Below are 57,671 nucleotides of genomic sequence, written 5' to 3'. Positions count from 1 at the left end.
GATATTAGCGATACCTTTAAAAAAAGTTCTCTTCTCAGGATTCTTATTAGGAAAGAACTCCGTAAAGGTTTTATGAACAGCCAAAGCTAAACCGTGTAATGCTCCCCAAATAATGAAACGCAAATTAGCTCCGTGCCATAAACCACCTAGGAGCATTGTCGTCATCTGGTTGAAATGACTACGCACTGATTTTTGTCGGTTTTTAGAGATAAGTATAGCCAATACAAACACAACGATAGCTCCTAAGGTAATGTAAAGAGGCAACATTGTTTTTTCTTGCATATGAAATGCCCATAGCAAAGTGGAAGCAAAAAAGACGGTTGGGAAGAAGTAGCCCCAAAAAGTACCTTTGCGGTTCCCTCCTACTGAAAAGTAAAGATAATCTTTTAGCCAAGTAGATAAGGAAATGTGCCAACGTCTCCAAAACTCAGTGATATTTTTAGACTGATAAGGAGTACGGAAGTTTATGGGGAGAGTGAAGCCCATTAGTAGCGCTAAACCTATAGCCATATCGGAATAGCCTGAGAAGTCGCAATATATTTGTAAAGAATAGCCATATACTGCCATTAAGTTCTCAAAAGCTGTATAACTGTTAGGAGCATCAAAAACTCTATCTACAAAGTTTAGGGAGATATAATCGGAAATAACTGCTTTTTTAATGAGTCCTCCAATGATAAGGAATAAAGCAAAAGAAGTTTCTTCTTTCGTTAAGCTTATTTTTTTGTATATCTGTGGTATGAAATCCTTGGCACGCACAATAGGCCCTGCCACTAATTGAGGGAAGAAACATACAAAGAAAGTAAAATCTAAGAATGATTTAGCAGGTTCTATCTCTCGGCGATATACATCAATAGTGTAGCTCATTGTTTGGAATGTATAGAACGAGATACCTATAGGCAAGATGATATCTTGTAAGGCAAAATTGCTTTGAAGCAGTGTATTGAGACTATCAATTAAAAAGTTAGTATACTTAAAATAGGCTAAAATACCCAAATCAGCAACCATACTCACTGCCAGAAAGAACTTGCGCAATGAGGCATTCTGTCTTCTATAGATTTGTCCTGCAAAGAAATAATTTAACAATGAGGAGATTATCAGCAACACAAAGAAGTTACCTCCTGCCTTATAATAGAAGAATAAGGAAAATAAGGTAACATAAACAGTACGGAAATGAGCGTGCTTTTTGGTAATAATATACACCAAATAAAACACCAAAAATAACCCTAAAAACAAACTACTATTAAATAATAGTGGATGATTAGGGTCATAAATGAACCATTGTCTTACTTGTTCGGTTGTGAATGAGAAATTATCAACAAACCATTTAGAGATGTTTTCAGTTGTGAATGTATCAATAAACCATTGCAGTAAGGCATCTATACTCAATTTAGATAGGGTTTTAAAGATAATTTATATTGTTTTTTATAATTCAAGTAATTGCTCATAAAAGCATCATAAAAGAGAGCGCCTTGCTCAGTATAGCCACTTCTTGTGTAATGTATGCGGTCACCAGCAATAAGATTTTGCTGAATAAAGCGTTGAATCGCTTCATTTCCTCCTACAGCTCGATAAAGGTCGAAAACACTGTAATTATCTTTTACTGAATTATCGATGAGAGTATCGGCGTATTCCATACACAAGGGGTTAGGACTTTTCTTTTTGTAAAGAGAAGGCGGAGGTGTAGTAAGCAATATAGGACATTGACCATATTGAGAGCGAATTGCTTTTATGAATTTATTTACCTCTTCGTCATAACGAGTTGCTGACATTCGACAATAAGCTTCATTAGTACCCAAAGATATAATGATTAAATCGGGTTCTAAGGCTTTGATTTGGTCGAAAAAGAGCTGTGATTTGTTATAATCAGAGAAATGAGCTCCATTTACCCCTATGCTGTGATATATAACTCCGTTTTTATCATTTTCTAAGACAATTCCATTAAGCGTAAATGAAGAGCTCTCGGTATTGGCTGTGAGATAAACCTTATCGGAAGGGGTTAGATTATCATAAGAATAATAGCTATATAAAGAATTACCGTTTAAAATGGTAGCATTAGATAAATCTACTTTTTGTTTAGGAGTAGAAGCTACCATCTCTTTAGTAGGGATACGCAATACTTGCCCTATTCTTATTTGTGCGCTTTTTAAGTTATTAGCTTGTTGTATTTTTTCTACTGAAGTGTGATATTTCTTTGAAATACCATAAAGTGTTTGCCCTTGCTCTACTTTGTGTGAAAGTGTTTTAGGCACACTAGGTCTCAAACGAGCTACTTTACCTACATTGGTAGCCAATTCGAACAAACGTTCGTTATTAGGGGTAATAATTTTTACCGTATTAAAGGTGTAGTTTTTATTTTTTAAGTCCAGTTCAATAACAAAATTCTTGTTACTGGTAGAAAGAGAATAACCTGTAATACCAACAGTTGCAGAAGAAGTATTCTTCTCACTATTCCAAGAGATATTGGAAGTAAAGCTCACATTATGTCCCCCATTAGTTCTAATAAGTGAATACGGGAATACTAAACCTAAACCAGCATTTCCAAACTCTTCCTGCAAGCGTTGTCTTACAATATTAGTCATTACATCGGCTTGAATGTGAGAGTCGCCAATATGAACAATATTAATCTTCCTATCTTTCAAGTTCTCCAAAGCAGCAAGCTTTTCGAAAAAAGGGTTCAAGGCTGAGGCATTGTACAGATTATTGTACTCCTTAGGAGAGTCATCATCACCTGCAGCATATGCCAAAGGCTGGGGAATAGCTTCCTTGAAGGCATCTTTATCGATTCCTTCTTTATTCTCTATATTTGCTATCTTTGAAGTAAGTGAAGATAAATTAATAGCTGTAGTATAATTAACATTAAAATAGAGGGCTACTGTAATGATAAACAATACAGGAGCTATTAGTTTCTTTATGAATGGCGTTCGCTTTTTCATTGTTCTATTTTTTTAGTGTGTTATCTATCTTGTTATGTTATCTATGTAAATTGTCTTTTTTTTCTTTAATAGTATCTTTATGCACTTTATTTGTAATATTCTGTACTGCCTGAATTGTTGATGGTTGTACTCGCTGAGTAGTCGCACTTTGTACTCGCTGAGTAGTCGCACTTTGTACTCGTTGAGTCGTTGTACTTTGCACTCGTTGAGTCGTTGTACTTTGCACTCGTTGAGTGGTTGCACCTTGTACTCGTTGAGTGGTTGTACTTTGCACTCGCTGAGTCGTTGCACTTTGTACTCGTTGAATGGTTGTACTTTGTACCCGTTGAGTAGTTGTACTTTGTACTCGTTGAGTAGTCGCACTTTGTACTCGTTGAGTAGTTGGTGATTGTACTCGCTGAGTTGTTACAGTTTGTGTTCTTGTTCTATTTACATTAGGTTGAGTAGTAGGAGTAACGGTTCGTACTGTTTGAATTTCTTTTATTCTTTCTTGGAACACATCGGCTTTTTCACTATTACGAGGATCTTTATAGTGCTCATACTCTTCCATAAGTTTATTATAGATGAGGTGGGCTACTTTTTTAGCTCCTCTTGGATTAAAGTGAGTATAGTCTTTACCTGCTAACGGTGGATTTGCCTCTACCCATTGTTTCATAGAGCCTCTACCCCCCATCAGTTCATATAAATTAATAAAACCAGAGCGAGTATCTTGTGCATATTTCCGTTGTGCATTTGCCAAAGGTACTACTGCTTTATCGGTTTGCATCTCCATCTCTACTTTAGTAGACTTATCGGCGGTAGAGATAACAAGAATTGAGGTATGAGGGAAGCAAGCTCTTATCTGGTTAATCACCTTTGTCATTCCGCGTTCATACCACGAATAATCGAGTGTGCCGTAATTGAGTACATTAGCACCAAAGTGTAATACTACAAGGTCATATCCGCCTAACGCTCTATCGAAAGCTCTCATTAAATCAGGATTAAAGAGCGATAAGGGTAAGCCTGAGTTACCTCTGCTTGAAAAGTTATCTATATATACGCCTTTACCTTGCATTGAGCCCACTCCATAAATAGGAATAGAATCAGACTTATAGAAAGTAATACGCACTGATTTAGTGTTTGCACCTTCGGTTAAAGGCAATACATTCAGCAATTTATCAGTATCTAATGATTTTACTACCCTTACAGTATCGTTATAGGCAATTTCTACTTTTGCCTCTTTATTACCAGAAGCTCCATAGAACAATGCTGGTGCATACAACTGACTAATATGAGCTTGGTTTGATGACCTATATTGTACCCACGTGCCATTGCCTTGTGTAAAGAACACTTGCCCAGAGACACCAAAAGGACGTTTAGGGCGTTTTACATTCACATAAGATTGGGTTTTCCAAGTATTGGAATAAGAATGAAATACGCTTCCTCTTGATTTAGCCGACTCAGAAGCAATGGGCAAAAAGCCAATTCCTAACCCCCCGAAAGCGTTTTGGAAAAGAGCTCTCAAATCTTGCACGATGAGGTCGCCATCAGTCATCGAATCGCCGTAATAAGCGATTCTTATTTTACCATTTTTAGTTTGTTCTAACTCTTCTAATTTTTTAAAGAAAGAAAAAAGATACTGGTCGGACTTTTTAAGTCGTTGTTCTTGTGCTAAGGAATCATTGGCTTGGCTGAGTACTTTGTCGATTTCTTTACCTGAAATGGCTTCCAACATTAAGCTATCTACTACTACATTGCTTCCTGAGGCTTTAGTTTCGGGAAAAATACGCGTGGGCAAACAGTTCTTAAATCCAATGAAAATGAGTGTTGCAAATAAAACAATAAGAAAAGATTGTTTAAAATAGGGTGTCTTCACAAGTTAGCTTCTTTTTCTTCCAGCGGGCAAAGATACAAATAAATAATGAATCAACAGCAAATTTTTTACAAATTATTTTTCTAAGGCTTGTTTAAAATCGGCGATAAGGTCGTCAGCATCTTCAATTCCTACTGCTACGCGGATGAGTGTACGGGTAACGCCTCGTGCTACTTTTTCTTCTTCGGGAAACTCGGTGTGAGTAAGTGAACTGGGGTGGGTTACCAATGTTTCGACTCCTCCTAAGCTCACTGCAAAAAGGGCTACTTTTAGACTCTCGAAAAACTTTTTGGCTTTGGCTTCAGTTTTTACTGTAAAAGAAAATACTGAACCTCCACCAGAAGCTTGGCGTTCTTGTATTGCTTTCCCTTTATTTTGTGTATCAGTAGGATAATACACCTTTTCTACTTCGGGGTGCGTTTTAAGGAAATTTAATAGTTTAAGGGTATTGGCTTGAGCTTTTTCGACTCTTAATTTAAGGGTTTTCATACTGCGCAAGAGCAACCAGCTATCAAACGGAGAAAGCAATGCCCCTATGGCTACTTGTGCAAAACGTATTTTCTCGGCTAAGGTTTCATCATTTACCACCACTGCTCCTGCGATGATATCGTTATGACCTCCTAAATATTTGGTAGCACTGTGTAATACTATGTCGGCTCCTAACTCTAAAGGGCGTTGTAACACGGGCGACATAAAGGTATTATCGACCATAGTGAGCAGATTATGTTTCTTGGCGATTTCTATTACTCCGCATATATCGGTAACGTCTAACAGAGGGTTGGAGGGTGTTTCTATAAAGATGGCTTTTGTATTAGGGCGAATGGCTTTCTCTATTTTGGTTAGGTCGGTCATATCGACAAAAGTAGCTTCAAAAGCAAATTTATTGAAAATATCGTGCATAATGCGATAAGTACCTCCGTAGATATCTAAGCCTAACACAAAATGGTCACCTGTTTTAAACATTGTAAAAACAGAAGAAATGGCAGCCATACCCGATGAGAATCCGAATCCGTATATGCCACTTTCTAATTGAGCTATAAGACTTTCAAAATCCTTACGAGTAGGGTTTGAAACGCGTCCGTATTCAAACTCTTGTTCTACACCGTATTCTTCAATAGGGAAAGTAGAAGCCATATTGATGGTGCTTCCCCAGTTTTCTGTATTTTTATTGGCTGTTCTTACGCCGTGAATGGCTTTAGTTTCAAACTTCATTTCTTATATCTTTGCTATTAGAGCGACAAAAGTAGTACTTTTTTATATGCTACGCAAAAAAAGTTAATTATTAATGATGAATGATTAATGGTTAATGGTAAATGGTTAGTGGTGAATTAGGGGTAGGGAATTATACAAAGATTATAGGAAACTTATAGGATAGATGGACAAAGAGTGGGATTACAGTGGGATTACAGTGGGATTACAGTGGGTCTACAGTGGCTCTACAGTGGCTCTACAGTGGCTCTACAGTGGCTCTACAGTGGGTAAAAAGTGATTAATGAATGAAAGAGAAATGAACAAATTATAAATGTAAGATGAATGTAAGGCGGAGGTAAGGTAAAGAAAAAATAAACTTTGTAAAAGGTCGTAGCACGATGGGCAAGTGAAAACTTTGGCAAAGTATAGGACGTAAAAGCAATGACAAGATGTAAGATAAGGTAAAGGGAGGTTAAACACAGCTTAGAAAATTATTTTACAAAAATATTTGTAAGTTTAGTAAGAAAAAAATACTTTTGTAACCTGTACTAATAACAAGACGGCACAGTATTTGTATTAAAGAAAAACGCTAAAAAAATAATTTGTACTATGGAACAAAGAACATCTGTAGATATCAGTCAGATAAACGAAATGATAGAGCGTGAAAGTGTGTTTATCGATGCGCTCACCAATGAGATGAACAAGGTGATTGTAGGGCAAAAACATATGGTAAATGCCCTGCTTATAGGGTTATTAGGCAAAGGGCATATCCTCTTGGAAGGGGTACCTGGGCTAGCAAAAACGCTATCCATCAACACCCTTGCTAAATCGGTACACGGGTCGTTTAGCCGTATCCAGTTTACACCGGACTTATTGCCTGCCGATGTGATAGGAACAATGACCTACAACATCAAACAAAACGAGTTTTCTATAAAAAAGGGACCTATCTTTGCGAACTTTGTATTGGCTGACGAGATTAACCGTGCGCCTGCCAAAGTACAGTCTGCTCTATTGGAAGCAATGCAAGAGCGACAAGTAACCATTGGTGATTCGACCTTTAAGTTAGACGCTCCTTTTATGGTAATGGCAACTCAGAACCCTGTAGAGCAAGAAGGAACTTACCCACTACCTGAGGCACAAGTAGACCGTTTTATGCTTAAAACGGTTATCGATTATCCTAAATTGGACGAAGAGCAACAGATTATGCGCGACAATCTCAGCAATAGTTACGCAGTGGTGAACCAAACAGTGAGTTTGGAACAAATCCTAAAAGCACAAACAGCCGTGCGCGAGGTGTATATGGACGAAAAGATTGAGAAATACATCTTAGACATTGTTTTTGCGACTCGTTATCCTGAAAAATACAACTTGGCAGAGCTTAAACCACTTATTAGCTTTGGGGCATCGCCACGTGGTAGTATCAACTTGGCAATGGCGGCAAAATGTTATGCTTTCATCAAACGTCGTGGTTATGTAATTCCTGAGGACGTACGTGCGGTAGTATTTGACGTATTGCGCCATCGTATCGGTATCACCTATGAAGCAGAGGCTGAGAATATTACCTCAGTAGAGATGATTCACAAGATAGTGAATACTATTGAAGTACCATAGGAGGTAAAAGATAAAAGATAAAAGGTAAAGCCAGCGAGGGCTCACAGTTGGGTATGTGAATAAAAGGTAAAAGATAAAGCCAGCGAAGGCTCACAGTTGGGTATGTGAATGAGTAGCAGTATTTGGGGTATCAAACAATGATAGAAGTACTCGAAACAGGCGAACCTAAAGCAGAGATGAAGAACTACAAGGAGAGGTTTTCTCGGTATGGTTACGACTTGCCGTGGGACGAAAAAGAGTTTGATATACAAAGCATCAATGAGCAACTCATTGCTGATGTACAAGACAATTACGAGAGTTTTAAATGGCATTAAAATAGTTAATTAATTTTGGATACTAAAGAACTATTAAAGAAAGTACGCAAGATAGAGATAAAGACGCGCAAGCTCTCCGATAATATTTTCGGAGGGGAGTATCACTCTACCTTCAAAGGTCGGGGTATGACTTTCAGCGAAGTACGTCCGTACCAGTTTGGTGATGATATTCGCAATATCGACTGGAACGTAACGGCGCGCTACAACGAGCCTTTTGTAAAAGTATTTGAAGAGGAACGCGAACTTACGCTTATGTTGATGATAGACGTGAGCGGTAGTGAGCTTTTTGGTACGAAACAGGAATTCAAAAGTGAAGTGATTACCGAAATAGCAGCTACCTTGTCGTTCTCAGCTTTACAGAATAACGACAAAACGGGCTTGATACTCTTTTCTGACCAAATAGAACTGTATATTCCACCTAAAAAAGGGAAATCGCACGTGTTGCGCATCATTAGAGAGCTCATAGAGTTTCAGCCTAAAAGTTTTAAGACTAATATTTCGGAGGCTTTGCAGTTCCTCAGTAGGGTAACGAAGAAAAAAGCGATTGTGTTTATGCTCTCGGACTTTATGGATAAAGGCTATGAGAAACCTATACAGATAGCTGCCAGAAAACACGATATTACCGGTATTCGCATTTATGACAAAAAAGAAACTGAATTACCTAACTTAGGTTATGTGATGGTAAAAGATGCTGAAACGGGAGCGCTGATGCGTGTGAACACCGCTTCATCGGCAGTGCGAAATGAATATGCAAAACAATATCACGAGACAGTGAACTATTTTGAGACGCTTTGGCAAAAATCGGGTGCAGGGGTAGTGAGCTGTAGGGACGATGAGAGTTATACCCAAAAGCTGTTGGGATACTTTAAAAATAGATAAGAGATAAGAGGTAAGAGGTAAGAGACTAAATTAAGTATTAAGCGGTAAAATGAGACGAATATTATATTTCATATTAATATTATTTGTATTTCCTACTCTTTACGCACAAGAGGTGAAGGTAGAGACTAATACAAAGAACATAAAAATAGGGGAACAGATAGAATACAAGATATCGGTAGAAGCCCCTGCTGATGCGGCCGTGGTATTTCCGGAAGGGCAGAGTTTTAGTCCGCTAGAAATGGTAAAAGCCGACCCTACTGATACCTTGAAAGAGGGAGGTAAGTTTCGTTTGGAAAAAGCCTACTACCTTACCCAATTTGATGAAGGGAAGTACACCATTCCGCGACAAAGAATACACATCAGTAACAAAGACTACTATACCGATTCGCTACTTGTAGAAGTACATACCGTAGCGGTAGATACGCTCAAACAGCCTTTATACGACATTAAACCTATTACCGAGGTAGCCTCACCTACGGCTTCACGTATGTGGTTATGGATTATTTTAGGAATTATAGGACTCCTTTTAGTAGCGGGTGGATTATACTTCTTCGTCTTCCGCAAGAGAAAACTAACGGCCGAAGAAGAGCGCAAAAAGTTACCTCCTTTTGAGCGCGCCATACAAGACCTAAAAGACTTACAAAATTCTAAATACCTCATAGAATCACAACACAAAGCCTATTATACTCGGCTTACCGATATTGTAAAAGAATACTTGGAAGACGAGGTGCATATTTTAGCCAAAGAGAGTACCACAGATGAGCTTTTGGCTAAAATTAATGTTTTGCAAGAAGCAGGAAAGCTACACTTATCGGAAGAGACTATCAGCAACCTCAAACGGGTATTACAAAATGCCGACTTGGTGAAATTTGCCAAGAGTAAGCCCTCGGACAACAATGCTGAATACGACCGTGAGACCATTGAGAATGTGGTTATCAAAACCAAAGAGGCTATCCCCGTGGTAGTAGCCGAAGGGGAAGTACCTACACAAGACGCTTTCGCAATGAGCGTACTGAAAATAAGAGAACGCAGAAAAAGACGCAACCGAGTGGCTCTTATCATCGCGCTTTGTTTTGTAGTATTAGCTCCTGTATTGCTTATGGGATATAGTATCTTGTACAACAAATACTTCAATACTTATGCGAGTATCAATCGCAGCGAGTGGGTAACAAGTGATTACGGTTATCCTATTACTGAGCTCACTACGCCAGAGATACTCATTCGCAAGCAAATAGTAGACGTAACGGAATACAAATCGATTATAGATAAGCAATATACTTTCTATTACGGCAGTCTTAATTCACCTTTATACATAATGACCAATATCATTACCTTTAAGAAAGACGCCCAAAATACAGCACCTCAACAAGAGGAACAAGGCGGTGGACTTACCTTAGACCCACAAAAGGTGAATGAAATAGTGCTTTCGCAACTGGATAAAGCTAAGGCGAAGAACATCACTACCTTGCAGGAAGAATACACCTCGCCTAGCGGTGCAAAAGGTATAAAAGTTTTTGGCAAAATGAGTATTCCTAACGAGAAAGGTAAATACTTTAGCGCTTCTTACGAACTGTACAGTTTTACTGAAAACAATGCGCTCCAACAAGTTCTTATCACCCATATAGACGAACCTAACGCCGATAAGATAGCACAAAGAGTTATCAATTCTATTGTATTTAAAACAGAATAATATGCTTAAAAATATTACTTTCGCCAATCCACAGTTCTTTTGGTTACTATTAGTCTTACCACTAATGGTGGCGTGGTATTGGTATTGGAATAAGAAATCTAAACCGAATGTAACTATATCTTCCACTATTGCTTTTAAGAAGATGAGTTCGTGGAAAGACCATTTATACCATTCTTTATTTACCTTGCGCTTATTGGCAGTAGCCTTACTAATTATAGCGTTAGCGCGCCCACAAACCCATTCAGAAAATGCACACACAAAGATTACTGATGGGATAGATATTGTAATGGCAATAGACGTATCGGCGAGTATGCTTTCAAAAGACTTAAAGCCTAACCGTTTTGAAGCACTAAAAAAGGTAGCTTCACAATTTGTAAAAGACCGTCCTAACGACCGTATTGGACTTGTTATCTACGCAGGGGAAAGTTATACTAAAACTCCTGTGACTACGGATAAAGGTATTATCTTAAACGCTCTTTCGGAACTTACTTATGGACAAATAGAAGACGGTACAGCCATAGGTATGGGACTGGCAACGGCTGTAAACCGACTCAAAGAAAGTAAAGCCAAGAGTAGAGTTATTATCCTCCTTACCGATGGGGTGAACAACACAGGATTTATAGACCCACAAACCGCAGCTGAGTTGGCTGCTGAGTACGGTATTAGAGTATATACAATAGGGATAGGCTCCAATGGAACGGCGCTCTCTCCTTACGCACTCAATCCTGACGGTAGCATAATGTACCGTATGTTACAAGTGGAAATAGATGAGCCTCTAATGAAAAAGATAGCTGAAGTAACACACGGGAGATACTTTCGTGCCACTGACAACCAAAAGCTCCAACAGATTTACGATGAAATCAACAAGATGGAGACTACCAAGATTGAAGAGTTTAAATACACTGAGGTAGATGAGAAATTCAGACCCTTAGCGATAATTGCTGTTGTTTTATTACTTCTTGAGTTTTTATTAAAAAATACTATCTTTAGAAACGAAATATAAAAAATTGTCGTATCTTTGCCCCCGTAATGAAAAGAAAACTTATCAACATATTATTATCAGCGCTTATCCTTTTCTCCAATTCAGGGTGGGCGATTACTTTTCATTATTGCAAAGAAACCTTATCGTCAGTGTCCTTAGAGTACCCTACTTCTGCGAGTGAGGAAGAGGAAGACTGTACTACAATGGACTCTTGCTGTGCTTCGGATGACGATGAGAACGAAACAGAAACTTCACATAAAAAATGTTGTGACGACACATCTATCACTTCTTCTATTTCTGATAGTACATCGGTAGTAAAGGTATTGGAATTGCAATTACAACCCTTTGTAATAGCTACCCCTACCCTACCCATATTAGAGGAGGTAAGCATTACTGAGACGGTAAAGAAATCTATCACTACTGATTTCTTTACACAGCTGAATGCTCCGCCTCTGTACGAATTGTACTGCCAGAGAGTGTTTTATTCAGGGAAAAGATAAGAGATAAGAGGTAAGAAGTAAACTCCTTTACCTCTGTTTTCTAATCCTTAAATTCTAATTCCTGAACTGAATAAAACAGAACAATAATGTACAAAAAATATATCTTTTTATTAGGGCTGTTGTTGCCCTTGTCGCTCTTTGCTCAAAATTTTAGCAAAGGGTCTGTAATCGATGAAAACAAGACACCACTTATAGGTGCTGATGTATATTGGGAAGGTACCCAAATAGGGACTTCTACTGATAACGAAGGAGCTTTTACCTTAAAACGACCTGAGGGAAGTTCTACTTTAGTAGTAAGCTATGTAGGGTATAAAAAGAAAACTGTGAAAGTAAGCGGTAACACACCTTTAGACATTCAGTTAGAGCCCGAAACTACTTTAGAAGAGGTAGTAGTAAGCTACAAACGTGCTAATACAATGAAATCGCAGTGGCAAGTAGCCGATGTGCACACAATGAGCAGTGGGGAACTGCTGAAAGCCGCTTGTTGCAACCTATCGGAGAGTTTTTCTACCAATCCGTCGATTGATGTGAACTTCTCGGACGCCGTTACGGGTAACAAACAGATAAAGATGTTAGGTTTGACCAGTCCGTACATATTAATGGCAGAGGAGAATATTCCTACGATGCGCGGAGCTTCGCAAGCCTACGGACTCTCGTTTGTGCCTGGTACGTGGATTGAGAGTATCCAGATTACCAAAGGAGCAGGGAGTGTGATTAACGGGTATGAAAGTATTTCGGGGCAAATCAATTATGAAATAGAGAAGCCTATCAGTGCCATTCCTTTTTTCTTGAACTTATACGCATCGGAGGATAACCGTTACGAAATCAACGCCCATACCAATAAAAAGCTCTCTGATAAATGGGCAACTACCCTCTTTGCACACGGCAATGTGCGTCAGCAAAAAGCTGACCACAATCACGATGGTTTTATAGATAACCCGATAGGTAACCAAATCAACTTGTTGAATCGTTGGCAGTACGCCGATGCTCAAAAGGGTTGGGTAGGTTTTTTGAACCTCCATTATATGAAAGATGAGCGCCAGGCAGGTGAATTGCGCTTTAATCCACTGACTGACAAAGGAACTACGAATACTTGGGGCAGTGAGGTAAACTCCGAACGCCTCAGCGTATCTAACAAAATAGGGTATGTTTTCCCTGATACGCCTTATAAAAGCATAGGCTTACAAAACTCTTTTCAATCGCACAGGCAGGATTCCTATTTTGGTTTGAATCGCTATGATATACACCAAAAGAGTTGGTATGGCAACTTGATATACAACTCTATCATCACCAATACCAAGCACAAGTTTGCCACAGGGCTCAATGGTACTTACGACGATTACAACGAGATGCTTAGTACTAGAGCTCTCACAGGGGATTTTTCACGTGTAGACCGCTCGGTAGGTGCCTTCTTTGAATACACTTACGACAATTTGAGCAATTTCAGTTTTGTGGCAGGGGTACGCGCGGACAGTCATAATCACTTAGGAAACTTTATCACTCCACGCTTGCACGTGCGTTACAATCCTTGGAAGCAAGCTACTTTTAGAGTATCGGCAGGACGAGGCAAACGAGCTGCTAATGTGATTGCTGAGAACCAACAGCTCTTGGCTTCCGCTCGAGAGTTTACTATCGTAGGAGGTGATGGTGGTAAGCTCTACGGTTTGAACCCTGAAATCGCTTGGAATTACGGCGTGAACTTTTTGCAAGCATTTAAAGTATTAGGCAAGAACGCTGAGTTCTCCATAGACTTCTACCGCACTGATTTTGACAATCAAGTAGTAGTAGATTTGGATAACTCACCCCAACAAGCCTTGTTTTATAACCTGAATGGTAATAGCTTTGCTAACTCTTTACAAGCTGAGTTTAGCATCACACCTGCCAAAGGTTTGGACTTTAAAGCAGCCTACAAGTATTACGATGTGCAAACACAGTTTACCAAAGGACAATTGGAGAAGACCCTTACCCCAAAACACCGTTGGTTTGCCAATGTAGCTTACGAGACTCCCGAGCGTCACGAGAACAACCATTCGCAATGGAAGTTTGATGTAACTTTCAATTGGTTAGGAGAACAACGCTTACCTACTACGGCTACGAACCCAGTGGCTTATAGGCTTAACGATTACGCTCCCTCATTTGCTACACTCAATGCCCAAATCACCAAAGTATTCTCTAAGACTTTTGAGATATATGTAGGCGGTGAAAATATCACCAATTATAAGCAAGAAAACGGAATTTTGGCTGCCAACGACCCTTTTGATGCATATTTTGATAGTACTATGCAGTACGCTCCTGCTTTCGGACAGATGTATTACGCAGGATTAAGATTTAAAATTTTATAATTAACAAATTAGCAAATAATCGTTAGCGGTTAGAAAGCTAACGACTAATGACTAAAAACTAATAAGTATTTTTCAGAATGAAAACACGTATTTTATTATGGGTAGCTTTGAGTTTCTTTGGACTCACTACCGCAAGTGCTCAACAAGCACCTAACAAAAACAAGAAAGTAGAGTTTGCCGTAGGGGGCAACTGCGAACAGTGCAAAGCGCGCATAGAAAAAGCAGCTTACAGTGTAAAAGGCGTAAAGAGCGCTAATTGGAACATCAAGAGTGGGAATATGACTCTTATTTTTGACGAACGCAAATGCACCGAAAGCGATGTACAAAAAGCCATTGCTAAAGTAGGACACGACGCAGGCAAAGAGCGCGCTGACGACGAAGTGTACAATAAGTTACACCACTGTTGCTTGTATCAACGCTTGCCTTAGAAATTAAACTATAACACAATCGTAGGAAGAGATAAGTCCATCTCTTCCTATTTTTTTTATCATTTGTATACAAAATATATCAAATAAAGTAGTATCTTTGCGACTGTTAAATTATTAGAGATGATAGATTACTATAAAACCTTAGGGGTAGAAAAAACTGCTACCCAAGATGATATAAAGAAGGCTTACCGCAAGTTGGCGCGCAAGTATCACCCTGATATGAACCCCAACGATAAGACGGCAGAGCAGAAATTTAAAGAGATTAACGAGGCTAACGAAGTACTTAGCAATCCTGAAAACCGTGCTAAATACGACAAGTATGGCGAACACTGGAAATACGGAGAAGAGTACGAAAAAGCCCAACAACAGCAACGCTCCCAAGGTGGTTTTGGAGGATTTGAAGGCTTTGGCGGAGGTAACTACTCTGAGGGAGACTACTCTGATTTCTTCAAAGATATGTTTGGTGGACGCACTTCGGGATTTGGTAGAGGTTACGGTAGTGCCTCAGGTAAGTTTAAGGGACAGGATATTTTTGCAGATATGTCGCTACCACTACGAGAAGTGGCAACTGCTCAGCAACGTACTTTTACGGTGAACGGCAAGAATATACGTATTACAGTACCTGCGGGGGTATATGAAGGGTTGCAAATTAAGCTAAAAGGTCACGGATACGAAGGATATAACGGAGGACCTAACGGTGATTTGTATATCACTTTCCATATTGAACCCGACGCTCAGTTTGAACGCAATGGCAACGATTTGAAAACTACTGTAAATATCGACCTATATACAGCTATGTTAGGTGGCGAAGTGCAGATAGATACCCTCAGTGGTAAAGTGAAAATGAAAGTAGCTCCTGAGACACAAAATGGCACTACGGTGCGCTTAAAAGGTAAAGGTTTTCCTGTGTACAAGCAAGAAGGCTCATTTGGCGACCTTTTTGTAACGTATCAAGTACAATTGCCTAAAAATCTTACGGAACAACAAAAAGCATTATTTGAACAACTTAAAAATTCATAATTATGAAAGATAGAATTTCAAGAGAAGACATCGTTCGTTTGTACAATATAGAAATCACATTCTTTGACGATTTAGAATCAAGCGGACTTATAGAAACGGAAGTGATTGACAACACTACTTACTTGCATTACGACCAGCTTTCGGCTTTTGAACGTTTTACTAATTGGCATTACGACCTTGAAGTGAATATGGCTGGGTTGGAGATTATTCATAGGCTATTACAACAAATTGAAGAATTAAAGGGAGTGAGAATGATTAATGATTAATGATTAATGATTAATGATTAATGATTAATGATTAATGATTAATGGTTAATGATTAATGGTTAATTTGGGTGAAGCTTATAAAAAGCTTATATAAAAGACGGTGCGAGCCGCACGGACAGATGAAGGAATGACGGTGCGAGCCGCACAGGCAGATAGAGAAATGACGAACAAAAGACGAAGGAAGGACGAACAAAAGACGAACAATGAACGAAGGAAAGACGAAGAATGAGTGAAGAAATAATGAAGGATAATGGGAGAAAACTTGGAGATTGGTTATTTGAAATTTGAGGTGTTTGACCTAACTTCATACTTATACATTTATGCTGTTTTAAACTTGATATCATTACAACTTAAAGAATGAAAATCATTACTTTAACTACTGATTTTGGTTTACGAGATTACTCGGTGGGAGCTGTAAAGGGTGCTATTTATAGTAAGTGCCCCGAAGCTTGCGTGGTAGATATCTCGCATTTGATATCACCTTTTGATGTGTTTCAAGCTGCCTTCATCTTAAAAAATGCTTACGTACATTACCCAAAAGGAAGTATACATATCATAGGGGTAGATGCGGAGCGCACTCCTGAGAAAAGGCATATGGTAATGAAACTGAACGGACATTACTTTATCGGGGCTGATAACGGTATTTTTCATCTTTTAGCAGAAGATAAAAAGAATGCTGAACTGTACGAAATAAAAGGCAAACAAAGCACTGAACTTTTCCCTACGCTGTATTCATTTCCTTTGATTGCTGAGAAAATATGTAAAAATATCCCTCTTAACAAAATAGGCAAGAAAACCGATACGTATTTAGAGGCTACTCATTTTAAACCAGAGATATCTGCTGATAAACGTTTCGTTTACGGTACGATTATTTATATTGACCACTATGGCAATGCGGTGAGCAATATCAGTAGGAAATTATTTGAAGAAATAAGGCAAGATAGAGCTTTTGAGGTTATTTTTAATATGTATACCTTCAAAAAGATTTATAACCAATACAGCGAATTTATTGATTTTAGTGTTCCTCTTGACCTTCGCGCTCCTGATGGAAAACGAATGCTTCTGTTTAACGACCTCGACTATTTGCAGTGTAGTGTTTACAAAAGTGATACTCATACAGTAGGGGGAGCTTCTTCTTTATTAGACATCAATTACCTTGATAGAGTGAGCGTTCACTTCATTTAATAGTAGATAAAACAACCCAATGAAGAATGAGAAAAAAGTGAATGAAGGTAAAAATATGGAAACTTTTTTTGTTTATTAAGTTTTTTTGTTATACCTTTGCCCCCGATTTAGAACACTTAATACAGTAATTTAAGAAAAATGAAAAAAATAATTACTACAGTTATCATAATAGTCCTTGTAGGATTAATGGGGCTCCGCCTATATTCTAACAAACAGAAAAATGCTGAAGAGGTAGCTATTGTAGCCCAAAAAGAAGCCCAAGTAGCCGTACGTGCTGCCAAAGTAACAGAAGAAAAAGTAGCCGACCTTTTTACGGCTAACGGTACTTTTGTAGCCGAGCAAGACCTGAATGTATCTTCAGAAGTAGGAGGACAAGTCATAAAAATTTATGTAAAAGAGGGCGATTTTGTGAGAGCAGGGCAAGTATTGGCACAAACAAAAGCCGACAGAACCAATGTGCAGTTAGACAATGCCAAAGCGGTACTCGAAACTGCAAAATCGGATTTAAAGCGCTTTGAAAGTGCTTACCAAACAGGAGGAGTTACCGCTCAACAATTGGAACAAGCGCGCTTGCAACTCAAAAACGCCCAAGCGAACTATAATTCGGCAGCTATTGTATCGGGTGATACAGCGGTACGTAGTAAAATCAACGGGATTGTAACTAGCAAAGAGGTAGAAGAAGGAACACTTGTAAGTGCCGGACAGACGTTATTCAACGTGGTAAATATCGACAATTTGAAGTTGAAAATTACCGTAGATGAAAGTCAAGTAGGAGAACTAAAAGTGGGTGAAGTCATCAAAATAAAACCTAGTACTTCCTCAGAATTAGTAGACGGAAAGATTATTTTTATCGCACCGAAATCTAATGGAGCTCTCAAATTCCCCGTAGAAATATTGGTAGCCAACAAAGATAAAAAGCTAAAAGCGGGAATGTATGCGACTGCACAGTTTGGCAGTGGTAATGATGAGGTTACAGCTCTTGTGGTACCTCATTCTGCTTTCGTGGGTAGTGTGAGCCAAAATAAAATTTTCAAAATAGTAAGTAGCAAAAATGCTAAAGGTCAGGAGGTGCTTAAAGCTGAAATGGCAAATGTGAAAAGCGGTCGCAACTTTGGTGATAAGGTAGAAATCATCAGCGGACTTACTGTTGGAGAAGAAGTGATTACCAGTGGACAAATTAATATAGATAACGGAACACCTGTGAAAATAGTAGAGTAACTTACTATTTATCTTAATATTTGAATCTCTCCGTCTGTATCAAACCTAATCAGACGTGAGGGATTTTTTATTTGGGTATCGTCTTGACGGTAAGGTACTACATAATCACATTGTGCAATAATTTGGGGATTAATGAGTTGGTAATACAAAGGTGTTGGCTCTCCACTGATATTAGCAGAAGTAGAGACTATGGGTTTGCCAAAATCGGCAATCATCTGTTGGCAGAAGGTATCTTGTACGACCCTAATGGCTACTGTATTATCAGCAGCTATCACATTCTTAGCCAAATGCAAAGGGTGACTATAAATAATAGTGGTAGGCTCTTGCAAGGTTTGAAGATAAGCGAGCACCTTAGGAGGTATATCCGTTACATAGTGCTGTAACATCTCTGTATCACTCACTAAAATGATGAGGCTTTTGCTCTCACTGCGTTGTTTTATTTGGAAAATCTTAGCTACTGCTTCAGGATTTGTAGCATCACAACCTAAGCCCCAAACGGTATCGGTGGGATATAGAATTACCTTTCCTGCCTTTAATATTTCACTTATCAGATGGTTATTTGCCATTAGTTTTGTAATTTTGCCCGCAAATATATGTAAAAAATGTATACCTCCATCATATCATTCTTTAAAAGTTTTTCTTTCTTCAAAGGGTGCCTCAAAACCATTGCGGTGCTTATTCCCTTAGGGTTGGGCTATTGGTTTGACCTAATGGATATTGGTTTACCCATAGCTTTGAGTATTGTTGCGATTTCGCCCAGCGATATTCCAGGGAATCAAAAACACCTCTATGGTGGTCTTTTCATAGCAACGCTATTAGCGATTCTCAGTTGTGTTTTAATAAATCTTACGGCTCCTTACGAATACTTGTTACTGCCTACTATATTTCTACTCACCTTCGGAAACGCTTATATTTCGTTATACGGACATCGCGCTACAATGGTAGCTTTCGCGGGATTGTTTGAGATAGCCTCTACTTTAGCCCACTTACAAACAGGGTGGGGTATCGTGTTGTACAGCGGTTGTGTGTTATTAGGAGGTTTGTGGTACAGTGTATTAGTGTATATATTCCTAAAAATACGTCCGCGTTTGTACAGTGAACAGCTGTTAGGGAAGTGCTTTGCTCTTACGGCAGAGTTTTTTTCGGTAAGAGCTGACTTACTCATCGCCAAAGACAGAAGCGAGGGACTCAAAAAGCTCATCAACCTGCAAACAAGCCTCAACGAAAAATATGAAAAGCTCCGTGAAGCTGTACTCGATTCACGGAGTAAATCGGGTAAAACCGATTATCTGCAACGCCAATTTTTGATGTTTATAGAGCTGGTGGATATCTTCGAGTTAGCTTTAGCCAATCCTGTACAATATGAGAAAGTAGACAAGGCTTTTGCCGAGCATCGCGAATATTTACAAACTTATGTAGATTTCCTCAAAGAGCTATCGAGACAGCTACAACAAATGTCCGAATACATTGGGTCACGCAAAAAGATACAATTAGACAACTGTTTAAAAGACTTATTAGCGCAAACCAAAGAGAAAAACGAAGCCTTGAAAGCACTTTCAGAAGTATCGGAAGAAGATAAAGAACGCGCTTTGCTGTTGCGAAATTTTTATATCTATATAGAAAGTCAGTATCATTCTATTGAAAATATCCGACATATTTTTGAGAACTATTATAGCAACGATGCAGGGGTACGCGATGAGAGTACTTATCGCAAGTTTGTGAGTTACCAAAACTACTCTTGGCGACGGCTCAAAGACCATATATCCTTAAAATCTACCTTTTTTAGGCACGCAATGCGTCTATCTATAGTGGTATTTTTGGGTTACCTCATAGGTGATATATTCCCTATCAACAATGCCTACTGGATTATCCTTACCATCTTCATTATTATGCGCCCTGGTTTTGGGATTACCCAAGAGCGCTCACTAAGCAGGGTTTATGGCACTATGATTGGTGGGGTTGCCTCGTTTGCAGTGATTTACCTACTCCCCTACCCTAGTTTGTACCTCTATGTCGCTATTTTGTGTATGCCTATTGCTTTTGGGTTGATTCAAGAGAACTATATGTACGCCTCTATATTCATCACTATCAGTGCGATATTTATTTTTGCACTGATTACACCTAATGTTTACAGCCTTATTTATGACCGCCTATTGGATACCGTTATAGGGGTTGGACTATCGTTTGCAGGTAATTATCTCATTTTTCCTACGTGGGAACACAATACTTATAGGGAAGCGGTTACCAAATCAGTAAAAGCTAATATCGGTTACTTACAGCAAGTAAAAGAGATTTTTAACACCGGAGAAGGGATTACCACTGCCTATAAAGTATCGCGCAAAGAAGCTGTGTTGGCACTCTCAAACCTAAATACCACCTTCCAACGAATGTTACAAGAGCCGAAGTTTATGCAGTATAAAAATCCATCAGTATACGGGATTATCGTGATACAGCAAACTTTCTTAGCCTCTGTGGCTTCGTTTGGTATTAGGTTGAACAGCAAGAAAGTAACCTTTCCTAAATCGGTATTCAACGAGGCAATTGAGAGTCTTATAGTAGCCTTGCAACACTGTTTGACGTTACTTGTTGAACCTACGGCTACTGCTCAAAGTGATTATAAAACGCCTATTGAACAATTTAATCAGTCCATTAGAGAAATAATAAACACTCCTCAAAATACAGATACCTCTTCACCTATCTCAATGCGAGAGACACAATTCTATGGAGAACAGTTCAACTATCTGTTTGGATTAGCGAAGAACTTAGAACAAGCTATTCGGTCTATCAATACGTAATAAAAACTAAGGCGTCACCAAATTGATGACGCCTTAGTTTTTATTATTTATCTTATAATTATAATTATTCTACAAATGGAATAGTTACTAACCAAAAGCCTTTAAGTAAAGCTTCGAGGTTATTGAAAACTTCTAACATAAGTATAGTATTTTAAGATAAAAGGCAATATCTCTTAGCGAATTGTTTTGGGGTCTACCCCCATATTCACAATAGCTTGGCGAATATCAGCAAAGGTTTTGAGATTAGCCTTCCCTTTTACTAATTCGTAATTGGTTCCTTTTTTAAGGTAATTAATCAAGCTAGTCTGTCCTCCAAAGTAAGAAGGTTTAACTTGGTCAATAGAAGTACCATTTTTAAGTGCTGTAAAGAACATACTATATTGGTTCGCACGTTCCTCTATCTCTCTTCTACCTTGGTTAAATTCAAACATTACCACACTCCAATCATTGCCTTCCAAACGTTTTAAATTCATTTTTACTCTATCTACAACTTCTTCAGAACAAGCCTGTGAATTAAAGCGTTTCATATCTGTAACAAAGGTTTCTGTAAGCGATACATTTTTAGCGATAGGTCGAGTAGTATTCTCTCCTCGTTTCACTGTTTTAGGATCACGTGGCTCACTTATAGTTACAGGTCTTTCAGTATTGTAAGAAGGGGTAACTGTTTTAGGTGTTCTTCCTGCTGTAGTTTCATTTCTATTAACAACAGTTGCTTCAGGTTTGGTAGCAGGTTGCTCTTCTCTCTTAGGTCTTTCTACAGCCACTTCCACTTGGTCACGCGCTTTACTTTCTCTAATTATTCTTTGCAAATCTGTTTGATAAGACTTCAATTCAGAACTACCTCCTTTTAAATAAGGACGTAAAAGGCTATCTACTTGTTCACTATTATAAGCAGAATAATCAAAATCCTTTAAGAAGTTTTCCCATACGGCTTTTTCAAACTCAGGTCGTAATTTATCTGTAAGGAAATTGCGCTTTTGGGCTTCTGCTATAAAAAGACTTCCCTTAGGGTCTGCGTGAGTTTCTTTCCAATTATTCACATCCAAAAGAAATGCCATTGCAGGTGAAATCAAATCTATTTTAAGAGTATCTTTGCTATTTGCTTCCACCATTTTAGCTAACTTATTGAGTTGTTCTTCACTTAATAACAAGGTGTCTTTCCCCTCTTCTTTGAAGCTAACAACCAATTTTGTCTCAGCAATAGGCAAGCTCTTTTTTAACCTAATATAAGAATCCTCAATCTCGTAAGTGCGCTCATCTATATTAGTTAAGAAGTGCATTTCGTCTATTTCACTCTCCGAATTGATTGCCACATAAGCCTTCACAGGATTTTTAAGCATCGGGAAAATAAACCAATAGCCTACACCTACTAATATTAAAACAAAAGCAACAGCCGAAGCAATCTTTATCCAAAACGCACGAGACTTAGTGTTCATCTCTATCGCTTCGCCTCGTTCAGTGGTAGCAACCCCTCTGTTTACTACTGATAAACCATTAGAAAACTCAGGACTCTCTGATGCAATCATTTGTGGATTGTAAGCACCTTTAGCTCTATCAAAATTAACCTCTCCGCTCTTCGATATACTAATAACTCTTCCTGTATCTTGATTTTCAAACTCAAAATGGTATAAGTTCTCAGGTAAAACAATCTCTACAGGCGAATCACTGCGCAAGTTTTTACTGAATACAATACCATTGATTTTTAGAGATACTGAAGTTATAGTACTCGAAATAATCGTAAACTGATACTTCTCAAAAGGTACTGATAAGGCCACCCTATCATCTACCATATAGTTACTCTTGAAAACAATACCATTGTAACTAAGGTTGAATACATTACGTGCCTCATCTCCTTTTAGTAAAAAGTAATATCCCTTTGTATTAGAGTATAGCTTAGCTTTAAAAGTCGTACTCTCTAATGATAAGAACGAAATGTATTTCTCAAACTCTCGTTGAGGAGTTTCTACGTACACTTTAAACTCTTTTGGGGCAAAAGGAATTAAATCAAAAGTATAATTGTTTTGTACTTTCTTGATATAACCTCTTTTTATCGCTTTCTTAATTGTATCGTGATAAGAGAACATCTCGTGGTATCTCGATTTTTCAAGAAGCACTTCAATAGTATCATCGTCCGAGAAGACTTCGTTCATATAGGTAGCTCCCACGTCTTTACCATTCTTCATAAAAGCTAATATCTTAATATTAGCATTAGAAGGCAAAAACCGAAAAGCTCCACTACTTCCTCCTGCATTGGTTGTTTGGAAAGTAGAGGCACTTGTTCTGGGTATTGCGTATTCTGGAAAAAGGAAGTCAATACTATAAGCTCGAGGATCTTCCACAAATTCTTTGCGCAAGAACACAAGGTCTTGGTATTTCTCAAACTCAGGACGGTAAGGCATATTGAAGTACTTATCTACCTCATAAATATCCATATAAGGGAAAACCTTAGGCATATAGCTTTGGTCTAATGCAAAAGAAGCCGTTACTGGTTCCTCTACCAACTGCTTTTCATACCCTCTCAGAAGATTAAAATATGGAAATATATCCTCTTTTTCATTGAGTAACGGAATATTGTTCTCGTAATTGATATGCTCTGCAAAGTACATATCCATTAACAAGTTCAATACTTGTCGTACCCCTCTCCATTGTAAAAAATGTGGTATATACAATGAAATGGCTATATACACACCGCTCTGTCCATTCACTTCTTTTGAGGAACGGTATTGTGTGTATATCTTGTAACTATTGCTAAACTGCAATGTGTAAAAATCTACACGCGGGGTGTGTATGCGTATAAAGGCACTGATATCTTTCAATCTGTCCTTTACTTCTTGCAGCTGAAAGTTAACTCCTTGTGAGGCTAACACCTTGCATCCCTGCTTGTAACCCCATATTGTTAGACCTATTGTATTAATTTTGGATTCCATAGTATTTTTTGAGATTCTGCTAAAATTGGTACAAAAGTACACATTATTTTTAATATACAAAAATTTTATTGTAAAAAAAATACCTACAAAGGCAAATTTCCCTTATAGGTATCAAAAATTATAATTGATATGAACTATTTAAATCCTTATAATTTATTAGTTTCCAGCAGGTTGCTCAGTAGCAATTTCCGCTTTGGGCTCTTCAGCCTTTTCTGCAGGTTTTGTCTCTACTTTTGCTACTTCTGCTACAATTTCAAATGGAAAATCAACAATTACTTCACGGTGTAAACGGATAGAAGCATTGTATTTCCCAGCACGTTTGAGGGTGTTACCAGCGATAGAAATAAATTTCTTGTCAATATTGTGACCCGCTTTGGCTAATTCTTGTGCCAAATCACCATTATTAATTGACCCAAAAAGCTTATCTCCAGCACCTACTTTGGCAATAATTTTTACCGCCAATGACGAAAGTGCTTGAGCTGTTTTCTTAGCCTCATCAATAATGTGTTGCTCTTTGTAAGCTTTCTGTTTTAAATTTTCAGCTAATACCTTTTTTGCTGAGGGAGTAGCCAAAATTGCAAATCCTTGCGGAATGAGGTAATTACGTCCGTAGCCGTTCTTTACTGTAACGACATCGTCCTTAAAACCTAAATTATGTACGTCTTGTTTTAGTATAATTTCCATAGTTTCTACTCCTGTTATTATTTTAATAAATCGGCTACATAAGGCATTAATGCCAAGTGGCGTGCTCTCTTCACAGCGGTAGCCACCTTGCGTTGGAACTTCAATGAAGTACCTGTAAGACGACGAGGTAACAACTTACCTTGTTCGTTTACAAACTTCAAGAGGAAGTCAGCATCTTTGTAATCAATGTATTTAATACCTGATTTTTTAAAACGACAATATTTCTTTTGTTTTGAAGTGTCGATGTTTAGCGGAGTAAGATATTTGATATCTCCTTTTTTTTGTTCTACTGCCATTTTCTTACGCTTTTTTAGTGTTTAACTTTGCTCTTCTCTTTTCAGCCCACTCAATGGCGTGCTTGTCTAATTTCACAGTCAAGTAACGCATCACGCGCTCATCACGACGGAATTCCAATTCAAAAGCATCAATTACTTCACCAGCTACTTTAAACTCGAAGAGGTGGTAAAATCCGCTTTTCTTGTTCTGGATTGGGTAAGCTAATTTCTTCAAGCCCCAATTCTCTTTTGCTACAAATTCTGCACCCCTTGAAGTAAGAAAATTCTCAAACTTTTCTACTGCTTCCTTTATCTGTGTATCAGATAAAACGGGATTCAAAATGAAAACAGTTTCGTATTGATTCATAAATAAAATGATTAATTTTTAATTCGAGGTGCAAAAGTACTACAATTATTTTACCTGACCAAATAATCCGCAATATTTTTTACAAAATAATATCCAAATACCTGACAATGAACAATTATTATAACTCCCTCACCTTTCTTAAAATCTATATTAAACCTTCTTGTATCAAATTATGCAAGTGTATAATCCCCTCGTATTGCCCTTCACGCGTTACCAATAACTGCGTAATTTTATTCTTCTCCATTAGGTGTAACGCATCAATAGCCAAACTCTCCAAGTCAATCGTCTTAGGGTTAGCACTCATTATATCTTTAGCCACCAATCCTTTTATACTATCCGTTTTACTGAGCATTCTGCGGATATCCCCATCAGTCACTACCCCCACAATTCGCCCATTGTCAATCACAGCAGCTACCCCCAACATCTTTTCCGATATTTCTACAATCACCTTCTTAATATCAGTATCCGGAGCCACTTCGGGTTTTTGGTTGTGCACTACAATGTCAGCCACTTTCAAGTACAAACGTTTCCCTAATGCTCCACCGGGGTGATATTTAGCAAAATCACTGCTACCAAAATGCTTCATTTCAAGCAAACACACCGCTAAGGCATCACCTAAAACCAACTGAGCGGTAGTGCTAGTCGTCGGAGCTAAGTTATTAGGGCAAGCCTCTTTCTCTACGTGAGCGTAAAGCACACTATCAGCCTGTTGGGCTAAAACCGAATTTCTGTTAGAAGTAATCGCTATCAATTTGTTATTACCGCGTTTAAGCAATGGTACCAATACTTTTATTTCGGGCGTATTACCACTTTTTGAAATGCATATCACCACATCGTCCTGTTGTATGATGCCCAAGTCACCGTGAATCGCATCAGCAGCGTGCATAAAGATAGCAGGCGTACCGGTAGAATTCATTGTCGCCACTATTTTATTAGCAATAATAGCACTCTTCCCGATACCCGTAATCACCACACGCCCCTTCGATTGCAGTATATACTCCATCGATTTAGTAAAATCGTCATCTATATAGTCTACTAATTTAGCAACTGCCTGAGCTTCTTCACTGATAGTTTGTTTGGCAATGGTTATAATTTCTTCTGTTTTCATTCTCAATAAATTGTTTTGCGTGAGGCAAAAGTAATACTTTTTTTGTTCATATAAAAACACCATTCGCTTTTTTGCTTTCTAACAAACATCTTTTCTATACAATTAAAACGCTTTATTCACTCGCTTTTTGCGGTACTTTCTTGGCTAAAAAGAACTGTTTGTCGTGCTACGACCTTTTGGTCTTGAATAGCCATTTTACAAGGCACATCTTTGATTTTGTTTTAAATTTGAAATCAATTTTGTTTAATTTCTGAGGTAAAGCCTCACTTCTCTACCTCAAACTCACATTATCTACTATCCCCACATACTTTGCCAATGTTTGAGATTTTGGCAAAGTTGAAATCACCTTCGCCCTCCTATGCACTTTTCTCTTTAAACCTTTCGTTTTTCCATTCTTCATCCTTCGCCTAATTAACACTTTTTAACTTTTCAACCTTCACTCTTAATCCCTCATTCTTAACTACTTATATACTCTTTCTATACCAATCGTCCAAGATTCGTATAAGCTTCCTATAAGCTTTCTATAAGCTAACTATACCATAATCCTATCTTCGATACTTTCCGATTCTCTCCGAGATTCTCCGATAACACACCTTTACAATCCCCACTCTATTGAAAAAAATAAGACAATAGTTTTTCATACCATTGCCTTATAATAATTATTTTTTGTTCTCTCTTCTGCTCATTCCTTTTTCAGTTCTTGTAGCATTACATCACAAGAACTAATAAGTATAATAATACCTGTTTCATAGGCTTATCTTTTATTCTTCTCCTTTTCAGCCCATTCTTTTTTGAGTTCTTCTGCCCAAAATAACTCTCTACCTACTTCTTTTTTTATAGCAGGTTCACTGTTATGTGAGTGACGCGGACTTTGAGTGTCGAACAAAAAATCATAACTTCCCGCTACAATGCCTTTGCCCTCTATATAAGCAAAGCGGTCAATGCCACGATGATAAGCCTCTAACCCCGAGCGATTATTCCAAGCAGTGAACGTCCAAAACAGATAAACAGTATCTTTGCCACGTTTTTCTGTACCCGATAGGTAAATACTTTCAAAACAACTATCTAAGAAAGATTCTTTATCTTCCATCGGCTGAGCATATTTAGTAATATGTTTTCCTTTGCTCAATTCTTTTTTTAACTCAGCATAAGTAACAAAATCTTGTTTTGTATTGATGATGTTACTATCGTTCAAGTGTACATTTGAAGAATAATTCATCAACTGAAAAACTTCTACTAAACAGCATCTCGCTTTATAATACTTGTCGCCTTCTTTTTTTACTAAAGAGAAGGAGTTTAAGAATTTATTTTTATTACTTCTGCGAACTTCTTCTATCTTAACAACAGCTTTTTCGACCTCTTCCTTAGAGACTTCTACCCAAGAGTTAGCATTGTTCATATCAGGTAATACCGAGATGAGAGTTAAATAATTATAACCAAAGAAAACTCCGTGATTAAATACATTATACATCTCAATTTCTTTTCCTTCATAAAAAGAATGAGGACGTAATGTATAGTGTTTTACCTTATATTTAGCGGTAAGACTATCAAGCAATATATATTTTTGTTCTTGGGCTATAGAAGCCCAAGAACAAAATAATAATAAATATAAAATTAACTGTTTCATATCCCCATTCTCTTTCTCTCTTCTTCTTTGTCAGCCCATTCTTTTTTGAGTTCTTCAGCCCAAAGTAATTCGTTTTCAGGGAGACGTTTTAACTTTCTCCAATTACCTGTTTTATCAGTAAAAAAAGGACCTTTTATAAAATATTTTAAATATATACCTCCTACGATTCCTTTATCTTTGATATAAGCAAAACGAGTTATGTTTGTATGTAGATGATTAGAAAATTGATAGAAGTGATATATTATATTACCACCTTTTTCTTCTATATTACTTAAATAAGTATTTTCAAAGAATTCAGGTATAGCATAAGAGAAATCAGAAGTTATTTCAAAAGGGAAATCATCGCAAAGAGGAAATAACTTCATAAAACTTTCTCTTAGAACCCCAATAGGAGTTATAGTTTGATTGGTGTTTATGATAAAACTTTTGGTAGCCACAGGTACACTAAAAGGATTATTTATACAATAAAAATCTTCTATCCAACAATATTTACTTACATAGTACTCACCCTTTATTATTTTTACTAATTTCGTCTTACTAATATCTCTATTTTTATCAAGATAAAAACCTAAGGCTTTGTGCATAATTCTTCTAAAAATTTCTTTTGTAGGAAAAAGATTGTCTTTTATTTTATTAAAATCTATTTTTTCCCAATTAGTTTTGCTGTCAATATCAGGAAGTACAGAAAATAGGAGTATGAAATCTTCTCCTTTGTCTGTTTCATATTTTTTTGAAAACACATTATACACCTCAATACTGTTTTTAGTTCCATAGGGAGAAGTATCAAGGGTATAGTGTTTTACCTTATAGTGAGCGGTAAGGCTATCTAATAGTATATATTTTTGTTCTTGTGCCATAGTGGCACAAGAACAAAAAAGTAATAGATATAATAACTGTTTCATTTCCCTTTCTTCCAGTTTTCAAGTTCTTTCTCTTTATCTGCCCATTCTTTTTTAAGTTCCTCTGCCCAAAGCAAACGATTTTTAGCACCGTGAATTACTTTTAGCCAATCACTCCTTTTAGTACCAGTTCTATCGATCTTTCCTATTGGATAAAAATAATCGCCATAGGCTCCTGCCACAATTCCTTTATCTTTAATATAAACGAGCTCATCAATACCTCTATTATCATAATAAGAATATTGATAAAAGAAATACATAGTATCCTCCCATTTTTCTTCTATATTAGAGAGGTAAACACCTTCAAGGATATCAGGTATAACAAAAATATCATCTAAATAAAATTGTTGAAAAGGCTTAAATTCTTTATATTTCTGTTTCAATACGTTAATAGGTACTATAGGTTGATTGGTGTTAAGTATAAAATTCTTGGTAGCTAATTGAATCTCACGAGGTACCTCTATACAATAAAAGTCATCTACTCTAATAATTTTGCCTACATAATACTTGTCTTTTACCTTTTTTACCAATCTTACCCCGCTAATATCATCTTCTTTCTTGAGAGGAAGACTAAATACTTTATAAACAGCTCTCCTAAAAATATTTTTAGTAGGAAATAGATTGTTTTTTATCTTCTCAAAATCTATCGCTTCCCAATTTGTCTTACTACTAAGATCAGGAAGTATTGAAAACAAAATGATATAATCATCGTTTTTATTTAATCCATAAAATGGAGAAAATACATTATACATTTCGATAGTATTTTTAGGTCCGTAAGGCGATGTATCAAGCGTATAGTGTTTTACCTCAAAATTAGCAGTCAAACTATCAAGTAATATATATTTTTGTTCTTGGGCTTCTATAGCCCAAGAACAAAATAATAATAAATATAATATTAACTGTTTCATATCTATCGGATTTTAGGTGTACACGTCATACCACTTTTCCCTAATTTTTGCTGATTATTTAAATAATTTTCTCCTTCTGATAGTGACTCATTTTCTACCACTCCTACTTTTGCCATTGCACGAGCGGTTTCTAAGGAAATTTGAGTACCAGGAAGAGACATAATACTTTGTGCCAAGCTCTCTATAAAATTAGAAAACTTATTATGCTGTTGTTTATCTATAAGTACATACATCTTTTTTTTGCTTTTATTTCCTACAAAAAATTCTTTGCTATATACAGAAGGGTATTTTTGATTAAAGGCTTTTTCTCCCAAAGTTTGTAGTTCATATATAAGAAAAGAGTGTATTACTTCGTGATAAATAGTAGCCAAAATATATTCTTGTGAGGCACTACTTATAATATCATCATTTAAGTAAATATCACAATCTAAGGTATGTACATTGCCAGATATGCTTCCCTTAGGTATAGTATAAGCCACATCTCCTTTATGTTCAGAGTCCTTTGCAAAAGATTTATTACGAAATGTAATATTGATATTGTCATTCGTTCCAAAAGTATTATTGAGAAGTGTAGCAATGTCGTTAGCAAGGTTAGGAGCCTTATCTACAAGGGCTTTAGCACACGGGTTTTCGAGTTCATTGATGATGTTATCGCCTCCGTCCATTTTCACTTTGGTAAGGTCTGCCCCTATATCAGAAGACCCTTTTTTAGAGTTCCCAGAGTAACTGTTGCCACCCCCACCACCGGTATCAAATTCTTTATTTCGGTAACTATCTTCTCTATCATAACTTGGATATACGAAGTAGTTAGGTATAAAATAAATTGGAGGAATGTATAGACGTCGTCCATAAACAGTAACAGCCTCTAATTCTATTGGTTCTTTTCCATACATTGTTGAAGGTTCGTCCATTTCAATATCAGCTAAGTTCCTGCGTCCTCTGCCAGTAGAATTTCCTTTGTAGAGTCCCCAAGACATACTCGTCTGCATTTTTTCAGGATTGTGCACCCAGCGGTAGGTTCCTTTCTTTTTAGGTACTAACCTATGACTAATAAGTCCATCGGTCATCCGGAAGGCTGAAATAAAATAACCTTTGGTATCGAAGAGATAGTAATCAGCATTGATAATTTGCTTATCAGAAGCCAAGCTATCAATATCAGTTACAAAAAGGTATTGTTTGGTTGTTCCATTTTCTTTTAAGAAGAGTACTTCGGCATTTACGCCTGTACCTACAACCGTTACGGGTACAGATGCATATACATTTTCTAAAGGGGTTTTCCCTTGAAAAAAGCTTTCCCAATAGGGGGCTAATTCAATGAATAACTTACTGCTACGAGTTGTAGCGTTAGCCGTTTGTTTCTGGTTTTCCGAAGCCTCAAAAAGACTCTTGGCTTCGTTTAAGCTCACTACCGCTTGTGGGTCTACGGCAGGAACAGGGTCTTGTTGTGGTGCATCAGGGGCATCCTCACGTTGGCAATAAGTAAGCGCAAGAGCTACCAATGCCAACATTCCAAATTTGATAATTTTATGACTCATTGTTTGTTTATTTTTGCCCCAAAAGTATAATGTATTTCTTTAAAAGTCAATAGGCAAAAGTAAATTTTAACATTTCGTTCCTCTTTCAAACTTTGCTGAAAAATAGGGTAAATCCTTCATTTTAACATTTTTTTCTCAATCATTTTGCCCAAACATTCCTGAAAACTCAAAGTTTAAGTCAAATCATTGTATTTTTTTCAATAACACAAACTATAATATTTAACACATTTTAACCCTCTACAATCTGTAAAATTAACTTATATCTCTCTCCAAGAATTCCAAATAAACTCATCTCCTCATTTTCTAATTTTCTCATTTTCTCATTTCCTCATTCTCTAATTCTCACATTTTCTAATTCTCACATTTTCTAATTCTCACATTTTCTAATTCTCCCACTTCCCTGCCATCGTGTTACGACCGTCTACTGTGCTATGGCTATTTTCTATATAACCTCCTTTTTTCACTTTTTCTCCAAAAAATTTCCATTATCCAAATAATTTTTCTACTTTTGCAGGAATTTTGTAAGGTAAAATAGTTGCCTTACTGAACTTATATCAATGGAAGAACCAGTATTAGATTTAAAAGAAGTATCAGTATATCAGAAGAATACCCTCATTCTCTCCAATGTAAATCTCACCATTGGGAAAGGTGAATTAGTGTACCTTATCGGCAAAACAGGGTCAGGAAAAAGTAGCTTAATCAAGTTGCTCTACGGCGATTTGCCCCTTACCAAAGGACAAGGAAAAGTCGTAGGTTTCAACCTAAATAAACTCACCGAAGACGAAATCCCTCTGCTCCGCCGTAAACTAGGAGTGGTATTCCAAGATTTCAAACTGCTTACCGATAGAAGCGTACACGATAATCTCGCTTTTGTGCTGAAAGCTACCGGATGGACTGATAAAGCAAAAATACAACAACGCATAGAAGAGGTACTTGCAAAAGTAAAAATGCAGAATACAGGTTTTAAGTTTCCTCACGAGCTATCAGGAGGCGAACAACAACGCATAGCTATCGCACGTGCCTTGCTCAACAACCCCGAACTCATCTTAGCCGATGAGCCCACAGGTAACTTAGACCCCGAGACCAGTGTAGAAGTAATGCAAGTCCTCAAAGAAATCAACGCCTCAGGACGAACCATACTGATGGCAACTCACGACTATGCCCTCATCCTCAAGTTCCCTTCCAAAACCCTAAAATGCGATGGCGAACGCATCTTTGAGGTTGTACAGAGAAGGGTATAATTGAAATTGGCAATTTGCTAATTCACTAATTTACTAATTAAATTAATATAATGGCGATAAAGATACTTGCAAACGATGGAATTTCCGATTCAGGAAAAGAAGCGTTAGAAAAAGAAGGTTTTGAAGTGATCACTACCAAGGTAGCTCAAAACCAATTGATAGACTATATAAACAAACACGCAATCGATGTACTCTTAGTGCGTTCGGCTACACAAGTGCGAAAAGATATCATCGATGGCTGTCCGTCACTCAAACTCATCGGTAGAGGAGGCGTAGGAATGGACAATATAGATGTGGCACACGCCAAAAGCAAAAACCTACACGTGATTAATACCCCATCCTCTTCGGCTAATTCGGTAGCCGAGCTCGTTTTTGCTCACCTTTTCAGTGGCGTACGCTTTCTACACGATGCCAACCGCAATATGCCTTTGGAAGGCGATACTCAGTTTAACGAACTCAAAAAAAACTATAACAATGGCGCCGAATTGCGCGGTAAAACCATAGGTATTATAGGGTTCGGACGTAGCGGACAAGCGGTAGCTCGCATTGCTATCGGTTTAGGTATGAAGGTAATGGCTTACGACCACAAAGTAACTGAGGCAGTAATAACCCTCGACTTTTTCGACGGACAAACCTTACCTTTCACCATCAAAACCGTAGAAAAAGAACACCTACTAGCAAAAGCTGATTTTATCACTCTCAATAACAGCCCAGCAGAAGGAGGTTATATACTCGATGCAAAAGAGTTTGCCTTGATGAAAGATGGTGTAGGAGTCATCAATTTAGCACGTGGAGGTGCTTTAAATGAAGTAGCCCTTATAGAAGCCTTAGATAGTGGCAAAGTAGCTTTTGCAGGTTTAGATGTATTCGAAAACGAACCCAACCCCGCTATACAAGTGTTAATGCACCCTCAGGTATCGCTTACCCCACACATAGGGGCAGCTACTAACGAAGCTCAGAACCGCATAGGTTTTGAGTTAGCCTCACAAATTATAACCTTATTAAAATAATTATTATATGGCAGGAATGTTAGATTTTTTAGGAGGTGATAACCTTCAACAACTCGTAAAAGGTTTGAGCGAGAAAACAGGTATCGGCAGTGATAAAGTAAGCTCGGTAATGGATTCACTCAAATCGATGCTCGGCAATGCCGAAGGTAGTGAGATTTTAAACAAACTCACAGGCGATGGACAATCGTCTACCTTAAAAGCTATCAGTGAGAAAACAGGTGTTTCATTGGATAATGTAAGCAAGATTTTCCAAAACTTAACCCCAATGATATCGAACTTTTTCTCAGGCAAAGGAGGTAACATCAGTGAAATGATGAACTCTTTCTTCGACAAAAACAAAGACGGAAATGTAATGGATGATATTATGGGAGGTATTGGCAACCTCTTTGGCGGTAACAAATAATTACCTTATAACCGTATTTTTAACATTACTTTGGCAAAGTTTTTGTACTTTGCCAAAGTAATTTTTATTTCAATGAATACTGACGAATACTTTATGCAAAAGGCTTTAGAAGAAGCACAATTAGCTTTCGAGGAAGACGAGATTCCCGTAGGAGCCATTATAACCATTGATAACAGAATTATCGCCAAAGCCCATAACCTCACCGAGCGCCTCAACGATGTGACAGCGCACGCCGAAATGCAAGCCATTACTATGGCAGCTCACTATCTGGGAGGTAAATACCTCACAGGTTGCACTATGTACCTCACGTTAGAGCCTTGTGCAATGTGTGCAGGTGCTTTGTATTGGAGTCAGTTATCGCGTTTGGTCTATGCTGCCCCCGATACCCATAGAGGCTACAGCGTAATGGGGGGCAAACTGCACCCAAAAACCGAAGTAGTTACTGGCATTTTAAGCCAGGAAGCTACAGCCTTGTTAAAACAGTTCTTTCAGCAAAAAAGGAAATGAGAAAAACCTTTACTCTTATAGCTCTATTTCTCTTGGGAATGAATTATCTTCTTTCTCAAGAAATAGACACTTTAAAGGTAAAAGACTCAGTACTGGGAGGCATTTCACCTGAAAGAGAAGCTAAAAACAGAGTATTTTATGAGAGAATCAAAAACTTCTTTAGCAGGTATAAGCTCACTAAAAATCTCAATAATTTTATTGTAATTAAGGAAAAGACAGGCGAAGACACAAGCACCTCCACCGCTACTGTTACTACTGCGGTTACCCCTATAAAAGCCCCTTCTTATCAAGGGAAAATCATTAGAAATATCGTTATTACTACCTTAGACCCTTTTGGGTTTGACGAGAAAGATTTAAACAAAGTACCTAATACTCGTTTGGAGCGTCTTGGTAATGCACTTCACGTGAAAACCCGCGAAAGTACGGTACGCAAGTTTCTTCTGTTTAAAAAGGACAAGCCCTTAGATACTCTTTTGCTGAGTGAAACCGAACGTGTATTGCGCAATCAGCGGTATATCCGTAGGGCACAAGTGCGTGCTATACCTGTGAGTCAAACCTCCGATTCAGTAGATGTGCAAGTGAATGTGCTCGATAGCTGGTCTATATACGTCGACGGCGACTTGGCAGGAAGTAGAGGCTGGACACGACTTACCGAGCAAAATCTCTTTGGGATAGGACACGAACTCTCGCTCACCTATCAACAATACTTTTCAGGAATCGGAAACAATGGCAAAGGTTTTAACTATGTGGTGAGAAACATCAAAAACACTTACATCAATGTGCGAACCGGTTATTATTCCGATTACGAGAACTATTTTTCAAAGAGTTTACAAGTAGAGCGACCGCTGTATTCACCTTTGGCACGCTGGTCGGGGCGCTTAGGGTACTACGAATACCGATATGAAGACGAAGGTATTAGTTATCGCGACTCTATCTATATTCCTATCCTAATGACACGCACCTTCGATGCTTTTGGTAGTTGGGTAAAGCCCCTCAGAAAAGTAGAAAATAAGCGCATCAATAACTTTATCATAGCTGGACGTTTTCGCAATATAAATTATTACGAGAAACCTTCTCCCGAGATAGACCCCGAGCAATATTACGGCAACGAGAACCTATATCTCACCCAATTCAGTCTCAATAGTACAGGCTTTGTGAAAGACCGCTATATATTTCGCAACGGCGATATTGAGGACGTAGGCATAGGGCGCTCTTTGTTTCTCACCTCAGGGATACTGCGAAAGAACTACGCTACTTTGCCCTATCTCGGTATAGGCTTTGCTGAGGCAAACTATACCAAGCGTGGTTACCATTCTATCAACTTTGAGGTAGGTACATTCTTTAAGGACGGCACGAACAAAGAAACTGTGCTAAAAGGTGAAGGCACCTATTTCAGTAAATTGTTCGACATAGGCGATTGGCATTTTCGTCAGTTCTTGCGCTCCTCATTTGTGGTAGGTTTTAACCGAAATGTATACCAGCGAGACAGGATCAACTTAAATGAATCTAATGGTATTTTAGGCTTCAGTAGTCGTGAAGTATACGGCACACGCAAGCTTATACTCACCTCACAAACGCAAGTATATGCCCCTTTTCAGCTTATAGGGTTTAGGTTTAGTCCGTTTCTCTCAGCCGATATAGGTTTTATAGGTAGGGAAAACACTGTCTTTCTAAAAACAGAAGTATACTCTAAGGTTTCCATAGGTTTTTATATCTCCAACGACTATTTTCCCTTTGGAGCCATACAATTCTCCTTTGGGTATTATCCTAATATACCAGGTACAGGTAACAATATCTTCAAATTTACAGGCGTTACCAACGACGATTTCAGGCTACACAGCTTTTCTCAACGCTTGCCTAATATCGTATCGTTTAGGTAACTTCGCCTCACCTTCGTCATTTCTTCGTTCATCGTTCGCCATTTCTTCGTTCATCGTTCGTCATTTCTTCGTCTATCGTTCGTCTTTCCTTCGTTCATTGTTCGTCTTTCCTTCGTTCATTGTTCGTCTTTCCTTCGTTCATTGTTCGTTCTTTCTTCGTTCATTGTTCGTTTTTCCTTCATTCATCTGCCCGTGCAACTCATACCGTCTTTTATTCGTCTTAGCTTCAAATAGCCTTTGATTTTCAATCTTATTCTCCTTCTCTAAAAACTTTTCACCCTTCATTTCTCATTTGCTAATTATCAAATTTACTAATTTGCTAATTACACTTGCTTGTGCGGCTCGCACCTCCACATTTTTAACTACGTGACAAAATGTCTGAAACTAACTGACAGAAGAATAATGGCAATGTTTTTGCTTTTCTAAAAGGAATGTTTTATCTTTGCACGCTTTCAAGAGAGATATAACAAGTTTAAACTGTAAAAATAAAGAACATTGAATAAGGAAATATCATCAAATCAGTTTATTAGCAATATTATAGCTGGTATAGAAAAAGTAAAAGGAACCGATATTACCATTATGGATTTGCGCGAGGTAGAGAATACCGTGTGCGATTATTTTATTTTGTGCAATGGATCTTCTAATACCCAAGTGTCGGCTATCTCTGGTGCTATCCAAAAGGTAGTGAGTCAAGCCGAAGGTCATCAACACCCGTGGCACGTAGAAGGTGAAGCTAATGCCGAGTGGGTACTCATCGATTATGTGGATGTAGTGGTGCATATCTTCCAAACAAAAATACGTGAGCATTACGACCTCGAAGGACTTTGGGGAGACGCTAAAATTATCAACTTAGAAACTAACTATTAAAAATATGTCGGACAATAAAAGCAACGGGTCTCGTTTTTCAGCCTATTGGTTATATGCCATATTACTGCTGATACTTATAGGTTTTAATTATTATTCAGGAGCCAGTTTTTGGTCACAACCCAAAGAGATTCCGCAATCTAAATTTGAGGAATACCTTAGCAATGGTGATGTATCCAAAATCATCATCTTAAACCATAAAGAAGCTAATGTATATCTCACCCCTGATGCTCTTAAAAAAGAAGAGCACAAAGAGGTAAAACCTACGGGAAATACCTTTATGCAAGGTGCTAACGCAGGCGACGTACCCCAATATCGTTTTGAATTAGGCGATTTGAGTAATTTCGAAAACCGATTTGACCAAATTGTAAAAGATAACAATCTCAGCACTACTCGTGAGAACAAAACCCAGCAAAATATCTTCGGCGATTTGCTGTTCTCTATTTTGCCTTTTATAGTTATCATAGGCTTATGGATTTACATAATGCGTCGTATGGCAGGAGGCGGAGGAGCTGGTGGTATCTTCAGCATTGGTAAATCTAAGGCGCGTGTATTCGATGAAAAGAAAGAAACGCGTGTAACTTTTCAAGATGTAGCAGGCTTAGAGGGAGCAAAAGAAGAAGTACAAGAGATTGTAGACTTCCTCAAAAACCCCGATAAATACACTTCATTAGGAGGTAAAATACCGCGTGGAGCCCTATTAGTAGGTCCTCCTGGTACAGGTAAAACTCTTCTTGCGAAAGCTGTAGCAGGTGAAGCCCAAGTACCTTTCTTCTCACTCTCTGGTTCTGACTTTGTAGAGATGTTCGTAGGGGTAGGTGCCTCTCGTGTGCGCGACCTTTTCAAGCAAGCTAAAGAAAAGTCTCCTTGCATTATCTTTATTGATGAAATTGATGCTATAGGTCGTGCTCGTGGTAAAAATGTAATGACGGGAGCTAATGATGAGCGTGAGAATACTCTCAACCAACTCCTTACCGAGATGGACGGTTTTGGTTCACATACTAATGTTATCGTATTGGCAGCCACTAACCGCGCTGATATCCTCGATAAAGCACTAATGCGCGCAGGACGTTTCGACCGTCAGATTTATGTGGAGCTTCCTAACTTAAATGAGCGCAAACAGATATTTGAAGTACATTTGCGACCTATCAAAACAGCAGAAACATTAGATATAGACTTCTTAGCAAAACAGACCCCAGGATTCTCTGGCGCTGATATTGCTAATGTATGTAATGAAGCTGCTCTTATTGCAGCACGTAAAGGTAAAACAGCGGTAAGCAAACAAGAATTCCTTGATGCAGTGGATAGAATTGTAGGTGGTTTGGAGAAGAAAACTAAAATCCTTACTCCCGAAGAACGCAAGACAATAGCCTTCCACGAAGCAGGTCACGCTACTGTAAGTTGGCTCTTAGAACACGCCGCACCACTTGTAAAAGTAACTATCGTGCCTCGCGGACAGTCGTTAGGCGCGGCTTGGTATTTACCAGAAGAACGCCAAATAGTGCGTACTGAACAGATACTCGATGAGATGTGTGCTGCCCTTGGCGGTAGAGCTGCAGAGAAAGTGATATTCGATAAGATTTCTACAGGTGCTCTCAGCGACCTTGAGAAGGTAACCAAACAAGCGCGTGCAATGGTAACCATTTATGGGCTTAATGACAAGATAGGTAACCTTACTTATTACGATTCAGCCCAAGCCGATTATAGTTTTACCAAACCTTATAGTGAGAAAACAGCACACCTAATAGATGAAGAGATTTCTAAGATTATAGAAGAACAATATCAGCGTGCTATTGATATTCTCACCGAGAATAAGGATAAGCTTACTACTTTGGCAAACTTGCTCTTAGAACGTGAAGTAATCTTCCGCGAAGATCTTGAAAATATCTTTGGTAAGCGCAAGTTTAAAGACCTACACGATATTATTGAGGAGGAAGAAGATAAATCCTCAGAAGTTGTATCGTAATTACAATAAAAAAGATGTATCAAATTCTCTTTGATACATCTTTTTTATTCTTTATTTTTCTGCTTTTGCTAATCTTTGATACTCACCCCACGCTTCTATAAGCATAAACTCCATTTGCTTATTTTCCTTCTTCCTTACAAGATCGTGGAACTCGGTTCTCTCCATTACATAATAGGCTAAAACGTCTATTTCCTCTTCGTTTAGTTTAAGTTCTTTTTGTAGAAAGACTTTCATATTTTCACGTATATAGCTAGCGACAGCTAAATTCTTTTCATTGGCTACAATTTTCTTTAAGAGCTTCTTTCGTCCACTTATAGTATTAATGAGTAAATCAATGCTTAATAAATTTCCTCCTGCACTATGAGTAGCACTATACAAACGTTTTTCAGCAAAAGTACGCTCTACAGGAGTGTGCTGTAAAATACCTAACCTTTGAGCAGAAACCCCTTGATATTTTGATACTTCAACCTCATCAAGCTGATTGACCTGTTCTTTCATCTGTATTAAAACTCCTCCGAAACCAAAATCAGCTTTTGTAAGAGTGCGATAAACAGTTTGCATTCCTACAAAAGTAATTTGCAAAGTATTACGTTCACTTGCTTTTAGTGTAAAATAACCATTGGCATCAGTAGTAGTAACAGCATTGGTATAAAGATTCATCACGTGCGCTCCTGACAAGGGTATTGTATCACGCACCACTCTACCAAGTACTTGTTTTTGTGCAAAGGCTCCTACACTGAAAAACAACCATATAATTGTTAGATATTTCATAAAATCACTATGAATATTTTACTGTTTCCAAGTATCCGGACTTTTGCGCCATTGCTGGAGCATCTCTAAATCTTCTTTTTTGATACGACCAAAAAGCAAGGCTTTTTCTAATAGACTGTCGTAATCGCCGGCAGTGTAAAGCGGTACCTTTTCCTCGGTAAAACGCTTATTGGCTACATCAAAATTATAAGAGAAAAGGGCTACCATTCCCAATACCTCAGCACCACTATCGCGTAGGGCTTTTACCGCATTAAGGCTACTCATTCCGGTACTTATCAGGTCTTCTACCACTACTACCTTTTGTTCAGAGCGCAAAAAACCTTCAATTTGGTTTTGTCTGCCGTGTTTTTTAGGTTCAGGACGCACATACACGAAAGGCAATTGGAGAGCATTAGCTACCAACATACCGATACCAATAGCTCCCGTAGCTACTCCTGCAATGACTTGTACTTCGGGAAATTTCTCTTTTGCGCCTCTTGCCAATACGCTTGCAAAGTACGAACGAACCTCTGGAAATGAGAGGATTATACGGTTATCGCAATAAATTGGTGACTTCCAACCGCTCGTCCAAGTAAAATAATTTTCAGAATTCAATTTAATTGCGTTAATTTGCAATAAAAATTCAGCGGTATTTTGTGCCGTAATACTATCTAAAATCATAGGTTATGTATGAAATATTTTTAGACGAAAAGTCGATTATTTTGACAAATGTACGAGAAAATATTGAGAACGTCAAATGTTTTTCAATAAAAGACATTACTCTTGATGTTATCTTGGAGGAACTCAAGCGAAAAGAGGTAGAAAAAATCTACTTATATCACCCTAAGGAAGAGAAACTTATGAAGAAATTTAAGCAACTTATTCCTACCATAAAAGCAGGGGGTGGCATTGTGTATAATCAGGAAGGAAAAGTACTGATGATTAAGCGTCACGGCAAGTGGGATTTGCCCAAAGGAAAGAAAGAAAAGGGCGAAAATATCGCTACTTGTGCTTTGCGTGAGGTAGAGGAAGAAACAGGTGTTAAAAAACTGCTTATCCAGCGCTTCCGAATGATTACTTATCACATATTCAAACGCGATGGGCAATATTTTTTGAAAGAGACCTATTGGTATGATATGACTACTACCTTTAAGAAGAAATTGGTACCTCAAACCGAAGAAGATATAGAAAAAGCGTGTTGGAAAGACGAGGCAGAGGTACGCGAGTTGGTGAAGGATTCGTATAAGAATATTCAGAAGCTATTCAATTAGCAAAGATTTTCTCCCACAGCTGGCGCGAGCAAAACGCTTGTGCCTTTTTATTACTACCTATACCGAAGCTACATTGAATCTTCAGTGGGTCTACAGTGGCTCTACACCGAACACTAAACGGAGTTATAGCGAATATCACTGAAATGCAATCACTATTTCAAACGGTTAATTGTCAATGGTTAATTATCAATTGAAAATTTGTCCTTACCTTTGTACCACTAATATAGTCCTAAAGCCTAACCTCTAAACTCTAAGTAAACTATGGCAAAAATAAAAAACATCTGCCTAACAGAAGGGTCTTCGGGAAAAGTCGGTAACCAATTCTTCTTCCGTAAAGTGAGGAATAAGACTACCAACAGCTAAGAGTAAAAGACAATTTCTATATGGTATAATAATAACATCACACACAATTTTGGCATCTTTGCGTCATTTAATTCTATTAATCAATTTTTATGACTTTATAACAACACTTTGCTAAATATATTTTTGGAGAAACCGAACAAATAGACATATCAGCTAATTAACAAATTAACATTATGACCTCAGACGAATTTGCAAAGAATTTTTATATTGAAAAGCTAGAGTTTTTAAAGTCGTGCTTTCAGGTACAACCAGACTATCCTTCAGCTGTAAATACCAAAATAAAAGAAATGGCACTGAGCAGTACTCAAAAAGAACAATTAGAAGCAGTGATTGACCTATTGTTGAACGATGTGTTTTACAGCGTGCTATTAGGCTTAGACGGTGAATGCCCCATAGGCAACATACAGCAAGTTTATAGTATATACGATGAAGAAGGGTGCCTTATTTCTGATTGCGGGGAATTGGAAGTGAGTGCTTACGAATACTTTCACGGAGGCAAATACGAAAAAGAAACTGATTAATATAAAACAATATGTTCTGAGGGTACGAGCGACACGCTCGCGCCTGCAAGACAAATTCGCAAATCGGCAAATTAACTAATTCATCTCCCATTTTTCTTCTTCTAAATTCAACTGTCGGTGGAAATTGCGTATTTGTTCTTCATCAATACGTGGATTCTTATTCAGTTGGTGCAATATTTCCCGCTGATGATGCAAAATAGCGATGTATTTCTTTCGCACTTCGGGGGTAGTATTGCTCTTAGGCAAATCGAGTTGGTATTGCCATATATCTTTTTGATTCTGTAACAAAAAACTATCAGTAATTCCTTCTTTGTAATGCTCTTGCATATAATCCAAAGCCGCTTGTGCTAATGATTTCCTAATAAGGCTCTCAGCTTCAGCTTCAGGAATATGGTCTTCATAATCAGGGAATTTAGCCCAACGGATAAGTGCTGGCAAGCTAAGCCCTTGCACGAGTAGAGTTACCAATATCACTATAAAAGTAATGTAGAGAATGAGGTTGCGATGCGGAAAAGGCTCGCCATTCTCTAAGGTAAGAGGGATAGAAAGTGCTACGGCAAGTGAAAGCACCCCGCGCATTCCTGCCCACCCTAGTACCAAAGGTACCCGAAAGCCAGGGTTCCGCCTGTCGGCTACTGTTATGAAGTGTTTCATTACTTGAGTAATGAGTATAGCTCCATAAGATGATAGCAGTCGTACCCCTACTACTACCCCTGTGATGAGCAGTCCGTAGTTGGTAGCAGTGGCAAGACTCATACCTTCGGCTTCTATACCTATCAGCACTTCAGGCAAAGCAAGTCCTATCAGCATAAAGGCAAGTCCGTTGAGCACAAAACCTAAAATATCCCATACCGCCACCCCTTTGTTGCGTGTGGAGGCAGCAAGAATACTAGTAAGGTGGAACGACATATACATACCCCCAGCCACTACTGCCAACACTCCGGACGCCCCTACCTCGTTAGCTACAATATACATTATATAAGGAGCAATAAGGGTAAGGATAATATCCATATTAGCATCGGTAGGGAGGAATCTGTGTAGCTTGCGCATCACCCACGCTACTGCCAAGCCTATAAGCGTTCCCCCAATAACTACCCAAAGGAAATTCAAAGCCATATCCGTCCACACCAGCTGACCGGTAGTAACTACCAAAGCGGCAAACCTAAATACAATCAGGGATGAAGCATCGTTGAGCAAACTTTCACTCTCTATGATGGTTGAAATGCGTTTGGGTACCTTTACAAACTTCATTATCGAGGAAGCACTCACGGCATCGGTAGAGCCTATCACGCCCCCCAAAAGGAAACCTAACGCCAATGAAAACCCAGGGAATACCATATTGGCTACCCACGCCACCGCAGCAGCCGTAATAAAAACTACAATAAAGGCAAAGCTAAAGATAATGCGGCGCCACTTCCACATCTCTTTCAGTGATAGCGAAAAAACATCAGCATATAAGAGTGGAGGCAGGAAGATGATGAGCACCAAATCAGGATTCAGTGTAATGGTTGGGACATTGGGAATAAAGCTAATTGCCAATCCTCCTAACACCAAAAGAATAGGATATGCCACTTTAAGTCGGTTAGCCAGCATTATAAGCAGCATAATAGCCACCATCAAAAGTAATAAGTAAGGGAAGTATTGCACCATAGTTCATTAATTATGAGGCGACAAAAATAGTAAAAAATACTTTTCATTCATAACCGATGAGTATTTTTTTGTATCTTTGCACCCTATACAGCACAACAAATCACCTCTTAACTCTTATCCCTTACCTAAAAATGAAAGCCCTTATCATCGGCGCTACAGGCGCTACCGGAAAAGATTTAGTAACACAACTTTTAGCCGACGACACTTATAGCGAAATACATAGTTTTGTGCGTAAGCCTATGAGTATCAGTCACCCCAAGCTATACGCTCACGTGGTTGATTTTGATACCCCTGAGGCGTGGTCAGATTTGCTGCACGGCGATGTGGCTTTTTCTTGCTTGGGAACTACCTTAGCCGTGGCAGGTAGCAAGGAGGCACAATGGCGCGTGGATTACGATTATCAGTACGCCTTTGCCCAGCAGTGTAAAGCCAATGGAGTACCTACTTTTGTACTCGTTTCGGCAGCAGGAGCTACAGCGCAGTCTAAATTGTTCTACAACCGTATGAAAGGGGCTTTAGAAGAGGCAGTTAAAAAACTTAACTTTCCGCGCTTGCTTATCTTTCAGCCCTCTGTACTCATTCGCTCTAACAACGATAGAGGAGGTGAGAATCTTTCGGTGAAAACTATTAACTTTTTAAACAAATTAGGCATTTTAAAACGTTACCGCCCTATGCCTACCGAAATATTAGCCGAAAAAATGCTATCGGCAGTATACAACTCTCCTAAAGGAACTTTTACCTTTGCTTTAAATAAAATTTTTGAGTTATAGTAAATTGGTAAATCGGTAAATTATTTCTATCTTTGTCCTCAGAAGTTATTTTTTATCTTTCCCTATTCACTAATGTTACAAGAACTCCCTTTCTTCCTGCATCTCACTGCCGAGCACCTGCTTATCTCGCTATCAGCCATAGTTATCGCTACCATTGTAGGGGTGCTATTAGGCATCTTTATCAGCGAGTACCGCAAGTATGCCGCTTGGCTCTTGGGAGCAGTGAATGTACTCTATACAATTCCCTCTATCGCCTTGTTAGGTTTCTTTATCACCATTACAGGGGTAGGCAACCTTACAGCCCTTATCGCCCTGATACTCTATGCCTTGCTACCTATTATCCGTAGCACTTATACGGGTATTACACACATCAACCCACTTATTATTGAGGCAGCCGAGGCTATGGGTAGCACCCGCTGGCAGCTGCTCTGGAAAATTAAACTCCCCTTAGCCCTCCCCGTGCTAATGTCGGGCATTCGCAATATGGTTACTATGACCATTGCGCTGGCAGGTATCGCTTCGTTTGTAGGAGCTGGGGGCTTGGGGGTAGCTATCTATCGCGGTATCACTACCAATAATAGTGCGATGACTTTAGTAGGCAGTGTCCTCATTGCTCTCTTAGCTTTGGGGTTCGATTTCTTCTTAGCAAAAGTAGAGCAACGATTAGTGCACCGTGAAGTTGCCTATAAGCGCAATCCGCTAAAGCTGGTAGGGATAGGAATTTTGGCACTGCTCATCACTCTTTTCTTCGTGCTTTCACCCAAGAAAACAAAGGATATACATATCGCTACCAAACCGATGACCGAAAGTTACCTATTGGGGCAAATGCTTGCCTTGCTTATCGAGCAGGACACAGGGCTTTCGGTACGCCTCACCAATGGCGTTGGGGGCGGCACCTCCAACATTCACCCTGCTATGCTGCGCGGTGGCTTTGATATGTACCCCGAATACACCGGCACTTCGTGGGAAGCAGTACTGAAGCACAAAGACCCTTACCAAGATGATAAGTTCTCTATCTTAGAAGATGCCTACAAAAAACAATACGGTTTAGAATGGGCAAATTTATACGGCTTTAACAATACCTATGGCTTAGCCGTGAACAAACAGATAGCACAGCAATACCAGCTCAAAACCTTTACCGATTTGGCTAAGGTGAGCCACCAGCTTATCTTTGGCGCTGAATATGATTTCTTCGAGCGTGAGGACGGCTATAAGCAACTCCAAGAAGTCTATGGCATCCACTTTGGCAAAGTAATAGATATGGACATCGGACTAAAATACCAAGCCATACGCGATAAGAAGATTGATGCTATGGTAGTATTCACTACCGATGGGCAGCTTTCTGTAAGTGAGGTTGTTGTACTCCAAGACGACCGCAATCTCTACCCCTCTTATAAGGCAGGAACGGTTGTACGTACCGAGTTGCTCACCACTTACCCCGCCCTGCGCACCACCCTAAAAAAACTCAACAACCTCATTGATGATGCCACGATGGCGCACCTCAACTTTTTAGTAGAAACCGAGAGAAAACGACCCGAAGAAGTAGCCAAAAACTACCTGCTACAAAAAGGACTTTTACACCCACAACAATGATAACATTCACCCACATATACAAAAGCTATAACGGCAAGGAAATCATTCCCGACTTCAACCTCACTATTGAAAGCGGTACTTTCCTCACTATCATAGGCACTTCAGGCTCTGGCAAAACCACCGTACTAAAAATGATAAACGGATTGGTATTACCCAATAAGGGCGAAATACATATTAATGGCAAGAATATTTTAGCAGAAGACCTCATTGCCCTACGCCGCAACATAGGCTATGTAATTCAAGGGAATATCCTCTTCCCTCACCTCACAGTTACCGAGAATATAGCCTATGTACTCCACCTAAAAAAGTACTCCAAAACCGATATAGAGCGCATTGTAACCGAAAAACTACAACAGGTAAACCTTCCCCCCGAACTCGCCAACCGATTCCCTCACCAGCTTTCGGGCGGACAGCAGCAGCGGGTGGGTATCGCTCGTGCCTTAGCGGCAAGCCCCTCTATCATCTTAATGGACGAGCCTTTTGGGGCGTTGGATAGCATCACTCGCCAGCAACTCCAGCGAGAGCTCAAAGCACTACATCAGCAAACAGGGGTTACCATAGTGTTCGTCACCCACGACATCACCGAAGCCTTAACTCTTGGCTCCAAAGTATTAGTGCTGAATAAGGGTATCATTCAGCAATACGACACCCCAAAAATGATAAAACAACACCCTGCCAATGAGTTTGTTAAACAATTAGCAAACTGATATATAGGCAAATTATCACATTATACAAATGAAAGCAATTGTTATTTACCAAGCAGGCGATGCCCACCAATTACAAGTAGAAGAACGTCCTATCCCTACGCTAAAAGAAGGGTGGACGTTAGTAAAAGTAAAAGGCTTTGGCATCAACCGTTCCGAGATATTCACACGGCAAGGGCATTCCCCCTCAGTCGTATTCCCGCGTATCTTAGGCATTGAGTGCGTAGGGGTAGTCGAAGCTACCACCAGCCCTACACTTAGCGTTGGGCAAACCGTTGTATCGCTAATGGGCGAAATGGGCAGAGCTTTTGACGGCAGTTATGCCGAATATACCCTCTTGCCCAATGCGCAGGTATATCCTATAACCACCTCCCTTAGTTGGGACGACCTCGCCGCGGTACCCGAAACCTACTACACCGCTTTTGGCTCTATGCAGAATTTGCAAATCAAACCTACGGATACCGTGTTAGTACGCGCGGCTGCTAGTGGGGTTGGGATAGCCTTTTTGCGCCTTGTAAAAGCCCAATACCCAGCCCTTAGGGTAGTAGGCTCTATCAGAGGTGATAATGCTGAAAAAACAGCTACCCTCTTGCGTTTAGGCTATGATGCCATCATCACCGATACCGATAACACTTTAGCTACCGAGGAGCGTTTCGATAAAATATTAGAATTAGTAGGTCCTGCCAGCATTAAAGATTCTTTTGCCCATATAAAAGAATATGGCATTATCTGCTCTACCGGACTGTTAGGAGGCAAATGGTATTTAGAAGATTTTGACCCCACCCGCGACCTCCTGCACAATGCCTACCTTACTACCTTCTATTCAGGTAGCGTAAATGCCGAAAAGATAAGGGCATTATTTGCCTATATCGAGCAATACCACGTACCCGTAGCCCCCGAAAAAGTATTTGCCTTAGAAGATATAGTCGCTGCCCACCAATACGTCGAAAGCAGTGCAGGCTATGGCAAAGTAGTAGTGCTAAATTAGCTAATCAACAAATCATTGAATCAGCTTATTAATATAGCAATTCCTGCTTTTGGTATAGAAAAACAGCTCTTTCATCTTCTAACAATCCGTTTTTCTGTACTTTTGCCACTGTAATACTTAAATCTTTATTATAGTGAAAGAAATAATAACTTTTATAGCACTGCTCTTTGTGGTAAGTGTTTCAGCGCAAATCAGTGTAAAAGCAGAGTATATGAGCAATTCCAAGTTCTACGATGCAGTAAGCGATAGCAATATAGGCGATGGTTCAGCGATGATTTACTCTGTGGGGGCTTTGGTGCCCCTCTCTATGCAAACCCCTGAGGATGAAGACCCTTACCAGCGACCTACCGTGTGGGGTGTAGGGCTTAACGGCACCTTTGTAAAGATGAACAACCACAACTTTCCTATCGGGAAAGAACTCCCTTCAGAGGTGATGAACTTGGGAGCAACAGTGCTTCACTTACGTCCGTTGAAAGAACGTCGGTCTATGCTAATGGCACTCGGTGTAGGAAGCTATACCCCCGAAAATCGTCTTTCGTCTATTCACATAGGTGAAAATGTAGTAGCCAATGGCGCTGTAGTGTTTATATGGCACTGGAAACCCAACCTCGAAATAGGGGGAGGTGCCGCCCTTAATAACACTTTTGGTTACCCTATGCTATTCCCTGCCCTTTATGTTAAATACAAAGGTGGTTTTGCCGATAAATTCACTATAGAAGCTGCTTCTATTGATGGAGCAAAAATTGCTTTTGGGTATAACTTTAGCGACAACTTTAACCTGAAATTAGTTGCTAATGTGGGAGGTTATGCCACTTACTTAAAACGCAACGGACGAAAGGAAATTTTCACCCAACAGAATATTATCACAGGTTTGCAACCTGAGTTTAAAATTAGTAAACACCTAAGTATTCCTATTATATCAGGGGCTAACTTTTTGCGTTCGGGTGTATATCAAGAGCGCAAACTCTCTGCGATGTTCAAATCCGAAGCTAAAAATGAAGATGGCACCCCTCGTTCCAGTCAGTTCAATCCTGCTTTTTACCTTTCGGCGGGGATTACAATTGGAGGAAACTAATAACAGGGTTCAAAAACCTAAAAAGGTATGACTTTACCAAATAGAAACTATGGACGAAAATCCCTATAAATTTCTAAAAAACAATCTCTTCTTACAGTTTCTTATTGCCGATAGATATCGCATCTATCGGCATATAACCGCTTGTGTATCAATGCTATTGTTTTTCCTAATTACTAAAGAGTGGGGCGCATATCAAGGCTTTGTAGACCAATTGGATTGGATAGAGAGATGTATGATTATCACGGTGGTTTTTTACCTAAATATCTATGTGCTTATTCCGCGCTTTTTGTTTAGGGGAAAGCTTGTTATCTATGCCTTTAGCCTTATAGGGGTTCTCCTTATTTGCCAAGTGATTACCTATTACCTAAATACAGTAGTATGGAGAGAGTATGTTATCAGTGAAGACCTTAAAAAGGCAATAGCTTTGCCTATCCCTACCCTATTTATCTTTTCATTATTGAGTTTGTTGCCCTTTATAATGCTATCCACACTCATAAAAATATTCCAATTGTGGATAAAAAACACCGAAAAGATGCAAGAATTAGAGCAACAAGCTACCAAAAGTGAGCTACAAGCCCTCCGCAGCCAGATACAACCGCACTTTTTGTTCAATATGCTCAATAGTATCAGCATTTTGTTATATATCGACCCCGAAAAAGCCTCGTATAGCATCGCAAAACTATCCGATTTTCTGCGACATTTGCTCTATCAATCGCACGAAGAGCGAGTTTTCCTCTCTTCGGAATTGTGTTTTCTCTCTGATTTTCTCTCTTTGGAAGCAATGCGTCGCGATGATTTTACTTATGAGATTACTTACAACGAAAAGAATATACAAGGCATACAACTGCCTCCTAACATATTGCTTATCTTAGCCGAAAACGCTGTAAAACACAGTATTGATGCCCTTGCTCCTACCTACATCTATATGAAATGCGAACAAAAAGAGGGATGGTTACACTTTTCAGTACGCAATTCCGTACCTTTGCAACCTAATCCTCAACAAAAATTCAGCGGTATAGGATTAAATAACCTACGCCGGCGGTTAGAACTGCTCTATGGCGATCGTTTTAGCTTGTCACAAGAGCGTTTACCACAAGAATATATAGTAACCTTAGCTCTACAACTATGAATTGTTTGATAATAGACGATGAACCCTTAGCCCGTATCGGTATGGAGCGCCTTGTAAGGCAATACAGCAACTTGAAGGTAGTTGGTACTTTCAAAAATGCAGTAGGTGTTGCCGACTTTCTGAAAAAGAACGAAGTACACCTACTCTTTTTGGATATAGAGATGCCTGGTGTAAACGGCTTGGAGTTCGCTAAAACCTTACCCGAACAAACTTTGGTAATATTTACTACCGCCTACAGCCAATATGCCTTAGACAGTTATGAAGTAGATGCTCTCGAGTATTTAGTGAAACCCATCACCCCTGAGCGCTTCAAAAAAGCCGTTACCAAAGCCGAAAGTTATCTCCAGCTACTCTCTCAGCAGAAAACCGATTTTGAAGCCATCGATACCCAATGCATTAGCGTTCGTGCCAATAGGCGCAATTATCGTATTCCTCATAACGACATCCTATATATAGAAGCATTGAAAGATTACGTGATTATCCACACCTTTACTGACCGCTACATCACGTGGATCAATCTCAAAAACGTACATAGCCAGCTCCCCGAGTCGGTATTTGTACGCGTCAATAAGAGTTTTGTAGTGAATATACAACACGTTACGTCCTACACCCACCAGTTTATGTATGTAGGTGAGACGGAAATTCCTATTGGCAGGACGTATCAAGAAGAGTTTTTGGCACAATTGAAAGAATAATAAAGTGTTTTAATAGGTGTGTTACATCATCTCTTTCATTCTTCCCCGCTTGTAATAAGGTGGGATTTTTTTGTATTTATCAATGGGCTAAACTATGAATCCGGGCTAAACAATATTTCTCTACACTTAGAATGCTATAAGTTTACTAACTGTTAAATTCTCTTAATATATTTTGCTATATCATTTTTTGACAGTACTTTCGCGCCCAAAAATTTTTTATAGCCAACAACAATGGCTTTTTATAGATTTAACTAAAAATTGAATAAATGCAATCACTAAAAAATCAACTCATTAGGTTGTTTAGTTTTGTTTTGTTGCTATGGATAACCAATACCTCTGCACAAACAATTAATGGTGTCATAGCCGAAAATCCGGTACATTTTGCAAATACTACCGACTTTTCTGCAGGTGCACTCACTATTACGTTCAATATGCCCGCTGGGAAGAATAGTGCCGAATTAGAGGTCTCTCTTCCTAAGGGAATTGAGTACGTAGCTAGTTCTGTAGCTGCTACAGGAGCGACTGTCTCCCTCAAAAGTGGCTCTACCGATCCTAACAAACCAGTTTTCACAATTAGTGCTACTGGTGGAAATGCTGTAACTGTAACTCTTAAACGCAAGGTTACCAAAGCTATTTTGTCTAACCCCAATCTTGGTGACGGATTGCACGATAGCGCAATCTTAAAAATAGATGGAAAGAGTTCTCCTGCTAAGCAAAATGAAACAGCTTATCAGTTGGTACGCCCTACACTTACAGTGCAACAACCTGAGGAAAGACAGGAAAATTCTATCGGTACACATACCAAACCTTTTGCAATTCGCAATACGGGATATGGTACTGTTCGTGATATATATTTTTCTATCATCTACCCCACCAATGTTACTGGCAATTGGGTAGAATATGATAAAGGTGGTGGTACTTATCAGCGTCTTACTCCTGTAGGTACAGTACCTGCAGGTTACCCCAATGCAGGCAAACCTCTATATAAAATATCTGCGGCTAATCTATCTCACAATAAAGATGTTAAAATACGTGAGAACTATACGGTGAGCAAATGTGATGCTAACCGTGAAATTCAGTACGATAGCTATTGGGGTATAAGTCATACTGATATTTTTGAAAAGAGTGATCCTGCTAAGAAAACTTTAAATATCAATACTGGCACTCCCTCTATAGAGTTACAAACAGACAAAAATAGCACTTATTTCACTTGGAAAGAAGGGCTTACAGGAAATACTTTAGGTAGTTTCACTCTAAAATACAAAAATAATGGTTCTGGAGCCAACCCTACTGCATATAATGTAGTTCTTGATTTGGCTGAACGTTGGAATGGACAAAAATTTATTACCCATAAACCTGCTAACATTAAATTAGTAGCTACTGATGGTACTGAACTTACTATTCCACAAGCCGCTCTTAGCAGTCCAAATGGAGCAAACGGTAAACTTGTAATAGATTTTAGTAAAATTCCTGCTTTGAGTGCTACTGATGCTATTTATGGTAGTAAGGATTTTGGTTTTACCGATGCCGATGGTGATGGTTTTAGAGGAGAACTTAAGAAAGACGCTGCCTTTACTTTGCATTTTGATTATGTGAAAAATGAAGGTATAAGCTGTTTGATGAGTAATTCTGTTAATGGTTTGAATATTTCTCCTGCTACTTATATCTATGCTAATAGTGTATGTGGCACAGTAGCTCCTCGTAAAGATGCTTTTATAAACTCGTATACTTTCACACGTTTATTGAGCAGTGTAGGTGATAGTTCAAAATTCCCTAATCAGTTGTTACCTAATGTTCCTGCATCAGGTTATATTATGGCAAGTTTCAATACATCAGGATTTTATGCAAACCAACGTCAAAAAGGACAAGAAAGCAGCAAGAATAGTGATAAAAAATACAAATATGAAATAAAACTTCCTGCTGGGGTTGCTTTAAAAAATGTAAAATTCTATGAAGCTAATGCTTATGGAACTTCCACTAAGCCCGCAGTTACTTTAAATAATGCAGCTGCAGGAACTACTTTCATCTATACTACTCCTGATGATAAATATGGTTATATCACTTTTGATGTAGTATTAGAAAATTGTTCTGGTGCTAATGTAAAGTTAGATTATTCTGTTTGGTATTTAGATAAAAACGATGCAACTAATGTTTATGCCGAAATTCCTCTTGTTTGTATAACAAATAAGTCAATTATTACAGTTTGTCCATCACCTTGTGGCGTAAATGGCCCTCAAATGTTAAGCACTAAAGTAGAACGTGCCGATAACTCTTATGGGTGGACTGATCACACTATGACTACTCGTGCACAACGTTCTCAAGTATCGGAATTGCAACGCCAACGCGCTTTGTACTTAGATGATATTGAGGTGACTTCTACGGGTAAACAGCTAAATGTTACTACAACTAACTTGTATTACTATGCTTCGTTTGCTAAAAAAGCAGGAGTAACACCTAAATTCATTATTTTCAACACAGGTACACATTCAGTTACTTTACAAGCAAGTGCTTCTGTAGTCGCTAAAACTACTGTAGGTAATAGAGACTATTTCCGTTGGAATCTTACTACTGCCTTGCCTTCAGGGGGTATCCTTGCTGATGGCACTTTTACTGCTGTAGCTACTTATCAGCTTACTAATGCAACAGATAGCTATTCTGGTTCTAAAGATGTTGAATCAGGAGGAGAGAGCTTTTTCTATCGTTTAGAAAATCCAGCTACCGATACAGCTATCAATGCACAAGGTTATCATACTAAACAGTTACACTGTGGAGCTAATTTATATGCTACCTTCTATTTCTCAGAATTATATGAAGCTGTTGCTACTAATGATTATAAGTTATCTGGTTGTACTATTGTAGACATAGGTAGTTGGCAAGTACACTCAGCGCGTAGGTTCAATTCATCAGGTACTTACTTTACTGATGAGTTTCGTCCTGCTCGCCTTGTGAAGAAAGCAACTTTCACTATACCTAGTTCTGTAAATTATGTAGATAAGATTGTCTATATGTATAGATCTAAGTATCCTAATGAAGTAAGAATAGAAATACCTATTTCTAAACTTGTATTAGAGAGCGATAATGGCACTTACAAAGTGTATAGTTATACCAATCCACCAAAAGGACAAACAGGACACTTGCCTCCAGGTGAAATTTCGGTAGACAACTTGTATGATAGCCATTTTAAATTATTTATGCAGGCTACTTGTAAAACCAAAGTTGTAAACGACTTAGCAAGTGCTAAGGCTGCAAATATGTTAGTAAAATCAAAATTAGAATATGAAGATTTCTATTACCATTATGCAGCGCAAGGAGGTAAAAAAATTACCACAGGAGAGATTCCAGAACACCAAACACCTTTGTTATTTAGAGATGTGCCAAGTATAGATATTACTGCACAAACAGCTCTATCTGTAAAAGCTAACAAAAGAGAGCAAACATTAGAATTTAAGTTATCTAACAATTCGTTTTCAGATGCACCTTATTCTTGGGTGTCTATTCCGAATGTATCAGGGTTAGAGGTGCTTTCGTTGACTGAGATTAATAGTGCTAAGGCACACGTATATACCTATACAGCCCAAAGTAGCATTTCGGGTGAACAAATGTTCTTTTTAAGTGATAAAGGAAATAATGGTACGATTGTAAAGAATGAAAATCGTTATTTCCGTGTAACTTATAAAATTACTAATTGTGACGCTCCTTTACACCTACTAAAAGTGTATGCAGGTTGGAACTGTAACAGCAACCCTACAGCAGGTTACCAAAGCACTTGTAGCGACAAGAGCCTTACCTACAACATTACAGTAGCTAAAAGTAAAAAAGAAATAGCTCCCGATGCCAATAACCCTGGTCAAAACAATCCTGATAAAGTGGGATCTATTGCAATGTGTACAGCTACCCCTTACAGTTATATTATCAACAGTGCTGATGAGGGAGATATTTACGACGCAAAGTTGGTAGTTACTCAAGGTTCGGGTATTACTTTCAGTGATATAGAGGTGGAATACCCTCTCAATAGTGGTAGAAAATACTATGTAAATAGCGGAACAAAACGTATTGAGCATACCACTACTGGTTTCAAGCACACTTTTGATATCAGTACTATCTTACCAGGAGGTAGCCTCCCTGGTTCAATATCAGAACCTACAAACGCTGAAAATCGTAAATTCAAACTTACTTTTAAAGTAAATCCTGATTGTGATTTTACTGCAGGTTCTTCATTCGATATAGATATTGAAGGTAATAATCTCTGCGGTAAACCTGCGACAGGCGATAAAACACGCGCTATTATAGCGGGTATTAATGGAGTAAACATCAGTGATTACAGCATAACCCTTGACAACCCAACTTATGTGAGTGGCAATGGTTCTGCCTGCGACACAGGGGTTACCTACCGCACACGCGTAACTATAAACGCTGGTAGTCCTACTTTTGAAATTGGCAACAATGCCCGCTTGCGTTTCCGTATACCTCAGGGGTATGAGTTTGTTTCAGGGGCAATGAAGTCACGTACTCCTGGAACTTCTTGGGCTGACCCTACTCGCAAAACGGGAGAAGACAAGAATGTGGGTAATGAAGAAGAAATAGTAGTAACTGTTCCTAAAGGAATGAAAAATGCTCATACTTTTGAGTATGATGTTACTATTAGACAAAAAGCTAATGAAACTGTAGATTGTGCTACCCCTAAAGAACTTACTGCCTTTACTACAGATACGGTTACAGGGGTTACTTGTTCAACAGCACAAGGAGGAAAATGTAATGCTTTTACTGTGAACTCTTCACTTCGTCGTATTGTGGTGATAAAAAATGATCGTCCATCGTTGTCATTTAGCAATGTGACTGTAAGCTCTAAGGCTGAAAACAACAAAGAGAAAATTACTGTAACATACAAACTTACTAATGGAGCTACAACATCAGCTACCCTTACTGCACGCCCTGTAGTAACGAGCTTGTACTATGATGCTAACAACAATGAAGAAGTAGACGCTAGTGATACTAAGCTCACTACTTATACTAGTACAGAAACTTTAGCTAACGGCGTTACTTCAGCCGAAAGAAGTTTAAGCCACTTAGTAGATGCTGATAAAGTATGTAGATTGTTATTAGTGCTTAAAAATGAAGATAATGTATGTCTTTGTGGCGATGTAGTGAGTGCTTTACCTGCTCCTACTACTATCGAAGGACTTACTCAATCATTTACTACTTGTGCTACTAGCAGTATAACACTTGCTTATCCAGTAGCAGCTGCTACCTACACCGGTTATACTTGGAGTGCTGTAAGTCCAGTTGATGCCTTAGGATATTTATCAGCAAATAATGTAGCAACTCCTACTTTCTTATACAATGGGGCTAACATCACCTCTCCTCTTGTAGTTACTTATAAACTTACGTTGAAACGTTATAACGGTTGTGAAGCTGTTCAAACAGTAACAGTACAAGTTAACCCTCAAGAAATAAACTTAACAACACCAGCTCCTTTGGTGGTAAATTGCCAAAATGCTACTGCAAGTATCACTCAGTGGCTTAACTCTGCTTCTGCTGCCGATACCTGTGGAAACTCAGCAAGTGTTACTCATAATTACGACACTGTAAAACCTACCGACCTTTGCAATAACAGTGGTATTGTAACTGTAACCTTTGTAGGAAAAGATGCTTTGGGCAAGACTGCTACCCAAACACGCACTATTACTTTGGTAAGTATAAAAGCGGAAGATGATTCCTTTACTGTTACTGACGGTTCAGTTACTACTACCTCAACTCAAACAGTATTAGTAAACGATAAAGTAGGTACTCGCACAGCTACCATAGGTACTGTAAGTTTAACTGTAACTAGCCCAGCAGTAAGAGCAACAGGTTCTGCAACGCCTACACTTAATGCAAATGGTACTGTTACTGTTCCAGCAGGAACTAAATCGGGTACTTATCATATTGGATATAGAATTTGTAGCACTGTTGCAAATGTATCAGTTTGCGGCACAGCAACAGCTACTGTTGTAGTAGGTACCCCTACAATCACCGCTGATCCTGATACCTTTACCATTACTACTGGTACTAGCACCAAGTCAGTACTCGATAATGATAAGATTGGTACTGCAACTGCCACTACTAATACCGTAAGTATTTCAGTAGTTACGGGGGCTACTCCTAAACAACCAGGTACTAACACACCTACTTTGGATAGCGACGGTAAAGTAACCGTTCCTAACAATACCCCTGCAGGTACTTACACTATTGTTTATCAAATATGCGATAAGCTAAACAGCGGAAATTGCGCTACCACCACAGCTACTGTTGTAGTAGGTAACCCTGCAATCACCGCTGATCCTGATACCTTTACTATCACTACTGGTACTAGCACTAAGTCAGTACTTGATAACGATAAGATTGGTACGGCAACAGCTACTACTAATACCGTAAGTATTTCAGTAGTTACAGGCGCTACTCCTAAACAACCAGGTGCTAACACACCTACTTTGGATAGCGATGGTAAAGTAACTGTTCCTAACAATACCCCTGCAGGTACTTACACTATTGTATACCAAATATGTGATAAGCTAAATAGCGGAAATTGTGCTACTACTACAGCTACTATTGTAGTAGGCACACCATCTATCACAGCTGATCCTGATACCTTTACTATCACTACTGGTACTAGCACCAAGTCTGTACTTGATAACGATAAGATTGGTACGGCAACAGCTACTACTAATACCGTAAGTATTTCAGTAGTTACAGGCGCTACTCCTAAACAACCAGGT

47 protein-coding genes (1 of these 47 running past the window's edge) are annotated in these 57,671 nt (G+C 38.7%); 30 read left to right on the top strand and 17 right to left on the bottom strand.

Going from position 1 to position 57,671, the window contains the following annotated elements:
• From HMPREF1320_RS08515 to HMPREF1320_RS08500, 4 genes are all read right to left on the bottom strand, one after another.
• Positions 1 to 1,386: the 5' portion of an MBOAT family O-acyltransferase gene (locus tag HMPREF1320_RS08515; protein WP_009411884.1), read on the bottom strand. Its footprint begins 339 nt before the window's first position; the window shows 1,386 of its 1,725 coding nt (coding positions 1–1,386); its start codon is at positions 1,384 to 1,386; the stop codon falls past the left edge of the window.
• Positions 1,383 to 2,933, bottom strand: a complete 1,551-nt coding sequence (locus HMPREF1320_RS08510; RefSeq protein WP_009411883.1) for a LysM peptidoglycan-binding domain-containing protein — start codon at positions 2,931 to 2,933, stop codon at positions 1,383 to 1,385. Before HMPREF1320_RS08510 ends, HMPREF1320_RS08515 begins: the two co-directional genes overlap by 4 nt.
• 37 nt (positions 2,934 to 2,970) lie before the next feature.
• Positions 2,971 to 4,788, bottom strand: a complete 1,818-nt coding sequence (locus HMPREF1320_RS08505; protein ID WP_034554439.1) for a GDSL-type esterase/lipase family protein — start codon at positions 4,786 to 4,788, stop codon at positions 2,971 to 2,973.
• Between the two features lie 72 nt (positions 4,789 to 4,860).
• The gene (locus tag HMPREF1320_RS08500; RefSeq protein ID WP_009418398.1) at positions 4,861 to 5,997 is read right to left on the bottom strand and encodes a trans-sulfuration enzyme family protein; all 1,137 of its coding nucleotides are present in this window, start codon (positions 5,995 to 5,997) and stop codon (positions 4,861 to 4,863) included.
• 588 nt (positions 5,998 to 6,585) lie between these two features.
• On the opposite strand from HMPREF1320_RS08500, the gene HMPREF1320_RS08495 reads away from it, so the two are divergent.
• The 12 genes from HMPREF1320_RS08495 to HMPREF1320_RS08445 all read left to right on the top strand — a co-directional run bounded on the left by HMPREF1320_RS08495 (position 6,586) and on the right by HMPREF1320_RS08445 (position 18,411).
• Positions 6,586 to 7,587 carry an AAA family ATPase gene (locus HMPREF1320_RS08495; protein ID WP_009411880.1) on the top strand — a complete coding sequence of 334 codons (1,002 nt, stop codon included), beginning with the start codon at positions 6,586 to 6,588 and terminating at the stop codon, positions 7,585 to 7,587.
• Positions 7,588 to 7,724: 137 nt separating this feature from the next.
• Positions 7,725 to 7,901 carry a hypothetical protein gene (locus HMPREF1320_RS11565; protein WP_181463674.1) on the top strand — a complete coding sequence of 59 codons (177 nt, stop codon included), beginning with the start codon at positions 7,725 to 7,727 and terminating at the stop codon, positions 7,899 to 7,901.
• A gap of 15 nt (positions 7,902 to 7,916) precedes the next feature.
• Entirely contained in the window at positions 7,917 to 8,780 is an 864-nt protein-coding gene (locus tag HMPREF1320_RS08490; RefSeq protein ID WP_009418441.1) for a DUF58 domain-containing protein, read from the top strand.
• 49 nt (positions 8,781 to 8,829) lie between these two features.
• Complete coding sequence (locus HMPREF1320_RS08485; protein WP_009418307.1) at positions 8,830 to 10,470, top strand: hypothetical protein; 1,641 nt, start codon at positions 8,830 to 8,832, stop codon at positions 10,468 to 10,470.
• Position 10,471: 1 nt separating this feature from the next.
• Positions 10,472 to 11,473: a vWA domain-containing protein gene (locus HMPREF1320_RS08480; protein WP_009418383.1), complete on the top strand. Its 1,002-nt coding sequence runs from the start codon at positions 10,472 to 10,474 to the stop codon at positions 11,471 to 11,473.
• A gap of 26 nt (positions 11,474 to 11,499) precedes the next feature.
• Positions 11,500 to 11,952 carry an HYC_CC_PP family protein gene (locus HMPREF1320_RS08475; protein WP_009418298.1) on the top strand — a complete coding sequence of 151 codons (453 nt, stop codon included), beginning with the start codon at positions 11,500 to 11,502 and terminating at the stop codon, positions 11,950 to 11,952.
• Positions 11,953 to 12,038: 86 nt separating this feature from the next.
• Positions 12,039 to 14,294 carry a TonB-dependent receptor gene (locus HMPREF1320_RS08470; RefSeq protein WP_009418370.1) on the top strand — a complete coding sequence of 752 codons (2,256 nt, stop codon included), beginning with the start codon at positions 12,039 to 12,041 and terminating at the stop codon, positions 14,292 to 14,294.
• A 77-nt stretch (positions 14,295 to 14,371) separates the two neighbouring features.
• Positions 14,372 to 14,722 (top strand): heavy-metal-associated domain-containing protein, encoded by a 351-nt coding sequence (locus tag HMPREF1320_RS08465; RefSeq protein ID WP_009418424.1) that lies wholly within the window; start codon positions 14,372 to 14,374, stop codon positions 14,720 to 14,722.
• Positions 14,723 to 14,842: 120 nt separating this feature from the next.
• A complete protein-coding gene (locus HMPREF1320_RS08460) occupies positions 14,843 to 15,742 on the top strand; it encodes a DnaJ C-terminal domain-containing protein (protein WP_009418438.1) in 900 nt (299 codons plus the stop codon).
• A gap of 2 nt (positions 15,743 to 15,744) precedes the next feature.
• Positions 15,745 to 16,008, top strand: coding sequence for a chaperone modulator CbpM (locus HMPREF1320_RS08455; protein WP_009418356.1), 264 nt, complete (start codon positions 15,745 to 15,747; stop codon positions 16,006 to 16,008).
• Positions 16,009 to 16,365: 357 nt separating this feature from the next.
• Complete coding sequence (locus HMPREF1320_RS08450; RefSeq protein WP_009418288.1) at positions 16,366 to 17,193, top strand: S-adenosyl-l-methionine hydroxide adenosyltransferase family protein; 828 nt, start codon at positions 16,366 to 16,368, stop codon at positions 17,191 to 17,193.
• Positions 17,194 to 17,331: 138 nt separating this feature from the next.
• A complete protein-coding gene (locus tag HMPREF1320_RS08445) occupies positions 17,332 to 18,411 on the top strand; it encodes an efflux RND transporter periplasmic adaptor subunit (RefSeq protein WP_034554435.1) in 1,080 nt (359 codons plus the stop codon).
• 8 nt (positions 18,412 to 18,419) lie between these two features.
• Here HMPREF1320_RS08445 and HMPREF1320_RS08440 read toward each other — a convergent pair whose 3' ends face one another.
• Positions 18,420 to 18,977 carry an L-threonylcarbamoyladenylate synthase gene (locus HMPREF1320_RS08440; RefSeq protein ID WP_009418360.1) on the bottom strand — a complete coding sequence of 186 codons (558 nt, stop codon included), beginning with the start codon at positions 18,975 to 18,977 and terminating at the stop codon, positions 18,420 to 18,422.
• Between the two features lie 36 nt (positions 18,978 to 19,013).
• Here HMPREF1320_RS08440 and HMPREF1320_RS08435 point away from each other — a divergent pair, with 36 nt between their 5' ends.
• On the top strand, positions 19,014 to 21,206 hold the full coding sequence (locus tag HMPREF1320_RS08435; protein ID WP_009418458.1) for an FUSC family protein: 2,193 nt from the start codon (positions 19,014 to 19,016) through the stop codon (positions 21,204 to 21,206).
• Between the two features lie 173 nt (positions 21,207 to 21,379).
• Here the strand turns inward: HMPREF1320_RS08435 and HMPREF1320_RS08430 are convergent, their stop codons facing one another.
• From HMPREF1320_RS08430 to HMPREF1320_RS08390, 9 genes are all read right to left on the bottom strand, one after another.
• Positions 21,380 to 24,133 (bottom strand): hypothetical protein, encoded by a 2,754-nt coding sequence (locus HMPREF1320_RS08430; RefSeq protein ID WP_034554433.1) that lies wholly within the window; start codon positions 24,131 to 24,133, stop codon positions 21,380 to 21,382.
• Positions 24,134 to 24,289: 156 nt separating this feature from the next.
• Complete coding sequence (rplI, locus tag HMPREF1320_RS08425) at positions 24,290 to 24,817, bottom strand: 50S ribosomal protein L9 (RefSeq protein WP_009418313.1); 528 nt, start codon at positions 24,815 to 24,817, stop codon at positions 24,290 to 24,292.
• Between the two features lie 17 nt (positions 24,818 to 24,834).
• Positions 24,835 to 25,113, bottom strand: a complete 279-nt coding sequence (rpsR, locus tag HMPREF1320_RS08420; RefSeq protein ID WP_002671374.1) for a 30S ribosomal protein S18 — start codon at positions 25,111 to 25,113, stop codon at positions 24,835 to 24,837.
• A gap of 4 nt (positions 25,114 to 25,117) precedes the next feature.
• Positions 25,118 to 25,459 carry a 30S ribosomal protein S6 gene (rpsF, locus tag HMPREF1320_RS08415; RefSeq protein WP_002671370.1) on the bottom strand — a complete coding sequence of 114 codons (342 nt, stop codon included), beginning with the start codon at positions 25,457 to 25,459 and terminating at the stop codon, positions 25,118 to 25,120.
• Positions 25,460 to 25,604: 145 nt separating this feature from the next.
• Positions 25,605 to 26,567 (bottom strand): SIS domain-containing protein, encoded by a 963-nt coding sequence (locus tag HMPREF1320_RS08410; RefSeq protein WP_009410800.1) that lies wholly within the window; start codon positions 26,565 to 26,567, stop codon positions 25,605 to 25,607.
• 754 nt (positions 26,568 to 27,321) lie between these two features.
• Complete coding sequence (locus tag HMPREF1320_RS08405) at positions 27,322 to 28,194, bottom strand: hypothetical protein (RefSeq protein WP_009418457.1); 873 nt, start codon at positions 28,192 to 28,194, stop codon at positions 27,322 to 27,324.
• Positions 28,191 to 29,096, bottom strand: a complete 906-nt coding sequence (locus HMPREF1320_RS08400; protein ID WP_009418389.1) for a hypothetical protein — start codon at positions 29,094 to 29,096, stop codon at positions 28,191 to 28,193. Before HMPREF1320_RS08400 ends, HMPREF1320_RS08405 begins: the two co-directional genes overlap by 4 nt.
• Positions 29,093 to 30,001 carry a hypothetical protein gene (locus HMPREF1320_RS08395; protein ID WP_009418291.1) on the bottom strand — a complete coding sequence of 303 codons (909 nt, stop codon included), beginning with the start codon at positions 29,999 to 30,001 and terminating at the stop codon, positions 29,093 to 29,095. Before HMPREF1320_RS08395 ends, HMPREF1320_RS08400 begins: the two co-directional genes overlap by 4 nt.
• A 2-nt stretch (positions 30,002 to 30,003) precedes the next feature.
• On the bottom strand, positions 30,004 to 31,536 hold the full coding sequence (locus HMPREF1320_RS08390) for a hypothetical protein (protein WP_009418369.1): 1,533 nt from the start codon (positions 31,534 to 31,536) through the stop codon (positions 30,004 to 30,006).
• Positions 31,537 to 32,093: 557 nt separating this feature from the next.
• Here HMPREF1320_RS08390 and HMPREF1320_RS08385 point away from each other — a divergent pair.
• The 7 genes from HMPREF1320_RS08385 to ftsH all read left to right on the top strand — a co-directional run bounded on the left by HMPREF1320_RS08385 (position 32,094) and on the right by ftsH (position 39,407).
• Positions 32,094 to 32,777, top strand: a complete 684-nt coding sequence (locus HMPREF1320_RS08385; protein WP_009418270.1) for a cell division ATP-binding protein FtsE — start codon at positions 32,094 to 32,096, stop codon at positions 32,775 to 32,777.
• A gap of 50 nt (positions 32,778 to 32,827) precedes the next feature.
• Positions 32,828 to 33,787, top strand: a complete 960-nt coding sequence (locus tag HMPREF1320_RS08380; RefSeq protein ID WP_009418427.1) for a D-2-hydroxyacid dehydrogenase — start codon at positions 32,828 to 32,830, stop codon at positions 33,785 to 33,787.
• A 7-nt stretch (positions 33,788 to 33,794) separates the two neighbouring features.
• On the top strand, positions 33,795 to 34,190 hold the full coding sequence (locus HMPREF1320_RS08375) for a DUF937 domain-containing protein (protein ID WP_009418400.1): 396 nt from the start codon (positions 33,795 to 33,797) through the stop codon (positions 34,188 to 34,190).
• 72 nt (positions 34,191 to 34,262) lie between these two features.
• The gene (locus HMPREF1320_RS08370) at positions 34,263 to 34,697 is read left to right on the top strand and encodes a nucleoside deaminase (protein WP_034554431.1); all 435 of its coding nucleotides are present in this window, start codon (positions 34,263 to 34,265) and stop codon (positions 34,695 to 34,697) included.
• Positions 34,694 to 36,577, top strand: coding sequence for a hypothetical protein (locus HMPREF1320_RS08365; protein WP_009418393.1), 1,884 nt, complete (start codon positions 34,694 to 34,696; stop codon positions 36,575 to 36,577). Before HMPREF1320_RS08370 ends, HMPREF1320_RS08365 begins: the two co-directional genes overlap by 4 nt.
• Positions 36,578 to 37,072: 495 nt before the next feature.
• Positions 37,073 to 37,444: a ribosome silencing factor gene (gene rsfS / locus HMPREF1320_RS08360; protein ID WP_009418463.1), complete on the top strand. Its 372-nt coding sequence runs from the start codon at positions 37,073 to 37,075 to the stop codon at positions 37,442 to 37,444.
• Between the two features lie 4 nt (positions 37,445 to 37,448).
• Positions 37,449 to 39,407, top strand: coding sequence for an ATP-dependent zinc metalloprotease FtsH (ftsH, locus tag HMPREF1320_RS08355; RefSeq protein ID WP_009418388.1), 1,959 nt, complete (start codon positions 37,449 to 37,451; stop codon positions 39,405 to 39,407).
• Between the two features lie 51 nt (positions 39,408 to 39,458).
• Here ftsH and HMPREF1320_RS08350 read toward each other — a convergent pair whose 3' ends face one another.
• The gene (locus tag HMPREF1320_RS08350; protein WP_034554428.1) at positions 39,459 to 40,178 is read right to left on the bottom strand and encodes a carboxypeptidase-like regulatory domain-containing protein; all 720 of its coding nucleotides are present in this window, start codon (positions 40,176 to 40,178) and stop codon (positions 39,459 to 39,461) included.
• Positions 40,179 to 40,196: 18 nt separating this feature from the next.
• Positions 40,197 to 40,838 (bottom strand): orotate phosphoribosyltransferase, encoded by a 642-nt coding sequence (gene pyrE / locus HMPREF1320_RS08345; protein WP_034554427.1) that lies wholly within the window; start codon positions 40,836 to 40,838, stop codon positions 40,197 to 40,199.
• A gap of 5 nt (positions 40,839 to 40,843) precedes the next feature.
• On the opposite strand from pyrE, the gene HMPREF1320_RS08340 reads away from it, so the two are divergent.
• Positions 40,844 to 41,428: an NUDIX hydrolase gene (locus HMPREF1320_RS08340; RefSeq protein ID WP_009418379.1), complete on the top strand. Its 585-nt coding sequence runs from the start codon at positions 40,844 to 40,846 to the stop codon at positions 41,426 to 41,428.
• Between the two features lie 536 nt (positions 41,429 to 41,964).
• Complete coding sequence (locus HMPREF1320_RS08335) at positions 41,965 to 42,312, top strand: hypothetical protein (RefSeq protein WP_015782723.1); 348 nt, start codon at positions 41,965 to 41,967, stop codon at positions 42,310 to 42,312.
• A gap of 75 nt (positions 42,313 to 42,387) precedes the next feature.
• Here HMPREF1320_RS08335 and HMPREF1320_RS08330 read toward each other — a convergent pair whose 3' ends face one another.
• The gene (locus HMPREF1320_RS08330; RefSeq protein ID WP_009418310.1) at positions 42,388 to 43,962 is read right to left on the bottom strand and encodes a Na+/H+ antiporter; all 1,575 of its coding nucleotides are present in this window, start codon (positions 43,960 to 43,962) and stop codon (positions 42,388 to 42,390) included.
• 131 nt (positions 43,963 to 44,093) lie between these two features.
• Here HMPREF1320_RS08330 and HMPREF1320_RS08325 point away from each other — a divergent pair, with 131 nt between their 5' ends.
• The 8 genes from HMPREF1320_RS08325 to HMPREF1320_RS08290 form a co-directional block, all read left to right on the top strand.
• On the top strand, positions 44,094 to 44,732 hold the full coding sequence (locus HMPREF1320_RS08325; protein ID WP_034554424.1) for an NAD(P)H-binding protein: 639 nt from the start codon (positions 44,094 to 44,096) through the stop codon (positions 44,730 to 44,732).
• A gap of 72 nt (positions 44,733 to 44,804) precedes the next feature.
• Complete coding sequence (locus HMPREF1320_RS08320; RefSeq protein ID WP_009418435.1) at positions 44,805 to 46,325, top strand: glycine betaine ABC transporter substrate-binding protein; 1,521 nt, start codon at positions 44,805 to 44,807, stop codon at positions 46,323 to 46,325.
• Entirely contained in the window at positions 46,322 to 47,032 is a 711-nt protein-coding gene (locus HMPREF1320_RS08315) for an ABC transporter ATP-binding protein (RefSeq protein ID WP_009418344.1), read from the top strand. Before HMPREF1320_RS08320 ends, HMPREF1320_RS08315 begins: the two co-directional genes overlap by 4 nt.
• 28 nt (positions 47,033 to 47,060) lie before the next feature.
• Positions 47,061 to 48,017, top strand: a complete 957-nt coding sequence (locus HMPREF1320_RS08310; RefSeq protein WP_009418451.1) for a zinc-binding dehydrogenase — start codon at positions 47,061 to 47,063, stop codon at positions 48,015 to 48,017.
• Between the two features lie 133 nt (positions 48,018 to 48,150).
• Positions 48,151 to 49,092, top strand: coding sequence for a DUF6268 family outer membrane beta-barrel protein (locus HMPREF1320_RS08305; protein ID WP_009418271.1), 942 nt, complete (start codon positions 48,151 to 48,153; stop codon positions 49,090 to 49,092).
• Positions 49,093 to 49,141: 49 nt separating this feature from the next.
• Positions 49,142 to 50,221, top strand: coding sequence for a sensor histidine kinase (locus HMPREF1320_RS08300; protein ID WP_009418382.1), 1,080 nt, complete (start codon positions 49,142 to 49,144; stop codon positions 50,219 to 50,221).
• Entirely contained in the window at positions 50,218 to 50,916 is a 699-nt protein-coding gene (locus HMPREF1320_RS08295) for a LytR/AlgR family response regulator transcription factor (RefSeq protein WP_009418272.1), read from the top strand. Before HMPREF1320_RS08300 ends, HMPREF1320_RS08295 begins: the two co-directional genes overlap by 4 nt.
• A gap of 266 nt (positions 50,917 to 51,182) precedes the next feature.
• Positions 51,183 to 57,671, top strand: a 6,489-nt coding sequence (locus HMPREF1320_RS08290; protein ID WP_009418392.1) for an Ig-like domain-containing protein, incomplete at its 3' end; no start/stop codon positions are given.

The organism is Capnocytophaga sp. oral taxon 335 str. F0486 (assembly GCF_000277665.1).
Taxonomy (GTDB): domain Bacteria; phylum Bacteroidota; class Bacteroidia; order Flavobacteriales; family Flavobacteriaceae; genus Capnocytophaga; species Capnocytophaga ochracea.
Note: the sequence above shows the minus strand (reverse complement) of the source record. Positions and strands in the feature narration are given on the sequence as shown.

What these genes read in the sequence shown, in the direction of transcription:
- HMPREF1320_RS08380 (WP_009418427.1), top strand. Translation starts at nt 32,828, where the DNA reads ATGGCGATAAAGATACTTGCAAACGATGGAATTTCCGATTCAGGAAAA.
- HMPREF1320_RS08335 (WP_015782723.1), top strand. Translation starts at nt 41,965, where the DNA reads ATGACCTCAGACGAATTTGCAAAGAATTTTTATATTGAAAAGCTAGAG.
- HMPREF1320_RS08435 (WP_009418458.1), top strand. Translation starts at nt 19,014, where the DNA reads ATGTATACCTCCATCATATCATTCTTTAAAAGTTTTTCTTTCTTCAAA.
- HMPREF1320_RS08450 (WP_009418288.1), top strand. Translation starts at nt 16,366, where the DNA reads ATGAAAATCATTACTTTAACTACTGATTTTGGTTTACGAGATTACTCG.
- HMPREF1320_RS08340 (WP_009418379.1), top strand. Translation starts at nt 40,844, where the DNA reads ATGTATGAAATATTTTTAGACGAAAAGTCGATTATTTTGACAAATGTA.
- HMPREF1320_RS08465 (WP_009418424.1), top strand. Translation starts at nt 14,372, where the DNA reads ATGAAAACACGTATTTTATTATGGGTAGCTTTGAGTTTCTTTGGACTC.
- HMPREF1320_RS08475 (WP_009418298.1), top strand. Translation starts at nt 11,500, where the DNA reads ATGAAAAGAAAACTTATCAACATATTATTATCAGCGCTTATCCTTTTC.
- HMPREF1320_RS08325 (WP_034554424.1), top strand. Translation starts at nt 44,094, where the DNA reads ATGAAAGCCCTTATCATCGGCGCTACAGGCGCTACCGGAAAAGATTTA.
- pyrE (WP_034554427.1), bottom strand. Translation starts at nt 40,838, where the DNA reads ATGATTTTAGATAGTATTACGGCACAAAATACCGCTGAATTTTTATTG.
- HMPREF1320_RS08410 (WP_009410800.1), bottom strand. Translation starts at nt 26,567, where the DNA reads ATGAAAACAGAAGAAATTATAACCATTGCCAAACAAACTATCAGTGAA.
- HMPREF1320_RS08430 (WP_034554433.1), bottom strand. Translation starts at nt 24,133, where the DNA reads ATGGAATCCAAAATTAATACAATAGGTCTAACAATATGGGGTTACAAG.
- HMPREF1320_RS08295 (WP_009418272.1), top strand. Translation starts at nt 50,218, where the DNA reads ATGAATTGTTTGATAATAGACGATGAACCCTTAGCCCGTATCGGTATG.
- HMPREF1320_RS08320 (WP_009418435.1), top strand. Translation starts at nt 44,805, where the DNA reads ATGTTACAAGAACTCCCTTTCTTCCTGCATCTCACTGCCGAGCACCTG.
- HMPREF1320_RS08365 (WP_009418393.1), top strand. Translation starts at nt 34,694, where the DNA reads ATGAGAAAAACCTTTACTCTTATAGCTCTATTTCTCTTGGGAATGAAT.
- rplI (WP_009418313.1), bottom strand. Translation starts at nt 24,817, where the DNA reads ATGGAAATTATACTAAAACAAGACGTACATAATTTAGGTTTTAAGGAC.
- HMPREF1320_RS08400 (WP_009418389.1), bottom strand. Translation starts at nt 29,096, where the DNA reads ATGAAACAGTTATTATATCTATTACTTTTTTGTTCTTGTGCCACTATG.
- ftsH (WP_009418388.1), top strand. Translation starts at nt 37,449, where the DNA reads ATGTCGGACAATAAAAGCAACGGGTCTCGTTTTTCAGCCTATTGGTTA.
- HMPREF1320_RS08405 (WP_009418457.1), bottom strand. Translation starts at nt 28,194, where the DNA reads ATGAAACAGTTAATTTTATATTTATTATTATTTTGTTCTTGGGCTTCT.
- HMPREF1320_RS08460 (WP_009418438.1), top strand. Translation starts at nt 14,843, where the DNA reads ATGATAGATTACTATAAAACCTTAGGGGTAGAAAAAACTGCTACCCAA.
- rpsF (WP_002671370.1), bottom strand. Translation starts at nt 25,459, where the DNA reads ATGAATCAATACGAAACTGTTTTCATTTTGAATCCCGTTTTATCTGAT.
- HMPREF1320_RS08370 (WP_034554431.1), top strand. Translation starts at nt 34,263, where the DNA reads ATGAATACTGACGAATACTTTATGCAAAAGGCTTTAGAAGAAGCACAA.
- HMPREF1320_RS08350 (WP_034554428.1), bottom strand. Translation starts at nt 40,178, where the DNA reads ATGAAATATCTAACAATTATATGGTTGTTTTTCAGTGTAGGAGCCTTT.
- HMPREF1320_RS08495 (WP_009411880.1), top strand. Translation starts at nt 6,586, where the DNA reads ATGGAACAAAGAACATCTGTAGATATCAGTCAGATAAACGAAATGATA.
- HMPREF1320_RS08440 (WP_009418360.1), bottom strand. Translation starts at nt 18,977, where the DNA reads ATGGCAAATAACCATCTGATAAGTGAAATATTAAAGGCAGGAAAGGTA.
- HMPREF1320_RS08390 (WP_009418369.1), bottom strand. Translation starts at nt 31,536, where the DNA reads ATGAGTCATAAAATTATCAAATTTGGAATGTTGGCATTGGTAGCTCTT.
- HMPREF1320_RS08330 (WP_009418310.1), bottom strand. Translation starts at nt 43,962, where the DNA reads ATGGTGCAATACTTCCCTTACTTATTACTTTTGATGGTGGCTATTATG.
- HMPREF1320_RS08395 (WP_009418291.1), bottom strand. Translation starts at nt 30,001, where the DNA reads ATGAAACAGTTAATATTATATTTATTATTATTTTGTTCTTGGGCTATA.
- HMPREF1320_RS08385 (WP_009418270.1), top strand. Translation starts at nt 32,094, where the DNA reads ATGGAAGAACCAGTATTAGATTTAAAAGAAGTATCAGTATATCAGAAG.
- HMPREF1320_RS08315 (WP_009418344.1), top strand. Translation starts at nt 46,322, where the DNA reads ATGATAACATTCACCCACATATACAAAAGCTATAACGGCAAGGAAATC.
- HMPREF1320_RS08455 (WP_009418356.1), top strand. Translation starts at nt 15,745, where the DNA reads ATGAAAGATAGAATTTCAAGAGAAGACATCGTTCGTTTGTACAATATA.
- HMPREF1320_RS08500 (WP_009418398.1), bottom strand. Translation starts at nt 5,997, where the DNA reads ATGAAGTTTGAAACTAAAGCCATTCACGGCGTAAGAACAGCCAATAAA.
- HMPREF1320_RS08480 (WP_009418383.1), top strand. Translation starts at nt 10,472, where the DNA reads ATGCTTAAAAATATTACTTTCGCCAATCCACAGTTCTTTTGGTTACTA.
- HMPREF1320_RS08300 (WP_009418382.1), top strand. Translation starts at nt 49,142, where the DNA reads ATGGACGAAAATCCCTATAAATTTCTAAAAAACAATCTCTTCTTACAG.
- rpsR (WP_002671374.1), bottom strand. Translation starts at nt 25,113, where the DNA reads ATGGCAGTAGAACAAAAAAAAGGAGATATCAAATATCTTACTCCGCTA.
- HMPREF1320_RS08375 (WP_009418400.1), top strand. Translation starts at nt 33,795, where the DNA reads ATGGCAGGAATGTTAGATTTTTTAGGAGGTGATAACCTTCAACAACTC.
- HMPREF1320_RS08510 (WP_009411883.1), bottom strand. Translation starts at nt 2,933, where the DNA reads ATGAAAAAGCGAACGCCATTCATAAAGAAACTAATAGCTCCTGTATTG.
- HMPREF1320_RS08470 (WP_009418370.1), top strand. Translation starts at nt 12,039, where the DNA reads ATGTACAAAAAATATATCTTTTTATTAGGGCTGTTGTTGCCCTTGTCG.
- HMPREF1320_RS08485 (WP_009418307.1), top strand. Translation starts at nt 8,830, where the DNA reads ATGAGACGAATATTATATTTCATATTAATATTATTTGTATTTCCTACT.
- HMPREF1320_RS08445 (WP_034554435.1), top strand. Translation starts at nt 17,332, where the DNA reads ATGAAAAAAATAATTACTACAGTTATCATAATAGTCCTTGTAGGATTA.
- HMPREF1320_RS08310 (WP_009418451.1), top strand. Translation starts at nt 47,061, where the DNA reads ATGAAAGCAATTGTTATTTACCAAGCAGGCGATGCCCACCAATTACAA.
- HMPREF1320_RS11565 (WP_181463674.1), top strand. Translation starts at nt 7,725, where the DNA reads ATGATAGAAGTACTCGAAACAGGCGAACCTAAAGCAGAGATGAAGAAC.